57 protein-coding genes (2 of these 57 only partly in view) are annotated in these 55,573 nt (G+C 69.5%); 24 read left to right on the forward strand and 33 right to left on the reverse strand.

The annotated features are described in order from the left end of the window. The 5 genes from HQ314_RS12525 to HQ314_RS12545 all read right to left on the reverse strand — a co-directional run. Positions 1-579: the 5' end (the start) of a PP2C family protein-serine/threonine phosphatase gene (locus HQ314_RS12525; RefSeq protein WP_307109085.1), read on the reverse strand. It extends 771 nt beyond the left edge of the window; the window shows 579 of its 1,350 coding nt (coding positions 1-579); its start codon is at positions 577-579; the stop codon falls past the left edge of the window. Positions 580-668: 89 nt separating this feature from the next. After that, the gene (locus HQ314_RS12530; protein WP_222650230.1) at positions 669-1,178 is read right to left on the reverse strand and encodes an ATP-binding protein; all 510 of its coding nucleotides are present in this window, start codon (positions 1,176-1,178) and stop codon (positions 669-671) included. Continuing rightward, the gene (locus tag HQ314_RS12535; RefSeq protein ID WP_222650231.1) at positions 1,175-1,567 is read right to left on the reverse strand and encodes an STAS domain-containing protein; all 393 of its coding nucleotides are present in this window, start codon (positions 1,565-1,567) and stop codon (positions 1,175-1,177) included. Before HQ314_RS12535 ends, HQ314_RS12530 begins: the two co-directional genes overlap by 4 nt. A gap of 185 nt (positions 1,568-1,752) precedes the next feature. Then, on the reverse strand, positions 1,753-2,991 hold the full coding sequence (locus tag HQ314_RS12540; RefSeq protein ID WP_222650232.1) for a glycosyltransferase: 1,239 nt from the start codon (positions 2,989-2,991) through the stop codon (positions 1,753-1,755). Between the two features lie 277 nt (positions 2,992-3,268). Then, positions 3,269-3,604, reverse strand: coding sequence for a DUF3140 domain-containing protein (locus HQ314_RS12545; protein ID WP_222650233.1), 336 nt, complete (start codon positions 3,602-3,604; stop codon positions 3,269-3,271). Positions 3,605-3,722: 118 nt separating this feature from the next. Between HQ314_RS12545 and HQ314_RS12550 the strand changes: the two genes are divergently transcribed. The 4 genes from HQ314_RS12550 to HQ314_RS12565 are packed head-to-tail and all read left to right on the forward strand — an operon-like array spanning position 3,723 to position 8,234. Beyond that, positions 3,723-4,520, forward strand: a complete 798-nt coding sequence (locus HQ314_RS12550) for a PIG-L family deacetylase (RefSeq protein ID WP_027503965.1) — start codon at positions 3,723-3,725, stop codon at positions 4,518-4,520. Between the two features lie 50 nt (positions 4,521-4,570). Beyond that, on the forward strand, positions 4,571-5,128 hold the full coding sequence (locus tag HQ314_RS12555; protein WP_222650234.1) for a 2Fe-2S iron-sulfur cluster-binding protein: 558 nt from the start codon (positions 4,571-4,573) through the stop codon (positions 5,126-5,128). Continuing rightward, positions 5,125-6,144: a xanthine dehydrogenase family protein subunit M gene (locus HQ314_RS12560; RefSeq protein WP_222638210.1), complete on the forward strand. Its 1,020-nt coding sequence runs from the start codon at positions 5,125-5,127 to the stop codon at positions 6,142-6,144. The genes HQ314_RS12555 and HQ314_RS12560 overlap by 4 nt, the downstream gene beginning before the upstream one ends. Then, a complete protein-coding gene (locus tag HQ314_RS12565) occupies positions 6,141-8,234 on the forward strand; it encodes a xanthine dehydrogenase family protein molybdopterin-binding subunit (protein ID WP_222650235.1) in 2,094 nt (697 codons plus the stop codon). Before HQ314_RS12560 ends, HQ314_RS12565 begins: the two co-directional genes overlap by 4 nt. An 8-nt stretch (positions 8,235-8,242) precedes the next feature. Here the strand turns inward: HQ314_RS12565 and HQ314_RS12570 are convergent, their stop codons facing one another. After that, on the reverse strand, positions 8,243-8,722 hold the full coding sequence (locus HQ314_RS12570) for an SRPBCC family protein (RefSeq protein WP_222650236.1): 480 nt from the start codon (positions 8,720-8,722) through the stop codon (positions 8,243-8,245). Between the two features lie 173 nt (positions 8,723-8,895). Here HQ314_RS12570 and HQ314_RS12575 point away from each other — a divergent pair, with 173 nt between their 5' ends. The 3 genes from HQ314_RS12575 to HQ314_RS12585 are packed head-to-tail and all read left to right on the forward strand — an operon-like array spanning position 8,896 to position 11,973. Beyond that, on the forward strand, positions 8,896-10,143 hold the full coding sequence (locus HQ314_RS12575; RefSeq protein WP_056447340.1) for a glycosyltransferase family 4 protein: 1,248 nt from the start codon (positions 8,896-8,898) through the stop codon (positions 10,141-10,143). Further along, complete coding sequence (locus tag HQ314_RS12580) at positions 10,137-10,889, forward strand: class I SAM-dependent methyltransferase (RefSeq protein ID WP_027503960.1); 753 nt, start codon at positions 10,137-10,139, stop codon at positions 10,887-10,889. Before HQ314_RS12575 ends, HQ314_RS12580 begins: the two co-directional genes overlap by 7 nt. Beyond that, entirely contained in the window at positions 10,876-11,973 is a 1,098-nt protein-coding gene (locus HQ314_RS12585) for a prenyltransferase (RefSeq protein ID WP_307095117.1), read from the forward strand. Before HQ314_RS12580 ends, HQ314_RS12585 begins: the two co-directional genes overlap by 14 nt. On the opposite strand, the gene HQ314_RS12590 is transcribed toward HQ314_RS12585, so the two are convergent. Together HQ314_RS12590 and HQ314_RS12595 are read right to left on the reverse strand one after the other, a co-directional pair. Then, positions 11,949-12,593 carry a class I SAM-dependent methyltransferase gene (locus tag HQ314_RS12590; RefSeq protein WP_222650494.1) on the reverse strand — a complete coding sequence of 215 codons (645 nt, stop codon included), beginning with the start codon at positions 12,591-12,593 and terminating at the stop codon, positions 11,949-11,951. The two genes, HQ314_RS12585 and HQ314_RS12590, sit on opposite strands and share 25 nt — an antisense overlap. A 23-nt stretch (positions 12,594-12,616) precedes the next feature. Further along, a complete protein-coding gene (locus HQ314_RS12595; RefSeq protein WP_222650237.1) occupies positions 12,617-14,002 on the reverse strand; it encodes an FAD-binding oxidoreductase in 1,386 nt (461 codons plus the stop codon). 138 nt (positions 14,003-14,140) lie between these two features. Here HQ314_RS12595 and HQ314_RS12600 point away from each other — a divergent pair, with 138 nt between their 5' ends. After that, on the forward strand, positions 14,141-15,493 hold the full coding sequence (locus HQ314_RS12600; RefSeq protein ID WP_222627478.1) for an MFS transporter: 1,353 nt from the start codon (positions 14,141-14,143) through the stop codon (positions 15,491-15,493). A gap of 80 nt (positions 15,494-15,573) precedes the next feature. Here HQ314_RS12600 and HQ314_RS12605 read toward each other — a convergent pair whose 3' ends face one another. From HQ314_RS12605 to HQ314_RS12635, 7 genes are all read right to left on the reverse strand, one after another. Then, a complete protein-coding gene (locus tag HQ314_RS12605; RefSeq protein WP_027503955.1) occupies positions 15,574-16,581 on the reverse strand; it encodes a substrate-binding domain-containing protein in 1,008 nt (335 codons plus the stop codon). Positions 16,582-16,751: 170 nt separating this feature from the next. Next, positions 16,752-18,161, reverse strand: coding sequence for an AMP-binding protein (locus tag HQ314_RS12610; RefSeq protein WP_308119384.1), 1,410 nt, complete (start codon positions 18,159-18,161; stop codon positions 16,752-16,754). Continuing rightward, positions 18,158-18,775 (reverse strand): energy-coupling factor transporter transmembrane protein EcfT, encoded by a 618-nt coding sequence (locus HQ314_RS12615; protein ID WP_222627477.1) that lies wholly within the window; start codon positions 18,773-18,775, stop codon positions 18,158-18,160. Before HQ314_RS12615 ends, HQ314_RS12610 begins: the two co-directional genes overlap by 4 nt. Continuing rightward, positions 18,772-19,452 (reverse strand): energy-coupling factor ABC transporter ATP-binding protein, encoded by a 681-nt coding sequence (locus HQ314_RS12620; RefSeq protein ID WP_027503952.1) that lies wholly within the window; start codon positions 19,450-19,452, stop codon positions 18,772-18,774. The genes HQ314_RS12615 and HQ314_RS12620 overlap by 4 nt, the downstream gene beginning before the upstream one ends. Continuing rightward, a complete protein-coding gene (locus tag HQ314_RS12625; protein ID WP_261781645.1) occupies positions 19,449-20,579 on the reverse strand; it encodes a thiolase family protein in 1,131 nt (376 codons plus the stop codon). Before HQ314_RS12625 ends, HQ314_RS12620 begins: the two co-directional genes overlap by 4 nt. A 1-nt stretch (position 20,580) precedes the next feature. Then, a complete protein-coding gene (locus tag HQ314_RS12630; protein WP_037183888.1) occupies positions 20,581-21,168 on the reverse strand; it encodes a biotin transporter BioY in 588 nt (195 codons plus the stop codon). Positions 21,169-21,274: 106 nt separating this feature from the next. Continuing rightward, on the reverse strand, positions 21,275-22,258 hold the full coding sequence (locus HQ314_RS12635) for an NAD-dependent epimerase/dehydratase family protein (protein WP_222638203.1): 984 nt from the start codon (positions 22,256-22,258) through the stop codon (positions 21,275-21,277). Positions 22,259-22,323: 65 nt separating this feature from the next. Between HQ314_RS12635 and HQ314_RS12640 the strand changes: the two genes are divergently transcribed. Next, positions 22,324-23,445 carry a class I SAM-dependent methyltransferase gene (locus HQ314_RS12640; protein ID WP_222650238.1) on the forward strand — a complete coding sequence of 374 codons (1,122 nt, stop codon included), beginning with the start codon at positions 22,324-22,326 and terminating at the stop codon, positions 23,443-23,445. 39 nt (positions 23,446-23,484) lie between these two features. On the opposite strand, the gene HQ314_RS12645 is transcribed toward HQ314_RS12640, so the two are convergent. Further along, complete coding sequence (locus HQ314_RS12645; RefSeq protein ID WP_056447352.1) at positions 23,485-23,940, reverse strand: hypothetical protein; 456 nt, start codon at positions 23,938-23,940, stop codon at positions 23,485-23,487. Positions 23,941-24,140: 200 nt separating this feature from the next. Between HQ314_RS12645 and HQ314_RS12650 the strand changes: the two genes are divergently transcribed. Next, positions 24,141-24,989, forward strand: coding sequence for a Bax inhibitor-1/YccA family protein (locus HQ314_RS12650; protein WP_222627467.1), 849 nt, complete (start codon positions 24,141-24,143; stop codon positions 24,987-24,989). 79 nt (positions 24,990-25,068) lie between these two features. On the opposite strand, the gene HQ314_RS12655 is transcribed toward HQ314_RS12650, so the two are convergent. Both HQ314_RS12655 and HQ314_RS12660 read right to left on the reverse strand, forming a co-directional pair. Further along, a complete protein-coding gene (locus tag HQ314_RS12655) occupies positions 25,069-26,286 on the reverse strand; it encodes an acetyl-CoA C-acetyltransferase (protein WP_222638200.1) in 1,218 nt (405 codons plus the stop codon). Positions 26,287-26,350: 64 nt separating this feature from the next. Further along, positions 26,351-27,325, reverse strand: coding sequence for an SGNH/GDSL hydrolase family protein (locus HQ314_RS12660; RefSeq protein ID WP_051613045.1), 975 nt, complete (start codon positions 27,323-27,325; stop codon positions 26,351-26,353). 118 nt (positions 27,326-27,443) lie between these two features. Between HQ314_RS12660 and HQ314_RS12665 the strand changes: the two genes are divergently transcribed. From HQ314_RS12665 to ilvA, 3 genes are all read left to right on the forward strand, one after another. After that, on the forward strand, positions 27,444-28,829 hold the full coding sequence (locus tag HQ314_RS12665) for a cystathionine beta-synthase (protein WP_027503945.1): 1,386 nt from the start codon (positions 27,444-27,446) through the stop codon (positions 28,827-28,829). A gap of 63 nt (positions 28,830-28,892) precedes the next feature. Continuing rightward, a complete protein-coding gene (locus tag HQ314_RS12670; protein ID WP_056447615.1) occupies positions 28,893-30,065 on the forward strand; it encodes a cystathionine gamma-synthase in 1,173 nt (390 codons plus the stop codon). Positions 30,066-30,102: 37 nt separating this feature from the next. Beyond that, positions 30,103-31,320 (forward strand): threonine ammonia-lyase, encoded by a 1,218-nt coding sequence (gene ilvA / locus HQ314_RS12675; protein WP_222650239.1) that lies wholly within the window; start codon positions 30,103-30,105, stop codon positions 31,318-31,320. On the opposite strand, the gene HQ314_RS12680 is transcribed toward ilvA, so the two are convergent. From HQ314_RS12680 to HQ314_RS12690, 3 genes are all read right to left on the reverse strand, one after another. After that, entirely contained in the window at positions 31,321-32,043 is a 723-nt protein-coding gene (locus HQ314_RS12680) for an FAD:protein FMN transferase (protein WP_222650240.1), read from the reverse strand. 144 nt (positions 32,044-32,187) lie between these two features. Continuing rightward, positions 32,188-32,682: a transcription elongation factor GreA gene (greA, locus tag HQ314_RS12685; protein ID WP_027503942.1), complete on the reverse strand. Its 495-nt coding sequence runs from the start codon at positions 32,680-32,682 to the stop codon at positions 32,188-32,190. A 288-nt stretch (positions 32,683-32,970) separates the two neighbouring features. After that, positions 32,971-33,402 (reverse strand): DUF4307 domain-containing protein, encoded by a 432-nt coding sequence (locus HQ314_RS12690; protein ID WP_027503941.1) that lies wholly within the window; start codon positions 33,400-33,402, stop codon positions 32,971-32,973. 136 nt (positions 33,403-33,538) lie between these two features. Between HQ314_RS12690 and mca the strand changes: the two genes are divergently transcribed. From mca to HQ314_RS12705, 3 genes are read left to right on the forward strand one after another with little or no spacing between them, the layout of a single operon-like run. Then, on the forward strand, positions 33,539-34,387 hold the full coding sequence (gene mca / locus HQ314_RS12695; RefSeq protein ID WP_037184227.1) for a mycothiol conjugate amidase Mca: 849 nt from the start codon (positions 33,539-33,541) through the stop codon (positions 34,385-34,387). Continuing rightward, positions 34,388-34,627: a hypothetical protein gene (locus HQ314_RS12700; RefSeq protein ID WP_204866685.1), complete on the forward strand. Its 240-nt coding sequence runs from the start codon at positions 34,388-34,390 to the stop codon at positions 34,625-34,627. A 55-nt stretch (positions 34,628-34,682) separates the two neighbouring features. Next, on the forward strand, positions 34,683-36,692 hold the full coding sequence (locus HQ314_RS12705) for a thioredoxin domain-containing protein (RefSeq protein ID WP_222650241.1): 2,010 nt from the start codon (positions 34,683-34,685) through the stop codon (positions 36,690-36,692). A 7-nt stretch (positions 36,693-36,699) separates the two neighbouring features. On the opposite strand, the gene HQ314_RS12710 is transcribed toward HQ314_RS12705, so the two are convergent. The 3 genes from HQ314_RS12710 to HQ314_RS12720 are packed head-to-tail and all read right to left on the reverse strand — an operon-like array spanning position 36,700 to position 39,449. Then, a complete protein-coding gene (locus HQ314_RS12710) occupies positions 36,700-37,368 on the reverse strand; it encodes a hemolysin III family protein (protein ID WP_027503937.1) in 669 nt (222 codons plus the stop codon). Positions 37,369-37,410: 42 nt separating this feature from the next. Then, positions 37,411-39,012, reverse strand: coding sequence for an NAD(P)/FAD-dependent oxidoreductase (locus HQ314_RS12715; RefSeq protein WP_222650242.1), 1,602 nt, complete (start codon positions 39,010-39,012; stop codon positions 37,411-37,413). After that, positions 39,009-39,449 (reverse strand): SRPBCC family protein, encoded by a 441-nt coding sequence (locus HQ314_RS12720; protein WP_222650243.1) that lies wholly within the window; start codon positions 39,447-39,449, stop codon positions 39,009-39,011. Before HQ314_RS12720 ends, HQ314_RS12715 begins: the two co-directional genes overlap by 4 nt. Before the next feature lie 156 nt (positions 39,450-39,605). Here HQ314_RS12720 and HQ314_RS12725 point away from each other — a divergent pair, with 156 nt between their 5' ends. Further along, positions 39,606-40,373: an isoprenyl transferase gene (locus HQ314_RS12725; RefSeq protein ID WP_027503934.1), complete on the forward strand. Its 768-nt coding sequence runs from the start codon at positions 39,606-39,608 to the stop codon at positions 40,371-40,373. A gap of 30 nt (positions 40,374-40,403) precedes the next feature. Here HQ314_RS12725 and coaA read toward each other — a convergent pair whose 3' ends face one another. Further along, positions 40,404-41,336 carry a type I pantothenate kinase gene (gene coaA / locus HQ314_RS12730; protein WP_027503933.1) on the reverse strand — a complete coding sequence of 311 codons (933 nt, stop codon included), beginning with the start codon at positions 41,334-41,336 and terminating at the stop codon, positions 40,404-40,406. A gap of 78 nt (positions 41,337-41,414) precedes the next feature. On the opposite strand from coaA, the gene HQ314_RS12735 reads away from it, so the two are divergent. From HQ314_RS12735 to HQ314_RS12745, 3 genes are read left to right on the forward strand one after another with little or no spacing between them, the layout of a single operon-like run. Further along, the gene (locus tag HQ314_RS12735) at positions 41,415-42,608 is read left to right on the forward strand and encodes a DUF885 domain-containing protein (protein ID WP_222650244.1); all 1,194 of its coding nucleotides are present in this window, start codon (positions 41,415-41,417) and stop codon (positions 42,606-42,608) included. A 23-nt stretch (positions 42,609-42,631) separates the two neighbouring features. Next, the gene (glyA, locus tag HQ314_RS12740; RefSeq protein ID WP_222650245.1) at positions 42,632-43,936 is read left to right on the forward strand and encodes a serine hydroxymethyltransferase; all 1,305 of its coding nucleotides are present in this window, start codon (positions 42,632-42,634) and stop codon (positions 43,934-43,936) included. Positions 43,937-43,942: 6 nt separating this feature from the next. Then, positions 43,943-44,746: a carbon-nitrogen hydrolase family protein gene (locus HQ314_RS12745; RefSeq protein WP_222650246.1), complete on the forward strand. Its 804-nt coding sequence runs from the start codon at positions 43,943-43,945 to the stop codon at positions 44,744-44,746. Here the strand turns inward: HQ314_RS12745 and HQ314_RS12750 are convergent. After that, on the reverse strand, positions 44,733-45,557 hold the full coding sequence (locus HQ314_RS12750) for an alpha/beta hydrolase (protein WP_261781646.1): 825 nt from the start codon (positions 45,555-45,557) through the stop codon (positions 44,733-44,735). The two genes, HQ314_RS12745 and HQ314_RS12750, sit on opposite strands and share 14 nt — an antisense overlap. Before the next feature lie 304 nt (positions 45,558-45,861). Here HQ314_RS12750 and HQ314_RS12755 point away from each other — a divergent pair, with 304 nt between their 5' ends. Then, the gene (locus tag HQ314_RS12755) at positions 45,862-47,178 is read left to right on the forward strand and encodes a PhoH family protein (protein ID WP_027503928.1); all 1,317 of its coding nucleotides are present in this window, start codon (positions 45,862-45,864) and stop codon (positions 47,176-47,178) included. Positions 47,179-47,324: 146 nt separating this feature from the next. After that, a complete protein-coding gene (locus HQ314_RS12760) occupies positions 47,325-48,191 on the forward strand; it encodes an acyl-ACP desaturase (RefSeq protein ID WP_027503927.1) in 867 nt (288 codons plus the stop codon). Here HQ314_RS12760 and HQ314_RS12765 read toward each other — a convergent pair whose 3' ends face one another. The 3 genes from HQ314_RS12765 to glpX all read right to left on the reverse strand — a co-directional run bounded on the left by HQ314_RS12765 (position 48,192) and on the right by glpX (position 51,159). Continuing rightward, positions 48,192-48,602, reverse strand: a complete 411-nt coding sequence (locus HQ314_RS12765; protein WP_155956898.1) for a hypothetical protein — start codon at positions 48,600-48,602, stop codon at positions 48,192-48,194. It lies immediately after the preceding gene. A 71-nt stretch (positions 48,603-48,673) separates the two neighbouring features. Then, complete coding sequence (locus tag HQ314_RS12770) at positions 48,674-50,074, reverse strand: class II fumarate hydratase (protein ID WP_027503925.1); 1,401 nt, start codon at positions 50,072-50,074, stop codon at positions 48,674-48,676. 44 nt (positions 50,075-50,118) lie between these two features. Continuing rightward, entirely contained in the window at positions 50,119-51,159 is a 1,041-nt protein-coding gene (glpX, locus tag HQ314_RS12775) for a class II fructose-bisphosphatase (protein ID WP_222650247.1), read from the reverse strand. A 193-nt stretch (positions 51,160-51,352) separates the two neighbouring features. Between glpX and HQ314_RS12780 the strand changes: the two genes are divergently transcribed. Beyond that, positions 51,353-51,925: a DUF4245 domain-containing protein gene (locus HQ314_RS12780; RefSeq protein ID WP_222650248.1), complete on the forward strand. Its 573-nt coding sequence runs from the start codon at positions 51,353-51,355 to the stop codon at positions 51,923-51,925. A gap of 9 nt (positions 51,926-51,934) precedes the next feature. Here the strand turns inward: HQ314_RS12780 and HQ314_RS12785 are convergent, their stop codons facing one another. Genes HQ314_RS12785 through HQ314_RS12795 form a run of 3 tightly spaced genes read right to left on the reverse strand, consistent with a single transcriptional unit; the run spans position 51,935 to position 54,062 of the window. Next, on the reverse strand, positions 51,935-52,144 hold the full coding sequence (locus HQ314_RS12785) for an exodeoxyribonuclease VII small subunit (protein ID WP_222650249.1): 210 nt from the start codon (positions 52,142-52,144) through the stop codon (positions 51,935-51,937). A 39-nt stretch (positions 52,145-52,183) separates the two neighbouring features. After that, the gene (gene xseA, locus HQ314_RS12790) at positions 52,184-53,425 is read right to left on the reverse strand and encodes an exodeoxyribonuclease VII large subunit (protein WP_222650250.1); all 1,242 of its coding nucleotides are present in this window, start codon (positions 53,423-53,425) and stop codon (positions 52,184-52,186) included. Between the two features lie 13 nt (positions 53,426-53,438). Then, complete coding sequence (locus tag HQ314_RS12795; protein WP_222650251.1) at positions 53,439-54,062, reverse strand: lipid droplet-associated protein; 624 nt, start codon at positions 54,060-54,062, stop codon at positions 53,439-53,441. Between the two features lie 87 nt (positions 54,063-54,149). Here HQ314_RS12795 and HQ314_RS12800 point away from each other — a divergent pair, with 87 nt between their 5' ends. Continuing rightward, positions 54,150-55,196, forward strand: a complete 1,047-nt coding sequence (locus tag HQ314_RS12800; protein WP_051612934.1) for a 4-hydroxy-3-methylbut-2-enyl diphosphate reductase — start codon at positions 54,150-54,152, stop codon at positions 55,194-55,196. Between the two features lie 19 nt (positions 55,197-55,215). Here HQ314_RS12800 and HQ314_RS12805 read toward each other — a convergent pair whose 3' ends face one another. After that, positions 55,216-55,573: the final stretch of a DUF6542 domain-containing protein gene (locus tag HQ314_RS12805; protein WP_261781647.1), read on the reverse strand. The gene runs 476 nt beyond the window's last position; only the last 358 of its 834 coding nucleotides appear in the window; the start codon falls outside the window, past its right edge; its stop codon occupies positions 55,216-55,218.

A 55,573-nucleotide genomic window follows, 5' to 3' on the forward strand; every position in this document is an offset into this window, starting at 1 on the left:
GGTGGTCGCGGCCGACAGTCGCAACTCGAACTCGTCCATCGCGATGTCGGCCAGTTCCATCAGGATGTCCGCGCGATCGTCGGACACCGTGCGCGGCACCACGTCGTAGACGTTGACCGTGCCGAGCCGGAAGCCGTCGGCGGTCACGATGGGGGCGCCGGCGTAGAAGCGGATGCCGAGATCGCCGCGGACGAAGGCACTACCGGCGGTGGCCGGGTTCGCCAGGGTGTCCGACGCGACGAAAGGCCCGTCGTGCGTCATCGCCATCGTGCACAGGGCGTCATGACGTTCGGTGTGGTCCGGGAGCCCGTCGCCGTAGGTGGCGGTGAACCGCACCAGGTCGGCATCGATGATGGACACGGACGCGTACGGCGCGTCGAACCAGCGGGCCGCGAGGCGGGCGATGCGGTCGAAGGCGCCGTCGGCGGCGGTGTGCTCGACGTCGTACCGGGCCAACGCGGCCAGGCGTGCCGCCTCGGCGGCCTGCGCGAGGTCGGGACCGAGATCGAGGGCATCGATCGCCGTTCTCGACGTGGCACGGCGCGGGGAGTCGAACGCGTGGGACGAGAGTGCAGTCACGAAGCCTCCGGTGAGACGAGAGCGGTAATGCTCTCCCCGGGGCTGGAGGAGGAGAGACTCACGGGGAGCCTCAGCAATCGCGTACGAGTCTACGAGACCTGATCGTCGGTGTCGATGCCGGATGTCGGTGCCACGTCCCATGCCATGGTCACGGTGGTGCCCGAGTCGGCGGACGACAGCGTGACGTCGTCCGACAGGGTCTCGATCAGCGGCAGACCGCGGCCACGGAGGGGCCCCGGCGACGAGTCGGACCACGTCCCGTGATCACGGACGGCAACCTCGAGCCGCGCGGAGTCGTAGGTGGCCTGGAGGTCGAAGACGCGTCGACCGGTGGTGGCGGCATAGGCGTGCTCGACGACGTTGGCCATCGCCTCGTAGACGGCGAGCACGATGTCGTACGTCCGCGCCGTGTCGAAGGGCGTGTGCGTCAACCACGCACCGAAGCGGACGCGAGCGTCGGTGATGCGCTGCGGTTCGGCGTCGAGATCGGTGAGGGACAACTGGGTGGGGGGCTGGTGGTGCTCAGTCGTCGCGTCGTCGATCACGAGGGGATGAGTACCCCACGCGTGCCCGGTCCTCACACCGGGAGCGCTGCTCATGCGAGGTCGTCGACGGGCGAACCGGACCTGGTGACGGCCGCGAGCGCCGCCTCGCGGGTGTCGAGCACGGGGAACGTCTCGTCGAGACCGACCAACTGCAGGGGGCGAGCGGTGGCCGCACCGCGGGCGACGACGGCGAAGGCGACGTCGTCGCCCACCGCCTGATGCGAGGTCACCAGCACGGTCATACCGGCCGACGCGAGAAAATCGACACCCGTCAGATCGATGATCAGCGCGCTCGACGCCGTGGTCCGTACGGCGTCCACCGCATCCTGAAGAATCGGCGCGGTGGCCAGATCGAGTTCGCCCACGACTGTCAGGATCGCTGCGTCGTCGTGCCATTCGGTGTCGACACGGAATGCGTCCGTGGTGTTCTCGGCGATCGACATCGGATGTCCTGCCTTTCGGTGTTCGGTCCAGAAAGGCCATTCAAGCAGCCGAGTCCGACCGATGCCACACCGGCTCCGAGCGCCGGGTGGGGAGTTTGACGGGGTTTTTCCAGGGTATCGAGCCCCGATGAGCAGCATCGGTACGGACGGCCGACGCGTTCTCGTCGCGGGCTGGTGACAGGGCCTCACACCCGGTCCAGCTGGTCGTCCCCCGATACGTCCGCGGTGTCGGTGGAGGTCGGCTCCGGAAGCAATGACCGGTAGACCCGATCGGTGTCGACGGCGATCTGCTCCCACGAATACCGGGCGCGAGCGCGATCGGCGGCCGACATGCCGTAGCCGGTGCGTCGACCCTCGTCGTTCAGCAGGCGACGGACGGCGTCGGCGACGGCGGCAGGTGTGCGGCGATGGACCAGCACGCCGGTGACACCGTCGATCACGGTGTCGAGGAAACCGCCGACCGCGGTGGCTACCACAGGGATCCCGCACGCCATCGCCTCGAGCGGCACGATGCCGAACGGCTCGTACGTGGGAGTGCAGACCACGATGTCGGCGGAGCGGAGAAGGTCGGGCATCGCCTCACGGGAGACCTGCCCGACCAGGCGGACGCGGTCGGCCACACCGTGGGCGATCGCGATCTGCTTCAGGCGTCGAGCCTCGTCGTCGTCCGAGACGTCGCTGCGCTCGCCGCCGGCGATGATGAGGTCGGTGTCCGGAATCGACGCGAGAGCCGCGATCATCAGGTCGAAACCCTTGCGAGGCACCAGACGGCCGACCGCGACCAACCGCCGCCGTCGCGCGGGGCCGGGAGAGCTGACCGGCGCCGGCTGGAACTTCTCGAGGTCTACGCCGCACGGCACCACCGACACCCGTCGGCGCGGTATGCCCATCCGGACCAGTTCGGTGACCTCGTCCGAGCACGTCGCGACGACGTGATCGGCTCCGCGTGCGATGAGCCGCTCGATCTTGGGTCGGCTCGGCGGCGACGTGTCCCGCGTGCCCTGGTGCCGACGCTCGACCACACCGAGCGCGTGGAACGTCACCACGGTGGGAATCGCGAGCGGGCACGCCGCGAGTTGGGTCGCGAAGCCCGACATCCAGTAGTGGGCGTGGACCACGTCGGGCCGGTCTCGCGTCCAGCGCTCGGACAGGTGAGAGGCGAAGTCGCCCATGTGGGGCAGTAGTTCGTCCTTCGGTACCGGCTCGGGCGGACCCGCTGGAACATGGACGACGCGGTAGCCCTCGTCGACGACGACCTCGTCGGGCTGTTCGCGCGAATCGCGTCGGGTGAACACCGACACCTCGTGGCCGCGGGCGACGAGGGCGACGGCGAGGCATCCGACATGGACGTTCTGCCCCCCGGCGTCGATACCGCCCGGCGCGGCGAGCGGGCTGGAATGTTCTGACACCATGGCGATGCGCATGAGGAATCCGTCCCTCGGATCGTGCGTTCCGAGTCGTCGCTGGTGACTGAACGACGTCTCGCTACTGTCGGTGGTGCAAGTCGAGGTCGGCTGGAGACCGGATCGGACAGAACGTCGGGCCCGCGGGTATGTCGAGAGCAGGCGGAAGTACGCGGGCCGTCGAACACCGTGAGTGATGACACGCCGACGAGCTAGGTCGTGAATATCCCGAATCGAGAGAAGAAAACATCCGAACGCCGATCGGCTCCGAATGCCTGCTCCTCATCTGACGTGGGTGTCACTTCAGCGGATCGTGTCCCCAGTTCATCAGCGAGTAGCGCCACCGCGAGTGCTCCACGTCCTTCGAGGGGCCCTGGGCGCGATGTCGGTGCACGTATCCGACGACCTTGCGCATCGCGGCGACGTCGTCGTCCGTGAGATCGGATTTCTTCGTGTCCAGGATCGAGGTGATGCGCCGCCCCATCTCGTGCCCCGTCGACTCACCGTCCTTCGAGTCACCGACGGAGCGGGACTCGTCGGTCGTCAGCCAGTCCTCGAGCTCCTTCCTGGTCATGTTGACCGCGTCCTTCCAGTCGTCCCACACGTCGTCCACCGTCTCGTTCCTCTGCGTCATGACGCATCGCGTTCCCCGGAAGCGACGGCGACAATCACGATCTGTCGGCGCACCGACGCGGCGGGTCGACACCCGACGTGATCGAGCCCGCGCACCGCGCCCGTGCGACCATCTGCCGATGAGCGTGTTGGTGTGCTTCCATGCCCATCCCGACGACGAGGTGTTCGGCACCGGCGGGATCATGCGGTCGGCAGCCGACGCCGGCCACCGAGTGGTGCTGGTGACGGCGACCGACGGTGCGCTCGGTGAGGTGCCCGACGGCCTGTTGACCGAGGGCGAGTCGCTGCACGATCGGCGGCAACGTGAACTGGAGCGCTCGGCCGAGGTGCTGGGGGCACAGCGCGTGGTCGTGCTGGGATACGCGGACTCGGGGATGGCCGGGACCGAGGGCAACACGAACCCGCACGCCTTCGCCAACGTGGATGTCGAGGAGGCCGCTCGGCGGCTCGCGGACGTTCTCGTCGAGGAGCAGGCCCGTGTCCTGACGGTCTACGACTCGCACGGTGGTTACGGCCATCCCGACCACGTGCAGGTGCACCACGTGGGGGTGCGCGCCGCGGCCATCGCCGAGGTGCCGTTCGTCTACGAGGCGACGATGAACCGTGACCGCATGCGCGAGATGATGACGGCGAACCCCAACTGGGATCCGGGCGAGAACGAGGACGCCTCGCAGCTCGACATCGAGGCGTTCGGCCTGCCCGAGTCGGAACTCACCACCGCGGTGGACGTGTCCGGTGTCCTGGCCGCCAAGCGTGCGGCGATGGTGGTGCACGAGTCGCAGATCGGTGACTTCGGCCCGTTCATCCCCATGTCGGACGAGGATCTCGCGTCCGCGTTCGGCACCGAGTGGTTCCGACGCATCGTGCCCCCGGTCGACGCGCCCGGCGCCGTGCGGGAGACCGCACTGCCCCTGTAAATCCGGCACCGGGGGCGGTTTGGTGGCGGGAGCGCAGGGTAGCCCGGAGCATGAGCCTCGTCACAGGAGATGTCGGAGTACGCCTCACGGTCAACGGCGAGGAGCATCGGATCGAGTGCGACGTCCGGACGACCCTCCTCGACGCGCTGCGTGAGCGGCTCGGGCTGACCGGCGCCAAGAAGGGGTGCGACCGCGGTCAGTGCGGATCGTGCACGGTGCTGTCCGGTGGTCGGCGCGTGGTCAGCTGCCTGACGCTGGCCGTCGCGGCGCAGGACGACGACATCACCACCGTCGAGGGGCTCGCCGACGGCGAGGACCTGCATCCCGTGCAGGCGTCGTTCCTCGCGCACGACGCATTCCAGTGCGGCTACTGCACCCCCGGTCAGATCTGCTCTGCCGTCGCCGTGCTCGACGAGGTGAAGAACGGATGGCCCAGCGCCGTCACCGAAGACCTCGACGGCGTGCCGACGGCCTCGGACGCGGACATCCGAGAACGGATGAGCGGCAACATCTGTCGGTGCGGCGCCTACCCCAACATCGTCGATGCCGTGCGAGAGAACATCGACGGCATATCTGCAACGACGACGGAGACGGGCGCGGACCGGTGAGAACATTCGCGTACGACCGTGCCGCCGACGCGTCGACCATAGCGTCCGCACTCGCCGAGGGGTCCACCCGCGTGCTGGCCGGCGGAACCAACCTCGTGGATCTGATGAAGCTGGGAATCGAGACCCCGGACCGGCTCGTCGACATCACGGGTCTGGCCCTGGCGGACATCGAGTGGAACGACGGCAGTGGCGGCGGGGTGCCGGGTCTTCGTGTCGGGGCCCTGGTCCGCAACAGCGATCTGGCCGCCGACCCCGTCGTGCGTTCGCGGTTTCCCGTCCTGTCGCGCGCTGTGCTCTCGGGTGCGTCCGGTCAACTGCGGAACATGGCGACCACGGGCGGGAACCTGTTCCAGCGCACCCGCTGTCCGTACTTCATGAACGTCGACACAGCGTGCAACAAGCGTGAACCGGGCTCGGGCTGTTCGGCCCTGGACGGCGATCGGCGCAACGCCGCGGTGCTGGGCGCATCGCAGCACTGCATCGCCACCCACCCCTCGGACATGGCCGTGGGCCTCGCGGTGCTCGATCCCACTGTCACCGTCGTCGGCACCGACGGAGTACGCGAGATCCGGTTCGCCGATCTGCATCGGCTTCCCGAGTCCGCACCCGAACGCGATTCGACTCTGCGGCAGGACGAGTGGGTGACGCACCTCGACATACCGCCGCTTCCACCCGGTGCGCGCTCGACCTATCGGAAGGTGCGGGACCGTGCGTCCTACGCCTTCGCGAGGGTGTCCGTCGCCGCCGTCGTGGTCGTGGAGAACGGGGTGTTCACCACGGCGCGCATCGCGCTGGGCGGAGCCGCTCACAAGCCGTGGCGGGCCACGGTCGCCGAGTCCGAGCTGCTCGGGGCGATCCCGTCCCGGAGCGGCGTGATCGCTGCGATGGAGCGCGAGCTCGCCGCGGCACACACGTTCCCCGACAACGACTACAAGTTGTCACTCCTCGCGTCGACGGTGGCCTCCACCGTGATGTCCCTCGCCGACGCGGCCGCGGACGAGGCGGCCACCCGATGACCGTCACGGGAACACCGGTCGAGCGGCTCGAGGGCCGCGACAAGGTCACCGGAGCCGCCCGGTACGCGGCGGAGTACCGGGACGTCGGTGGAGAACCAGCGCACGCGGCGATCGTCGGCGCCGCCGTTCCGGCGGGGCGTGTGCTGGACGTGGATCGTGCTTCGGCGCTGACGCTTCCGGGTGTCCTCGCCGTGCTGTGGCACGGTAACGCTCCGACGCTCGGGTCCGCCGGGGACGGCGAGTTGCAGGTGCTCCAGTCCGATGTCGTCGCCTACCGCGGGCAGATCGTCGCCGTGGTCGTGGCGGAGACGTCGGAGCAGGCGACGTGTGCGGCCTCCGTTCTGGACGTCACGTACGAGAGTCGCCAGTGCGACAACGAATTACGGGAGCATCACCCCGGCATCTACGCACCCGAGCAGGTGAACGCGGGCTTCGACACCGATGTCGTCACCGGGGAACCGGAGCGGCGCTTCGAGGAGTCCGCGGTGCGCGTCGACGTCCGCTACACGACGCCGCCCGAACACAATGCGCCCATGGAGCCGCACGCGTCGATCGCCGCGTGGAGCGAGGACCGGTCGACCCTCACGGTCTGGGACTCGACGCAGGCGCCGTCCGGCGTGGCCGGAGATCTCGCCGAGCTCTTCGGCGTCGACTCGGACGCCGTGCGCGTCATCGCCCGGCACGTGGGCGGCGGCTTCGGATCGAAAGGGAGCACGCGACCGAACGCGGTCGTCGCGGCCATGGCGTCGTCCGTCGTGGGTCGACCGGTCTCGTTTCCGGTTCCACGCCGGTCGACCTTCGACTTCGTCGGCTACCGGACGCCGACGATCCAGCGGGTCCGACTGTCGGCGGACGCGGACGGCTCGATGACGGCGTTGCTGCACGATTCGCTCCAGCAGACCTCCACCGTGATGGAGTTCGTGGAGCAGACGTCCGAGGGCAGTCGCCACGTGTACGACATCGACGACGTCTCGACCACGCATCGCGCGGTCGCGCTGGACGTCGGGACACCGCGCTGGATGCGCGCTCCCGGTGAGGCGCCCGGCATGTTCGCTCTGGAGTGCGCGGTGGACGAACTGGCCCACGCGCTCGGAACGGACCCCGTCGAGTTGCGGCTGCGGAACGAGCCGTCGGTCGATCCCGCGGACGGGCAGACCTACAGCTCACGTACCGTCCGCGCCGTCTTCGAGGAGGGCGCGCGGCGCTTCGGTTGGGCCGGTCGTGACCCGCGGCCCGCGATACGCCGAGAAGGACGCACCCTCGTCGGGACCGGTGTCGCGATGGCGACCTACCCCGCGATGACGTCGCCGAGCACGGCGCGGGCGACCGTCCGTGACAACGGGACGGTCGACGTGTCCGTCGCCGCGTCGGACATCGGTACCGGCGCACGAACGGTGCTCGCCCAGATCGCCGCCGACGCGCTCGAGGTCGCGCTGGACCGGGTCCACATCCACGTCGGGGACAGTGCGCTGCCCACGGCGCCCGGCGCAGGCGGGTCCTCGGGTACCTCGTCGTGGGGCTGGGCGGTGACCAAGGCCTGTCGTGCGCTGCGCGCGGACGGAGATCTCGCACCGGGTGCGACGGCCACCGCGGACACCACCGACGACCTCGAGGAGCGTGCGGCGCTGGCGCGGCAGGCGTTCGGCGCCCATTTCGCCGAGGTGCACGTCGACGTCGACACGGGGGAGGTCCGCGTGACGCGGATGCTGGGCGTCTTCTCCGTGGGCCGTGTGCTGAACCCTCGGTTGGCTCGGTCACAGCTCCTGGGCGGCATGGTGTTCGGTATCGGCATGGCACTCATGGAGGAGGGCATCGTGGATCGACGACACGGCGGCTTCCTCAACGCCGACCTCGCGGAGTACCACGTCCCGGTGGACGCCGACGTCGCCGACATCGAGGCGATCTGGGTCGAGGAGCACGACGACGATCTGAACCCGATGGGCAGCAAGGGGATCGGCGAGATCGGCATCGTGGGGTCGCCTGCTGCCATCGCCAACGCGGTGTTCCACGCGTGCGGTGTCCGGGTGCGAGACCTGCCCATCACTCTCGACACCCTGATCGAGCGGATGGACCCCGCGCTGCGCCTGTGACCACCCGGTCAGCCCAGCAGATCGTCCAGGCGCTCGTAGCCCTCCCGCATGCCCTTCTCCATGCCGCTCGCTGCCATCGAGTCCCGCGCCTCCAGTGTCGGGTACACCGAGTGGCCCTCCAGCCGGCAGCGGTCACCCAGGTCGACGAACGTGAGGAACTCGATGCTCACCACGTCGGGGAAGCCCTCGTACTCGAAGGTCTGCACGGCGAACTCGTTCGTCCGCACCGTGTGGAACACGCCGTGGAACGCGTACTCCGCACCGCCGGGATCACGGTGGACGTAGCGGTACCGGCCACCGCCGCGGAAGTCGTACTCCTCGACCGACATCTCGTAGCCGGCGGGACCGAGCCAGCGGGACACCAGTTCGGGCTCCGCGTGCGCCCGGAAGACCGCGGACACGGGTGCGTCGAACTCGCGCCGGACATCGATGAACGGCAGACCCGCCGGTGAGTGGATGTGCAGCGTCCTGTCGCCGGTTCCGGTCATCGTCGTCTCCTCGATCTCGGGTGGCGGGGAGGTCCAGTGTGAATCAGTGCTGGTCGTCGGTCGTGTGGATTCGAGAAGAACGGAAGGTGGTAGACACATCGGGACATGATCGCCGGTTCCACCGCGGCGAGGGTGTCTGCCATCACACTGCCGCGACAGCTCGGGGGACCCACGTGCGTATCGCTCTGCTGTCCTACCGGAGCAAGCCCCACGTCGGCGGTCAGGGTGTCTACGTCGCGCGTCTGAGTCGAGCGCTGGTGGACGAGGGGCACGAGGTCGAGGTGTTCTCCGGTCAGCCCTATCCCGATCTCGACCCGCGGGTGCGGCTCACGCGAGTACCGAGCCTCGACCTCTATCGAGACGACGATCCGTTCCGCACCCCGCGGCCCTCCGAGATCCGAGACCTGGTCGACGTGTCCGAGGTGCTGACCATGTGGACGGCCGGGTTCCCGGAGCCCCGCACGTTCGGGGCGCGCGCCGCTCGTCTGCTGCGCGCGCGAGCCGACGAGTTCGACGTGGTGCACGACAACCAGTCGCTGAGCTACGGATTGCTGCGCATCCCGTTGCCGCTCGTGGCCACCATTCATCACCCCATCACCCGCGACCGTGCCCTCGACCTCGCGGCGGCGCCGTGGCGACGACGGATCACCGTGCGGCGCTGGTACGGCTTCCTCACCATGCAGCGGCGGGTGGCGCGCCGGATCCCGCGGTTGCTGACCGTGTCCCGCTCGTCCGCGGTGGACATCGTGGACGCGTTCGGGGTCGCTCCGGGTGCGGTGACGGTGGTCCCGCTCGGGGTCGACACCACCGTGTTCACCCCCGGCGCGGCGCCGCGAGTTCCCGGCCGCATCGTCGCCGTCGCGAGTGCCGACGTCGCCCTCAAGGGTGTGCGGCACCTTCTCGAGGCGGTCGCGAAGATGCGCACCGAGCGGGATGTCGAACTCGAACTGGTGTCGAAGGTGGACCCCGCAGGGCCGACCCGGACGTTGATCGACGATCTCGGTATCGACGACATCGTGCGGACGCGGAGCGGTCTCGACGACGCCGAACTGGCGCGCGTGCTGGCGTCGGCCGACGTGGCCTGCGTGCCGTCGCTGTACGAGGGCTTCTCGCTCCCGACCATCGAGGCCATGGCCTGCGCGACCCCCCTCGTGGTGAGCCGCACCGGGGCGATCCCCGAGGTCGTGGGGCCCGACGGGCTCTGCGCCGATCTGGTGCCTCCCGGTGACAGCGACGCCCTGGCGCGGGCCCTGATGCGCGCGCTGGACGACGAGCCCCGCCGACGCGCCATGGGCGAGCGCGGGCGGGAACGGGCCACGCAGACCTACGGCTGGCCGGCGGTGGCCGCCGCGACCGTCGCGGAGTACGAGAAGGCGATCGCCGATCGCCGTGGACGAGGGAATCGAGAGACGACATGCTGACGATGGACTTCGACCGGCTCGGCTTCGGTGCGGGCGATCGCGTCATCGACATCGGGTGCGGCCAGGGGCGCCACTCCTACGAGTTGTACCGCCGCGGGGCCCATGTCACCGCCTTCGACCAGAACGCGGACGAACTCGACGAGGTCAAGGTCATGTTCGGCGCGATGGCCGAGGAGAAGCAGGTACCGGAGTCCGCCACGGCGGAGACGGTCGTCGGCGACGCGTTGTCCCTGCCGTTCCCGGACGAGTGGTTCGACGGGGTGATCGTGTCCGAGATGCTCGAGCACGTGCCGGACGACGCGTCGGCCATCGCCGAGATCGCGCGCGTGGTGCGCCCCGGCGGCACGGTGGCGGTGAGTGTCCCGCGCTGGTTGCCCGAGCGGGTCTGCTGGTCCCTCTCCGACGAGTACCACGCGAACGAGGGTGGCCACGTCCGGATCTACCGTGCGAGTGAGTTGGCGGCGTCGCTCACCGCGGCCGGCCTCGAGGTCACGCACACCCACCACGCGCACGCACTGCACGCTCCGTACTGGTGGCTCAAGTGCGCGGTCGGGGTGCGGAACGACGATCACCCGCTGGTGCGCGGCTATCACTCGATGCTGGTGTGGGACATGATGAAGGCCCCGCGCACCACCCGAGTGCTCGAGCAGGTCCTGAATCCCGTCATCGGCAAGTCCGTGGTGATCTACCTGCGCAAGCCGGAGACCGGGATCGGCGGACCGGGGGCCGGACGTGGCGCTCACTGATCACGTGACGCCGTCGGTTCCCGGAATCCTGTCCGCCGAGCAGTGTCTCGCCAGTGCGCGCAGCATCGCCGCCGTCCAGGTCCGGTCCGGGGCGATTCCGTGGTCCGAGGGCGGGCACCTCGACCCGTGGGACCACGTCGAATCGGCCATGGCGCTCAGCGCCGCGGGCCTCGTCGAGGAGGCCGACGCCGCCTACGAGTGGTCGCGGCGCACGCAGCGCAGCGACGGCACCTGGCCGATCCGGCTGCGCGGCGACGTCGTGGAGGACGCCGGCGCCGACACCAACTTCTGCGCGTACATCGCGGTGGGAGTGTGGCACCACTTCCTCGTCACCGGCGACGACAACTTCGCCCTGGCCCTGTGGCCCACCGTGCGCCGCGCAGTCGACTTCGTCCTCGGTCTGCAGACCGACCGCGGCGAGATCGCCTGGGCCGCAGGGCCGAACGGATCGCGTGCCGAGGCCCTGCTCACCGGGAACGCCAGCATCCACCACAGTCTGCGGTGCGCGCTGGCCCTCGCGGCGTACATCGGCGACCCGCAGCCGGACTGGGAGGTCGCCGTCGGCCGGCTGGGTCACGTTCTGCGGCATCACCTCTCGGCTTTCACGCCGAAGCCGTCGTACTCCATGGACTGGTACTACCCGATCCTGGGCGGCGCCGTGCGCGGACCGGCGGCCGGGCGGCGCATCGACGACCGGTGGTCGGACTTCGTCGTGGAGGGGCTCGGCATCCGCTGTGTCGACGACCGACCGTGGGTCACCGGTGCCGAAACGTGTGAACTGGTTCTGACTCTCGACGCGATGGACCGGGTCGACGTGGCGACGGACCTGCTCGGAAGCATGCAGCACCTGCGGGAGGACGACGGGTCGTACTGGACCGGGCTGGTCTATGCGGACGGCAAGCGGTGGCCCGTCGAGAGGACGACGTGGACCACCGGAGCCATGATTCTGGCGGCCGACGCCCTGTCCCGGTCCAGTGCCGGATCCGGCATCTTCCGGGGGGACGATCTGCCCGTCGGGCTCTCCGGTGCGCATCGCAGCTGCGGCTGCGCGGGGGAGTTCTACCCGGCGAGCGTGCCCGGCTGACCCGAGGTCCGCACCAGCACTCGCAGTGAGCCGACCACGCGGTTCTCGGCGAACATGCCGCTGTCGAGGGCACGCCGATAGATGCGGTACGGGGCCTGCCCGCCGTCCGCCGGATCCGGGAACACGTCGTGGATGAGCAGGGCGCCTCCGACCGCGACCCACGGCGCCCACCCCTGGAAATCGACGGTGGCCGCCTCGTCGGTGTGGCCGCCGTCGATGAACAGCACGTCGACGGGATACTTCCACAGCGCGGCGACGTCGCCGGAACGGCCGACGACGGCGACGACGACGTCCTCGAGGCCCGCCCCCGCCAGGGTGCGGCGGAATCGTCCGAGAGTGTCCAGCGCACCGGTGGCCGGGTCGACGAGCGTGGTGTCGTGGTACTCCCAGCCGACCTGGTGCTCCTCGGATCCGTGGTGGTGGTCGACGGTGACCACCCGGCCGCCCGTGGCGCGCGCCGCGGCGCCGAGGTACACGGTCGACTTGCCGCAGTAGGTGCCGATCTCCACCACCACGCCGTCGCCCAGGAACTCGGCGGTGGCGTCGAAGAGCGCGAGTCCCTCGTCGGCCGGCATGAATCCTGTTGCCGCCTCCGCGAACTCGCGCAGGTCGCTGGGCATGACGGGACGTGCGGGGGTGTCGGTCACACGGGCGAGCCTAGCTGGTCGAACACCTTGCCCGGGTTGAGGATGCCCTGCGGATCGAGTGCGTCCTTGACCGCGCGGTGCATCGCGAGGACCACCGGATCGAGTTCCTGGACGAGTCCGTGCATCTTGAGCAGGCCGACGCCGTGCTCGCCGGTGACCGTGCCGCCGAGGGCGAGTGCGGCGTCGATGATCTCGGCGAACGCCGCCTGCGAGCGTGCTCGGGCGGCGTCGTCTCCCGGGGGTGTGATGAGCAGTGGGTGCAGGTTGCCGTCGCCGGCGTGGGCGATGTTGGCGATGACGACGTCGTGGGCGATGCCGATCTTCTCGATCCGCGACAGCATTTCCGGCACATGCCGTTTGGGGACGCACACGTCCTCGGTGAGCACCGGGCCCAATCGTTCCATGGCCGGGTAGGCCAGGCGCCGCGCCGCGAAGAGCGCGTCCGCCTCCTCCTGATCGGTGGACACCGCCGACCAGGTGGCGCCGCCTTCGTCGAAGCAGGCGAGCATTTTCTCCGCCTCCTGGTCACCGATCTGCCCGGGGGTGTCCACGCGGCCGAGCAGCACCACTTCGGCGTCGACGGACAGTCCCATGTTCTTCCACGCGTCCACCGCGAGGAGGCACTGCTTGTCCACCAGTTCCAGAGCGGAGGGGGTGAGCCCGGCGGCGGCGACGGCGGCGACCGCTCGGCCCGCGTCGACGATCGAGTCGAAGTAGCCGGCGACGGTCCGTTGCGGGTCCTGGAGGGGGCGCAGTTTGACGGTGATCTCGGTGATGACGCCGAGTGTTCCTTCCGAGCCGACCATCAGTCCGGCGAGGTCGTACCCCGCGACGCCCTTCGCGGTGCGTCGGCCGAGTCGGACCTTCTCACCGGTGCCCGTGACCACCTCCATGCCCATGACGTAGTCGCGGGTCACGCCGTACTTCACGCAGCACAGGCCGCCGGCGTTGGTGGCGACGTTGCCGCCGATGGTCGACCACGGCGAACTCGCCGGATCCGGTGGGTACCAGAGGCCGACCTCCGCGACGGCAGCGCGCAGATCGTCGTTGATCACGCCCGGTTGCACGACGGCGTACCGCTCGAGGTGATCGATCTCGGTGATCGCGGTCATGCGGTCGAGCGCGAGGACGATGCACCCCGCGGTGGCGTTCGCGCCGCCGGAGAGCCCTGTCCCGGCGCCGCGGGTCACCACGGCGGTGCCGTGGTCGAGGCATGCCCGTACCGTCGCCTGGACCTCGTCGGCCGTGGCCGGACGCACCACCGCGAGAGGGGTCGCGGACGGCGCCCACTCGGCCTCGTCGTGCTGGTAGGACGCCATGACGTCGGGATCGACCACCACCCGATCGGCGGGGAGTACGGCGAGCAGGGCATCGACGATCATCGGTCGAGCGTAGCGCCGGGCGACCGCCCGCCCGCCGGATCCCGCCCCCCTCTTCGGAGGGTGGTGGGAGTGGTTCAGGTCACATACGTTCCTCCCGAGTCCGACGATTCGGACGATCCTCACCTCGGATGGAGAACCATGACCACAGTTTCGCCGGACGACGCGACGGCGCGCGCCACCTCGGCACCACCCGTCGCGGCACCGCCCGCCACGAGCGTCCGCAAGGTGGCCGTCGCCAGCGGCATCGGAACGACCATCGAGTTCTACGACTTCTTCATCTACGGCACCGCGGCCGCGCTGGTGTTCCCGACGGTGTTCTTCCCGGCACTGGGATCGACGGCCGGCACCGTCGCCTCGTTCGCCACCTTCGCCGTCGCCTTCGTCGCGCGTCCCGCGGGAGCCGTGCTGTTCGGTCACTTCGGCGACCGCATCGGCCGCAAGAAGACGCTGATCTCGACGCTGCTGCTGATGGGTGTCTCCACCTTCGTCATCGGGCTGCTCCCCGGTGCCGCGACCATCGGCGTCGCCGCACCGATCATCCTGGTGGTGCTGCGGTTCGGGCAGGGGTTCGCCGTCGGCGGCGAATGGGCGGGAGCGACGCTGCTGACCGCCGAGTACGCACCGGCGAAGCGGCGCGGCTTCTACGGCATGTTCCCGCAGCTCGGTCCGGCCGCCGCCTTCATCCTCTCCAGCGCGACGTTCCTGGTGACCGGCGCCGTGTTCGGCGACACCAACGACACGTTCCTGAACTACGGGTGGCGAATCCCGTTCCTCTTCAGCGCCGTGCTGGTGCTGATCGGTCTCTACATGCGCCTCGCGATCGAGGAGACGCCGGTGTTCAAGGCCGATCAGGCCGCCGCCGCGACCACGCCGTCCGCTCCCACCCGGCTCCCGGTGCTCGAGGCGTGGCACGTGCAGAAGCGCGAGGTGCTGCTCGCGGCCGGTGCGCTGGCGTCGCTGTTCTCGCTGTTCTACATGGGCACCGCGTATCTCACGAGCTACGGCACGAAGACCCTCGGCTTCGACCGGCCGTTCGTGCTGTGGACCGGCATCGTCGGTGCGGTGATCTTCGGCATCACCATCGCGCTGTCGGCGACGTTCTCGGATCGGGTGGGTCGGCGCCGCGTCATCATGGTGTCCTGCGCGGCGGCCGTTCCCTGGTCGCTCGCCCTGTTCCCGATCCTCGACACGGGATCGAGTACGGCGTACGTGATCGCGATGTGCGTGACCCTGTCCATCTTCGGTATCGCCTACGGCCCCACCGGTGCGCTGCTCCCGGAGCTGTTCCGGACCCGGTTCCGCTACACCGGTGCCGGTCTCGGCTACAACCTGGCGGGCGTGCTCGGCGGTGCGATCCCACCGCTGCTGGCGGCTCCGTTGACGGCGCAGTTCGGCAGCATCGCCGTGGGCGTCATGCTGGCGCTCCTGTCGGTGCTCAGTCTGATCTGCACGCGAGCACTGGTGGAGACGAAGAACAACGACCTGACCTGACCTGACCCCACGACGACGAATCCGGTGCAGAGATCCGCGGTGAACGCGGATCTCTGCACCGGATCTCGTGTGCGTGGAGGCTAGCGAGTGCCGCCCTTGGCGTACTCGGCGATCGCGTCGATGTTCGTCGAGTCGATGAAGGCCGGGCCGGTCAGAACGGGCGTGCCGCCACCGATGGTGTTGCCGTTGTTCAGGTACAGCCACAGCGAGTCGACGGCCAGGTAGCCCTGGAGGTACGGCTGCTGATCGACGGCCCACGCGACGTCGCCGCTCTGGATGGCCTCGACGAGTGCGGCGTTGGTGTCGAAGGTGACCACCGTGGCCTCGGAGTTGGCGTTCGCCTTGGACTGCACCGCGGTCAGCGCGATGGGAGCGCCCAGGGCGACGATGTGGTCGATGGTCGGATCCTGCTGCAGCTTGGCCGTGATGGTGGCCTCGACGGACGGCATGTCCTTGCTGTTGACGTTCAGGATCTCGGTGGAACCGCCGGTGAAGCCCTGCGTCACACCCGCGCAACGGGATTCGAGGGCGACCTGGCCCTGCTCCTGGATGATGCAGAGGGTCTTCTTCGCACCCTCGGTGGTCAGACGCGCACCGACGGCCTGGCCGGCGATGGTCTCGTCCTGGCCGAAGTACTGCTGGACGCCCTGGTCCTTCCACGCGTCGTAGCCGGAGTTGAAGGCGACGACCGGGATGCCGGCGGCCGTGGCGGCCTCGACGGCGGGTGCCATGGCGTCGGGCTTGGCCAGTGTGACCGCGATGCCGTCGACGTCGGAGTCGATGGCGCTCTGCACCAGGTTGGCCTGGTTCGGTGCCTCGGGATCGGCCGAGTAGCGCAGCTCGATGTTGTCCTTGGCCGCAGCCGCCTCGGCGCCCTTGCGGATGAGGTCCCAGAACGTGTCACCGGGAACCTCGTGCGTGATCATCGCGATCGTGGCGCGCGGGGTGTCGGCCGTGCCGGCGTTGCCGCCGCCGTCACCGGAGGACTCCGGTGCGCCGCCCGAACTGGAGCAGCCCGCTGCCAGGCTGACGCTCAGTGCCACGCCGAGAGCGACAGCAGTGCCCCGACGGGTGAAATGACGTGTCATTCGGTCTCTTTCTCGAACGCCGACGAGAGAACAACGCGGCGACATACTGGGTACGACTGGAATGGATCGAGCCGGTGACCTGTTCGGTCGCGGCCCGACATATGTGTAATCCACATCACAAGGGAAGTCAATAGTTTGTTCGGACAATACGTCCGCAGCACAGCGAGCCGTCAGGATCCAGGCCCGGTCGCGATCATCGCCAGGACGGCAGGGCGGTCGAGCTTGCCGCGGGCCGTGCGGGGGAGCGCGGGCACCGTGACCACGCGAGTGGGCATCGCCGGTGCCTCGAGGTGCGCCCGCAGATGACGCCGCAGAGCGGTGCGGTCGACCGGCTCCGAGACCGTGATCGCCGCGACCGGGACGTGCCCCATCCTCGGATCCGGCTCGCCCACACACGCCGCGTCGAGCACGCCGGGAAACCCCCGCAGGGCGGTCTCCACATCGAGTGGCTCCACCTTGAGGCCGCCGCGCACGATGGTGTCGGAACTGCGGCCCGCGAGAAACAGCCACCCGCCGCGGATCTCGCCTCGATCGCCCACGCTCGTCCACCCGTTCACGGGCCCGTCGGACGGTTCCGCGTGATCGGGGTGGGTCAGGTATCCGTCGAACAGCATGTCGCTGTGCACGCTGACGACGCCGTCCACAGTTCTCGTGCGGACTCCCGAGACGAGCCGCCCGGCGGAGCCGTCGGGAACCGGTTCGGTGGAGGAGTCCACGGCCACCAACGACAGTTCCGAGGCGCCGTAGAAGTGCACGAGCCGAGCGCCGGGAACGCGAGCGGACAGGGCGTCGCGACCGGAGCGCGGCCAGAAAGCACCCGAGGACAACACTTCTCGGACCTGCGCCAGCCGGGGTCGGGTGGACACGGCGATGTCGTGTGCGAGGGTGGGCACGGTGTAGACGTGCGTCGGGTCGACATCTCCCGCGGAGGACCACGACTCGAGGGGTCGTAGGTCCACGGCAGCACCTCGCGTGAGCGCGTGCACCAGTCCGTAGAGGAAGTGGGTGTGGTCCAGGACGCCCGGTGCGGCCACCCGGGAGTGCCGGTCCACGGTGAACTCCTCGTCGGACCGATCGAGCGTGCGCGACCACGACCGCCGCGAGCGGACGAAGAGCTTGGGGGTGCCCGACGTGCCGGAAGTCAACCCCGCCAGCAGTTCTCCGGCCTCGTCCGGTGCCGGGAGGGGGACCGCGGGCGCGGCGGCGAGGTCGTCGGGCGAGGTGAGCGTGCCGGTGACGCCGAGTCGACGCAGCCGGGTCCGCCCGCGCTCCGTGGCGATCACCGCAGCGGGGCGACCGATCTCGAGAACCGATGCGAGGTGGTCGGGAAGCAGGTGGCGGTGCAGGAGCACGAGCGAGCAACCTGCACGGATCGCGCCGAGAACCGTGACGACGGAACCGAGATCGGACGCCGGGAGGACGGCCACTCGCTTCGCACCGAGCAGGCGTGCGGCGACGCGTCCCGACCGATCCCACATCTCACGATAGGTGAGACTGCCGTCCGCGGCGACGACCGCGAGCGAGTCCGGACGGTCCCGGGCGCGACGACCGATGCGCTCGTCGATCGAGTCCGCGATCACGCGTCATCGTCCCGGTCGTCGTCCACACCGCGGGCGACGAGACTGTCTCCCAGCGCATCCGCGGTCCGCAGCGCGCGGACCACCACGGGTGTCGCCAGCGCGGTCATCGACCACTGCAGTCCGCGGGCCTTCCGTGCGTCGGAGACCTCGTGCACGATGCCGGTGAGGACGGGGACGAGCCGGATCGTCAGTGCCAGCAGCAGTCCGATGCGGTCGGGGTCGACGCCGAAGCGCCGCAACGGTTCCAGGACCCTGCCGCACACGTCGAGCATCGCGGTCACCCGGGTGGTGAGGGTGACCAGACTCGCCGCGGCCACCGTGACGACGAGAATCCCGCACACGACCACGGCGCGGGCCGGGGTCGTGATGATCACCTGGAACACCGCGATGATCGCGATCATCCAGAAGAGCGGCCGGATCTGCGCGAGTGCGGTCCGCGGGCCGATGCCCCCGATCCCGAAGAGAACGGCGACCACGCCGGCAGCGACCGCGACGTCGACCGGTCGGCGAACGAGGGCGATGACCGCGATGACGCCGACCATGAGCAGCAGAAGCTTCCACCCGGCCGGAAGTCGGTGCAGGAGCGAGTGACCGGGTCGGTAGAGGCCGATCATTCGAGCAGCGCCTCGTACGCGGGCAGGGCGTCGGCGGGCCGTCCGTCGTGGGCGACCCGAGCGTCGTGGATCACGATGACGCGATCGAAGTTCGTCAGGAGATCGAGGTGATGTGTCACCACGACGACCTGCTGCTCGAGAGTGTCGAACACCGCGCCGACCTTGCGGGAGTTGCGGAGATCGAGAAGCGTGGTGGGTTCGTCGGCCACCAGGACCTCGGGTCGGCGGATCAGCACCGCGCCGATCGCCAGCATCTGTTTCTGTCCGCCGGACAACAGGTGCGCGGGATGATCGGCGTGACCGGCCAGCCCGAAACGGTCGAGCATGTCGGCGACGCGGTCCGCCACCTCGTCCTTCGACGCTCCGGTGCGGCGCAGCGAGAACGCCAGATCCTCGGCGACGGTCGGCATCACGATCTGGTTGTCCGGGTCTGTGAACACGAACCCGACCTTCCGTCGCACCTGGCCACCCTTGCGCGCGACGTTCAGACCGTCGACGGTGACGGTGCCGGAACTCGGCGACACCAGACCGTTGATCATGCGGGCCAGGGTCGACTTCCCGGAGCCGTTGGATCCGACGATGCCGACGCGGTGTTCGGTGATCTCGAGATCGATGTCGCGCAGCACGGGCCGATCGCCGTATCCGTGCGAGACGTGATCGAACCGGATCACGCTCATGCTCCGACTCGTTCCACGAGCATGGCGATGCCCTGACCACCGCCGATGGCGCACACCGCAAGACCGAGAGCGGGGGAGTCGGTCGTGGCCATCTGCTCAGCCAACCGGACGAGGAGAATCGCTCCGGAGGCGCCCCACGGGTGTCCGAGCGCGATGGCCCCTCCGTGCGGGCACACGATGTCCGGATCGATGCCCAGCCGGTCGACGGCCGCCAGGGCCACCGAGGCGAAGGCCTCGGTGATCTCGACGATCCCGACGTCGGACAGGTCGACTCCGCAGCGGTCGAGGACGGCGCGGACCGCGGGCACGGGGGACAGTCCGGGGAGCGCGGGATCCGTCCCGGCGACGGCCCAGCCGAGTACCCGCAGGGCAGGGCCGTCGGCCCGGTCCGCGGTCGTCACGGCGATCACGGCCGCGCCGTCGGAGATGCCGCACGAGTTGCCCGCGGTGGCGGTGCCGTCGGGGGAGAACGCCGGACGCAGCTTGCTCAGACGCGCCGTGGTGAGTCCGCCGCGCACCCGCTCGTCCCGATCGATCCCGGCGACGGTGACGATCTCCGCCGAGAAGTCCGTCTGCGAGGCGAGCCGGTGCGAGCGTTCGGCGTACGCGTCCTGTCGCTCCCGGTCGATGCCGAGCGTGCGGGCGAGATCGTCCGCGGCCGTGCCCATGTCGGGGTCGGGGTGACCGCGCGGGGTGAACGGTGCGCGCGTGTACCGCTGCGGACCCCCGTCGCCGACCGGGGCGTGGAAACGCCACGGCGCCGTGCTCGCCGATTCGACTCCCCCCGCGAGAATCAGGGCGTCGTCACCCGCGCGGACACGGGACGAGGCCAGGGCCACGGCGTCGAGACCCGAGCCGCACTGGCGGTCGACCGTCACGCCGGGAACGTGGTGACCGAGACCGGCCTGCAGCGCGGCGACCCGAGCGAGGTCGCCGCCGGGACCGAGGCAGTTGCCCAGGACGACGTCGTCGATGCGGCCGAGATGGTGCAGCCGGCGAGCGACGTCGGCGAGGACGGGTGCCGCGAGGTCGGCGGCCGTCAGGTCGGCGAACGCATGCCCCGCCGTGCCGATCGCCGTCCGCCGTCCCGCCATCAGGATCGGATCGCGCGGGGACGAGCGCACCATGTCAGGCGGCGGACCCGACGGTCGCGCGACGCCGCGGCGCGACGAGACCGGGGTAGGCGCGGTGCACGCCCTTCGCGACGACGGTCGCGACGACGACCTTGACCGCGTCGCCGGGAACGTAGGCGCCCGTGGACGCGATGGCCGCCCCTACGCCGAGGTCGGTGCGCAGCAGGAGGCCGAGGACGCCGAAGACGTAGATGACGGCGATGCCGCCCACGGCGTTGACGAGCAGACCGGCCCACAGCGGGTAGGACGGGACGATCAGCCGCGTGAGCGCGCCGATGACGAAGGCGCCCACGACCCATCCGACGAGGTACCCGACGCTGGGGGCCGCGAAGACGCCGAGTCCGCCGCGTCCGCCGGCGAGCAACGGCAGGCCGATCGCGACGAGTGCGAGCAGGACCAGTACCGCGGCCGCACCCTTGCGGGCGCCGAGAACCGCGCCCGCGGCGATGACGCCGAGGGTCTGCAGGGTGATGGGCACACCGCTGATGCCGACCGTGATGGAGCCGGGAAGGCCGAGTGCCGCGATCAGTGCCGCGAAGACGGCGACCTGAGCGAGGTCACGAGCCGAGAAACGAGGGGACACGGTCGGGACTCCTGTGCGTGGCGTGAGCGAGGACCACTTGAACGGTGTTCAAGTGCGCGGAGTCACGCTAGTGGGGTGCTCGTACCCGGTGCAACTCCCCGTCGTGTCACAGCGACGCGACGAGGGCGTTCAGGGTGGCGGAGCTGCTGTGCGCGGGATGCCACCCGAGGTCGCGCTTGGCCTTCGAGGTGTCCATGACGACGGACGTCCGTCCCACGTGCACCCACTCCACCATCGACGGGACGAACGGGAGGGTGCGGATCACCGCCGACGCCGCAGACCCGAGGAGGGACGGCACCCGCACCGGGAAGGCGCCCAGCGCGGCCGCCACCTGCGACAGGGACACCACCCCGTCGCCCGCGATGTTGTACGGGCCGGGAGGTGCGTCCGTGGTCGCGGCGAGCGCGATGGCCGTCGCCACGTCGTCGTGGTGCACCAGTTGCAGCGGGTGTCCCGGGTCGGGGAACACCGGACGCACCGCGCCGACCACGGCCCCCAGTGGTGCGGGGAGTTGGGCCGCGATCGAGCGCCACGGCATGGAGTCGGCCAGGGCGGGCGCTTTCGGGCCGGCGACGATGCAGGGCCGCAGGACGTACACCTCGAGGTCCGATCCCGTGGTGACCTCGTCGAGGACCTCCTCGAGTTCGGCCTTCTGCTCGGAGTAGTAGTGCTCCTTCGATCCGCGCGTCGGCGTGTCCTCGGTCAGCGGCACCCGGTTGTCCGAGTGATAGCCGTACGCGGCGACGGACGAGGTGTAGACGAGCCGTGTCGGCCGCGCGGCGGCCACCGTCGCCTCGAAGACGGTGCGAGTCCCGGCCAGGTTGATCCGTGAACTCTCGGCACGCGATCCCATGATGAGGAAGGCGAGGTGCACCACGACATCCGCCTCGGCGACGAAGGCGTCCACCGCCTCACGATCGAGTATGTCGCCCTGCCGGTACTCCGTCTTGGTCCAGCCGTGCTCGTCCACGTCGAACGGTCGTCGCGCCATGCCGAGGATGCGGTCCACGGCCGGATCGCGCTCGAGCGCGTCCACCGCCGACATGCCGATCTCGCCGGTCGGGCCGGTCACTGCCACTGTGAGTCCCATGGGTCGATGATGCCCGCTGACGTCGGGATTCAAGCAAGGTTCGGTGGGAGTGAGAGACTGCGACGATGCAGGATCCGGACCATGTTCTCGGCGCGCTCCGTCGCTCACCCGATGTCGAGGCGCCCAATCTCCACGCCGTCGACGCCTCCGACCGGTTGATCCTGGCCGAGGCCGCGGAGTCGACCTCCACCGCCGAGCCCGGGTCGGTCGCGGTGATCGGCGACCGGTACGGCGCGCTGACCCTCGGTACCGCCGCCGCGCACGGCCTCGCCGGCATTCGCGTGCACCAGGATCCCCTCACCTCCGAGCTCGCGCTGGCCCGCAACGCCGGCGCGCTCGGCTTCGGCGACGTCTACACGAACCACGCGTTGGATCGAGAGTTGCTCGACGGTGCGACCGTGGTGCTGCTGCAGCTTCCCCGCGCCCTCGCCGAGCTCACCGAGATCGCCGAAGCCGTTGCCCGCTGGGCGGATCCGTCGGTCCGCGTCATCTCGGCGGGTCGACTCAAACACATGAGTCGGTCGATGAACGACGTGCTCGCCGCGAACTTCACCGACGTGGCGGCCACCCGCGCGGCGCAGAAGTCCCGCGGGTTGGTGGCGACCGGGCCGCTGCCTCGCGAGAGCGCGACGTACCCCGTGTCGACCGTCCTCGCCGATCTGGACCTCACCGTGGTCGCCCACGGTGCCGTCTTCTCCGGGGACCGGCTGGACATCGGCACCCGGTACCTGTGCACGTTCCTCGACCGGATGTCGCCCGACGCGCGCCGCATCGTCGATCTGGGGTGCGGGACCGGCATTCTCGCGGTCCTCGCCGCGCGCCTGCGGCCGGACGCGGAGGTGGTCGCCACAGACCGCTCGGCCGCGGCGGTGGCCTCGGCGGCGGCCACGGCGGAGGCGTCCGGCGTGCGGGTCACGGCGCGTCGGGACGACGCCATGGCGTCGGAGGCGCCCGCGACCGCCGACGTGATCCTGTGCAATCCACCGTTCCACGAGAACGCGGCCGTGCACACCGGGGGAGCGGAGAAACTGTTCGCGGCCGCGCGGACCGTCCTGCGCCCCGGCGGCGAACTGTGGGCGGTGCACAACTCACACTTGCGGTTCCGCTCCATGCTCGCGCGCATGGTCGGGCCGACGGAGGTGATGGGCCGCAACGACAAATTCACCGTCACCCGGTCGATCAGGTGACGGTGAATGTGTCGGCCGCACAAGTCAGGCGGACGTGACTCAGTCGAAGTAGGAGCCCGCGTCCTCGGGGGTACCGTCGATCTGGCCGCGGTGCGTCGCGGAGTTCTCCACCACGACTCCGTCCACCACGTCCGCGTCCTTCACGGCGGCGCCGTCGGTGCCGTCGTCCTCCGTGGCGTCCGCGATGTAGTCGTTCTCGTCGTCGCTGTCGACGACTCGGTCCACCAGTTCCTCGGTCAGATCGTCGTCTGGTGTCGCCGCCACGGGGACGTCGAGTTCCTCCTCCAGCGGGACGTCCGGCACTTCCTCGGCCAGCTTCTGGTCGAGGCTCTCACCCTCACGCGCCTCGCGTTCGGTGGTGCCGAACTTGTCGGCCTCGGTCCACGAGTCCGGCGGGGTGACCACGTCGTCGACGTCGTCCGTGCCTCGGATCTCGTCCGAGTCGAGACTCTCACTCTGGTCCAGCGTGTCTCCGGGTCCGTCTTCGATGCTCATGAGGAAGAAGGTGCCCGGATCGCCCGAGCGACAAACGTGAGCGGACAAACGTGCGCCGACCGTGTGTACTGATGCGGTACTGCGCTGGGGGAACGGCGACGTCCGCCCGGTACAGTCCGTTTTGTCCGATGGGAACTTTTCCGTCGCATCCGAACGTTGAGAGATACACAGGCTCCACCACACGAAAGGGATGAGACACGGTGCGCACTTCCAGCAACCCGGTGTTCCGCAATCTGCCCAAGCAGGCGGGAGGCGGATATGCCTCCTTCGGTTCGGCCGCCGCCGGTGCCGGTGCGGTCACCCAGCAGTACGGCTCCCCGCAGGGACAGCCGCAGCCGTACCAGACCGGTCCGCAGCAGCGTGCGATGACGATCGACGACGTCGTCACCAAGACGGCCACCACCCTCGGTGTCCTGACGGTGTTCGCCATCGCGTCCTACGTGCTCGCGAGCAACAACCCCGGCCTGGCCCCGATGTTCGTCATCGGCGGCGGACTCATCGGCTTCGTCCTCGTCCTCGTGGCGACGTTCGGCCGCAAGATGGACAGCGCGCCCCTGGTGCTCGCGTACGCGGCCTTCGAGGGCGTGTTCCTCGGTGCCCTGTCGCTCATGTTCACCGACATCAGCTTCGGCGGCGTCGGCGGCAGTGCGCTCATCGCCCAGGCCGTGCTCGGCACCTTCGGCGTCTTCTTCGGCATGCTCGTCGTCTACAAGACCGGCGCCATCCGTGTCACGCCGCGCCTCACCCGCATGGTCGTCGGCGCCCTCATCGGTGTCGTCGTGCTCATGCTCGGCAACCTGGTCGCCAGCTTCTTCACCCCCGGCGGGCTCGGACTGCGTGACGGCGGCACCGTCGCCATCATCTTCAGCCTCGTCTGCATCGGCATCGCCGCGTTCAGCTTCCTACTCGACTTCGACTCCGCCGACCAGCTGATCCGTGCCCAGGCACCGGAGAAGGCTGCCTGGGGCGTCGCGCTCGGTCTGACCATCACCCTGGTCTGGCTGTACGTCGAGATCCTGCGACTGCTGAGCTACTTCAACAACGACTAGTTCCAGCGGTAGTCGTCACAGCTGACAGCCCCCGTCCTTCTCTCGGAAGGCGGGGGCTGTTCGCTGTGTGCGGGACGACTCAGCTGAGGCGCTCGAGCACCATGGCCATGCCTTGTCCGCCGCCGACGCACATGGTCTCGAGACCGAACTGCTTGTCGTGGGCGCGCAGGTTATTGAGCAGGGTTGCGGTGATGCGGGCACCGGTCATGCCGAAGGGGTGGCCGAGGGCGATGGCGCCGCCGGAGACGTTGAGCTTGTCCTCGTCGATCTTCAGTTCCCGTGCGGAGCCGATCACCTGGACGGCGAAGGCTTCGTTGATCTCGACCAGGTCGATGTCGTCGATGGTCTTGCCGGCGAGCGCGAGCGCCTTCTTCGACGCCTCGATGGGGCCGAGGCCCATGATCTCGGGCGAGAGGCCCGAGACGCCGGTGGACACGACGCGGGCGAGCGGGGTCAGGCCGAGTTCCTTGGCCTTGGTGTCGGACATGATCACCAGTGCCGCGGCGCCGTCGTTCAGCGGGCAGGCGTTGCCGGCGGTGATGGTGCCGTCCGGGCGGAAGACCGGCTTGAGCTGCGAGATCTTCTCGTAGGTGGTGCCGGCGCGGGGGCCGTCGTCGGTGCTGACGACGGTGCCGTCGGGCAGCGTGACCGGGGTGATCTCGTTCTCGAAGTGGCCCTTGGCGATGGCTTCCTCGGCGCGGTTCTGGCTGCGGACGCCCCAGTGGTCCTGCTCCTCACGGCTGATGCCGGTGAGCTGGGCGACGTTCTCCGCGGTCTGGCCCATCGCGATGTAGGCGTCGGGGAGGTTGCCGTTCTCGCGGGGGTCGGACCAGGTCTGGCCACCCTCGGCGATCTTCTCGGTGCGGGCCTGGGCGTCGGCGTAGATGGGGTTCTGGGTGTCCGGGTAGGAGTCGGAGTTGCCTTTGACGAAGCGGGAGACGGTCTCGACTCCGGCGGAGATGAACACGTCGCCCTCGCCGGCCTTGATGGCGTGCAGTGCCATGCGGGTGGTCTGCAGCGACGAGGAGCAGTAGCGGGTGATGGTGGTGCCGGGGAGGAAGTCGTAGCCGAGCTGGATGGCGACGTTGCGGCCGATGTTGAATCCCTGCTCGCCGCCGGGGAGGCCGCAGCCCATGAGGAGGTCGTCGATCATGGTGGGGTCGAGGGCGGGCACCTTGTCGAGGGCTGCCTTGACCATCTGCGCTGCGAGGTCGTCGGGACGCATGCTGACGAGCGACCCCTTCATCGCGCGCCCGATGGGCGAACGGGCCACGGACACGATCACTGCTTCTGGCATGGGAGGACTCCTGGGGTTGGCGACGATATGACTGGAGGGTAACTCTCGTCCGGTGGGCCCCCGGTCACTGCAGGGCGTCTCGCGGCCGTAGCCGCGACACGTGGCGGTTGGCCGAGGCGGTGAGGCGGGAGACGAGGCGACGCTGCTCGGCGACGTCCGACACCGTGGGCAGCGTCGGCAGGGGGCCGCCCGCCCATTCGCCCAGCGCGGCCGCCAGCACGGGCAGGATCTGCTGGGCAGCGAGTTCGTATCCGGCCGCGGACGGATGGAAACGGTCGGCCGAGAACATCCGCTCCGGTGCCGCGAGGAACTCCGGGGCGAGCAGATCCGCCAGCGCGACGGGGTGGCCGCCAGCGGCGAGCGTCGCCGACGTCTGAGCCCGCGCGAGTCGGTGGCCCCACGTCCGCACGACAGCGCGGAGCGGCTGCGGGATGGCGGTGACGACACCGAGATCCGGGCACGTTCCGACGACCACGACGGTGCCCTCCGCCCGCAGGCGACGCACCGCGGTACGCAGACGCTCGGCCGAGGCCGCCACCGCATGCTTCTTGGTGACGTCGTTAGCGCCGATGAAGACGACGGCAGCGTCGGGCCGGTCGTGGTGGGCGACCAGCATCGCATCGACCTGACCCTCGAGTCCCTTGGATGTCGCGCCGGGAATGGCCTTGGTGCTCAACCGGATCCGCTTCCCGCTCTCGTCGGCGAGACCCCGCGCGATCAGCACGCCCGGCACCTCGTCCGCGACGACGCAGCCCATGCCGGCCGCCGTCGAGTCGCCGAAGATCATCAGGTGCAGGTCGGACTGCACGCCGGGGCGCCACCGCTGCGGGACGCGCGCACCCGGGGCGTACACACCGTCGGCCTCGGGCGGCCGGTCCGTGCTGCGGCCGATCACGGTCCGGGCAGCGGCCGCCTGCGCCAGCAGGTGCCGGTACGCGGCCCAGGACAGCGTTCCCGCGCCGGATCCCGCGACGACGGTGGCGGCTCCCGCCACCGCTGCCTGTCGCCACCCACCGCGACCCGAGCCGCCCTGCTGCATCGCACCTCCGCTCACCTGTCCGATTCTAGGTGCGCCGACGGTGGTGCCGTGCAGTGCGATCGCCGCAGCGCGACCAGGCTCGGTGGGTGTCCGTCCGGACATCTGGGAGGATGGACGCATGCGCATTGCAAACAGCGTCGTCGACCTCATCGGCAACACCCCGCTGGTGAAGCTGAACACCGTCGTCGCCCCCGGGTCCGCACTCCTCGCCGCCAAGGTGGAGTACCTCAATCCCGGTGGCAGTTCGAAGGACCGCATCGCCGTCAAGATGATCGAGGCGGCCGAGGCGTCCGGTGAACTGAAGCCCGGCGGCACCATCGTCGAGCCCACCTCCGGCAACACCGGAGTCGGCCTGGCCCTCGTCGCACAGCAGCGCGGCTACAAGTGCGTCTTCGTGTGCCCCGACAAGGTCGGCGAGGACAAGCGCAACGTCCTACGTGCCTACGGCGCGCAGGTCGTCGTGTGCCCCACCGCGGTCGCCCCCGAGGATCCGGACAGCTACTACAGCGTCTCGGACCGCCTCGTGCGCGAGATCGACGGTGCCTGGAAGCCCAACCAGTACGCCAATCCGGGTGGTCCGCAGAGCCACTACGAGACCACCGGACCCGAGATCTGGAACGACACGGACGGCAAGATCACGCACTTCGTCGCCGGCGTCGGTACCGGCGGCACCATCACCGGAACCGGTCGCTACCTCAAGGAGATGTCGGGCGGTGCGGTGAAGATCATCGGTGCCGATCCCGAGGGTTCCGTCTACTCGGGCGGGACCGGTCGGCCGTACCTCGTCGAGGGCGTGGGCGAGGACTTCTGGCCCAGCGCGTACGACCCGTCGATCCCGGACGAGATCATCGCCGTGTCCGACGCCGACTCGTTCGAGATGACGCGTCGCCTGGCCCGCGAGGAGGGCCTGCTGGTCGGCGGATCCTGCGGTATGGCCATGGTCGCCGCGCTGCAGGTGGCCGAGCGCGAGGGCCCGGACGCCCTCGTCGTCGTCCTGCTGCCCGACGGTGGTCGCGGCTACCTCGGCAAGATCTTCAACGACAAGTGGATGAGCTCCTACGGCTTCCTGCGCACCCGGCTCGACGGCGGCACCGCCGAGCCCACCGTCGGTGACGTGCTGCGCGGCAAGTCCGGCGCACTGCCCGACCTCGTGCACACGCACCCGTCCGAGACGCTGCGCGACGCCATCGAGATCCTGCGCGAGTACGGCGTCTCCCAGATGCCGGTCGTCGGCGCCGAGCCGCCGGTCATGGCGGGCGAGGTCGCGGGCAGTGTCAGCGAGCGCGATCTGCTCAGTGCCGTGTTCGAGGGCCGGGCGAACCTGTCCGACGCCGTGAAGACGCACATGAGTGCGCCGTTCCCGCTCATCGGCGCCGGTGAGCCGGTCTCGGCCGCGACGAAGACGCTCGGCGACACCGACGCCGTCATGGTCGTCGACGACGGCAAGCCGGTCGGCGTCATCACCCGCCACGATCTCCTCGGATTCGTCACCACCGCGTCCTGACACACGGAACTACTGACCCATCCCGACCGGCCTCCGGCCTGCCCGCTCGTTAGGCTGGTGCGCATGAGTGAGCAGCGCAGCAAGTCCGACACGACGTCCTGGCAGGGGTTCTCCACTCGCGCGGTGCACGCCGGGTACGAGCCCGACCCGCTGACCGGTGCGGTCAACGTCCCGATCTACGCGAGCTCCACCTTCGCCCAGGACGGCGTGGGTGGTATGCGCAGCGGGTTCGAGTACGCCCGCACCGGCAACCCGACCCGGCGTCCGCTCGAGGCCAACCTGGCAGCCCTCGAGAACGGCCACTACGGTCGCGCGTTCTCCTCGGGCATGGCCGCGACGGACGCCCTCCTGCGGGCGTCGCTGCGCCCGGGCGACCACCTCGTGATCCCGAACGACGCGTACGGCGGCACCTTCCGGCTCATCGACAAGGTGTTCACCCAGTGGGGCATCGAGTACTCGGTGGCCGCGGTGTCGGACGTCGACGCCGTGCGCGAGGCCATTCGCCCCAACACGAAGCTGGTCTGGGTCGAGACGCCCACCAATCCGCTGCTCAACGTCGGCGACATCGAGGCTCTGTCGGGCGTCGCACACGAGGCGGGCGCGAAGATCGTCGTCGACAACACGTTCGCGTCGCCGTACCTGCAGCAGCCCCTCACGCTCGGTGCCGACGTGGTGCTGCACTCGACGACCAAGTACATCGGTGGACACTCCGACGTCGTCGGCGGCGCCCTCGTGTGCAACGACGAGGAACTGGACGCGTCGTTCGCCTTCCTGCAGAACGGCGCCGGCGGTGTTCCCGGACCATTCGACGCGTTCCTGACACTGCGCGGCATCAAGACGCTCGCCCTGCGCATGGAGCGGCACAGCGACAACGCCGAGAAGATCGTCGAGCTGCTGACGGGTCACCCCGCCGTCTCCTCGGTCATCTACCCGGGATCCGAGAGCCACCCGTCCCACGCCGTCGCCGCCAAGCAGATGCGTCGGTTCGGCGGCATGGTGTCGGTCCGTCTGAAGGGTGGCCGCCAGGCGGCGCTCGACCTCTGCGCGCGCACCGAGATCTTCACTCTCGCCGAGTCGTTGGGCGGCGTCGAGTCGTTGATCGAGCATCCCGGCGCCATGACCCACGCCTCCACCGCCGGCTCGCTGCTCGAGGTGCCGGACGACCTGGTGCGCCTGTCCGTCGGCATCGAGGACGCCGCCGACCTGGTGGGCGACATAGAACAGGCGCTCGCCTGACGCTCGCCTAGGAGCATTCGGGTTTAGGGTTCCAGCCATGGATCTCCTCACCGCCGACCGGCTGGACCGCGCCACCGCGCTGCTCGCCCCGGTCATGCGCCGCACACCCCTCGTGGCGTCCCGTGTCCTGTCCGATCGCACCGACCGCCAGGTGTGGCTCAAGTGCGAGAACCTGCAGCGCACCGGATCGTTCAAGCCGCGGGGTGCGTACAACCGGATCGCGGGTCTGACCGACGAGGAGCGCGCTCGTGGGGTGGTCGCGGCCAGTGCCGGCAATCACGCGCAGGGCGTCGCGTGGGCGGCGTCGGAACTCGGGGCCGCGTCGACGGTGTTCATGCCGAACGGTGCGCCGCTGCCGAAGTTGGTGGCCACCAAGGCGTACGGGGCCACCATTCACCAGGTGGGCACCACCATCGACGAGGCTCTCCTGGCGGCCATGGCCTTCGCCGACGAGACCGGCGCCGTGCTGATCCACCCGTTCGATCACATCGACGTGGTCGCGGGCCAGGCCACGGTCGGCGTCGAGATTCTCGACCAGATGCCCGATGTGGGCACCATCGTGGTGCCGACCGGCGGCGGCGGTCTCGTCGCCGGCATCGCCGCTGCCGTCGCGTTGAGCGGCAAGGACATTCGCATCGTCGGGGTCCAGGCGGAACAGGCAGCCGCGTGGCCCGGATCGCTCGAGGCCGGTATGCCGATCTCTGCCGAACGGATGTCGACGATGGCCGACGGTATCGCCGTGGGGCGTCCCGGGGCGGTCCCCTTCGCACACGTCACCGAGATGGTGGACCGCGTGCTCACCGTCAGCGAGGACGCGCTGTCGCGGGCACTGCTGCTGTGTATGGAGCGCGCCAAACTCATCGTCGAAGCCGCCGGAGCGGCAGCCGTCGCTGCGCTCATGGACCATCCCGAACAGTTCCACGGTGACGGGCCGATCGTCGCCGTCCTGTCCGGCGGCAACATCGATCCGCTCCTGCTGACACACGTCGTCGCGCACGGGTTGCGAGCGGCGGGTCGCTATCTGACGGTGCGCATCGTCATCCCCGACCGCCCGGGTGGCCTGGTGGGGGTGCTCGGCGTGGCACGCGACACGGCCGCGAGTGTGGTCGACGTGGTGCACGCGCGCACGGCAGGGCGGCTGGCGATGGACGAGGTCGAGATCATGATGACCCTGGAGACCCGGGGCCCGGATCACCGCGCCGCCGTGCTGTCGGGTCTCGCGGCCGCCGGATACGACGCCGAAGTTCAGGAGTGATCAGGCGGCGATGAAGACCGCGGCGGAGGCGTGGTCGGCGGCGCGATCGACCAGCGCGTCGGCGCCCGCTGCCGCGGCGCGCGACAGCGCGGCTGCCACCACGGGGGAGGACGCGGCCACCGTGGCCGTGGTGGTGCCCGTGGTGGTCACCATCGTGGTTCCCGAGGCGATCGGAACGAGGCGTTCCGCCGAGCCGTCGATCACCGAGATCTGCCATCCACGAACGGGTTCCGGCCCGGCGACGGCAATGTCGGTGTCGGTCGAGTTCGCACCCGACACCGACACCAGTGCCCCGCAGGCGAAGCGGCGTGCGATCGTCGCGGCGATGCGCTCCACGACCACGGCGAGCGCTGTCGCGTCCAGATCGACTGTGGCCCAGCCGGGAAGGCGCATGCCGAGTCCGTCTATCTCGATGGCCTCGTGAGTGTCCGTGCCCGAGCTGCGGAGCGGATCGACGGCGCCGGCCGTCAGGTCCGCGGCGGCGAGGGCGTGTCGCACCTGGTCCGCCAGAGCAGGGGAGACGCGCACGGTCCGGCCGAAGGAGCGGTTCAGTCGCTGCAGTTCGGAGTCCGCACGGGTGAGCGAGACGATGTCGAGCCACGTGTCCAGGGCGGTGCGCGCCGCGGCTGCCGCATCGGTGATCACGGCCGCGTCGGTGACGACCACCCGCACGTGGCGGTCGTCGATGTCGAACCCTGCGAATGCCTTCGTGGCGAGACTCATCTGGTGGCACCTCCATGGCGTTCATCGCTCGGCGAGCGCGTGCCTGTTACACCAGGGCTTCGAGCCCGGCGGCCACACGGATGGGAAACGGAGTTCGGCCCCGTACGCGAACGTGCGGGGCCGAACGACATGCGTCGTGCGAGATCAGTTGTGGTACGGCTCCGCGCTCGCGAGCGTGACCTTCATGGTCTTGCCGTTGGGCAGCGAGTACTCGCGCGTGTCGCCGACCTTGGCGTCGATCAATGCGCCGCCGAGGGGCGAGTTGGGGGAGTAGACCTCGAGCTTGCCGTCCCGTGCGCCCTCCTCACGCGTGGCGATGAGGAACGTCTCGGAATCGGACTCGTCACCGTCGTAGTAGACCTTGACGACCGACCCGGGGAGCGCGACGCCCGACTGGGTGGGAGCCTCGCCGACCTTGGCGTTGTTCAGCAGCTCCTGCAGCTGGCGGATACGCGCCTCCTGCTGGCCCTGCTCCTCGCGGGCGGCGTGGTATCCACCGTTCTCCTTGAGGTCGCCCTCTTCCCGTCGCTCGTTGATCTCCGCGGCGATGACGGGTCGGTTGGCGATGAGCTGGTCGAGTTCGCCCTTGAGCCTGTCGTGCGACTCCTGGGTCAGCCAGGTCACCTGGGTCTCGCTCATCTCGATCACTCCCTCGTGTTCTTCAGAGCCGTTCGGCTCCGGTATTCGTAGGCGGCGTGCGGTGGTGTCACCGAGCCCACACGTGAAAGAGAGCCCGCGCTGGTGCGCGAGCTCCGTCACGAGCAGGGCGTTCCGCCGGGGCGGAACGCGGTCGATGCGAACGGCCCTTGGCTCGAGTGCTCGCGTTACGCCCGTCAATGCAGCAATACACGGCCCCACTGGGTGAGCCGTGTACGAAGCGATTTTACCACGAAAGAACTTCGTGGTTTCTTGGTCGGCACCCGACGGTCACCGAGGTGTGAGATGTTCCGGCACGTCGAGGCTGCATCCGTAGAGGTCGGCGAGGCCCGGCGCGGCCGAGGTGATCACGAAGCTGCGGACGTCCTCGGTGCCGTTCTCGGACGCCGGGATCAGTACTTCGCGTCGCCCGGTCTCGGTTCCGTCGCGCGATCGCGATCGGATGATGCAGACCGCGGGCTGGGACGGGTCGTCCCTGGTCACGTTCAGGCGTACGTCGACGCGGTCCTCGCCGACGATGTCGAACGACACCATGGTCCCGTCGACGTCGGGGGTGGTGAACTTGGTGTATCCGAGGTAGGCGACGGCCACGCCCAGCGCGATGACCAGCAGCGTCAGAGCCACGGCGAGGACACGGGACGGGGCGATTCCCCGACTGGTGGGGTAGCGACCCTCGGGGAGACTCTGCGGCGTGGTGGACATCGCCGTCGAACTTACTCGCGGACCCGGTACCGCCTCGGCGGGGTACCGGACGAAGTGGAACTATTGGAGGTGCCCGGACCGGAACCGGAGCACCACCGATAGTTGAAGTGAGGCACACGTGAGCGGACTGCGACTGATGGCAGTGCACGCCCATCCCGACGACGAGTCCTCCAAGGGCGCTGCCACCATGGCGCGTTACGCGGCCGAGGGCAACGAGGTGCTGGTGGTCACGCTCACCGGCGGTGAGCGCGGCGACATCCTCAACCCGGCCATGGACATCCCCGGTGTGCGCGAGCGCATGTCCGAGGTGCGCAAGGAGGAGATGGCCGCTGCCGCAGCCATTCTCGGGGTGCAGCAGACGTGGCTGGGGTTCGTGGACTCCGGTCTGCCGGAGGGAGATCCGCTGCCGCCGCTTCCCGAGGGATGCTTCGCGCTGGTGCCGCTCGAGGAGTCGACCGAGGCTCTGGTGCGCGTGGTGCGCGACTTCAAGCCGCACGTCATGACGACCTACGACGAGAAGGGTGGCTACCCCCACCCCGACCACATCCGCTGCCACGAGGTGTCGGTCGCCGCGTACGAGGCGGCCGGCGATCCCGAGCAGTTCCCCGGAACGGGCGAGGCGTGGGAGGTCTCGAAGCTCTACTACTCCCACGGCTTCATCCGCCAGCGCATGCAGTTGTTCGACGACGAGATGATCGCCTCCGGTCAGGAGGGGCCGTTCACGGAATGGCTCGCGCAGTGGCCGAAGGATCGCGGCGAGATCATGGAGCGCGTCACCACCCAGGTGGAGTGCGCGGACTACTTCCAGCAGCGTGACGACGCACTGCGTGCGCACCGCACCCAGATCGATCCGAACGGCCGCTTCTTCGCGGTCCCGGTCGACGTTCAGAAGAAGCTGTGGCCGACCGAGGAGTACGAGCTCGCGCGGACCCGCGTGCGCACGTCGCTGCCCGAGACCGACCTGTTCGCCGGGATCGAGTCCTAGATGACCGTGCTCAGCGCGTCGATCATGCTGGCGCAGAACAACACCGGGCCCGAGTTCGGTAAGGCGTCACCCGTCGGTCTCGTCATCATCGTGCTGTTGCTCATCGGTACCGCCCTGTTGGTGCGGTCGATGAACGCGCACTTCAAGAAGCTCCCGGCGTCCTTCGAGCCGGAGGATCCGACGCCGGACCAGGCGGCGGACGAGGGCACGGACCGCGGAGGCTTCCGACCCGAGCGGTGAGGGGTTTGCGACCCGAGCGGTGATTGCGCCGGGTGTCACGGGGGACACTGCAGGGGTGGCCACCCGTGAGCGCAACACCCTGTCCGACTCGACGAGCCCCTACCTGCGTCAGCACGCCGACAATCCCGTGCACTGGCAGCAGTGGGGTGACGACGCCCTGGCGTGGGCTCGCGAACGAGACGTCCCGGTCCTGCTGTCGGTGGGCTACTCGGCGTGTCACTGGTGTCACGTGATGGCACACGAGTCGTTCGAGAACGACGCCATCGCGGAGATCATGAACGCGAACTTCGTGTGCATCAAGGTCGACCGCGAGGAACGCCCCGACATCGACGCCGTCTACATGAACGCGACGGTCGCGATGACGGGTCAGGGCGGTTGGCCGATGACGGCGTTCCTCACCCCCGACGCGGAACCGTTCTACTGCGGCACCTACTTCCCGCCCACACCTCGGCAGGGGATGCCGTCGTTCACGCAGCTGCTCGAGGCCATCTCCGAGACGTGGCGCACCCGTCGTGACGAGGTGCAGCAGGCGTCGGCCTCGGTGGTCGCCGAACTGCGCAGGACCGCCGCGGGCATTCCGGAGGGCGACCGAATCGTCGACGCCGCCCTGCTCGACGAGGCGGTGGCGCGCGTCCTGGCGGACGAGGACGTGCCGCGCGGCGGCTTCGGCGGAGCACCGAAGTTCCCACCGTCGTCTCTCGTGGAGGGGCTGCTCCGCCACGTCGAGCGCACCGGGTCGGAGCCCGCGCGCGCCGCGGTGGGCCGTACCGCCGACGCCATGGCCCGCGGCGGGATGTACGACCAGCTCGGGGGCGGTTTCGCTCGGTACTCCGTCGATGCGGACTGGGTGGTGCCGCACTTCGAGAAGATGCTCTACGACAACGCGTTGCTGCTGCGCTTCTACGCTCACCTGGCGCGCCGCGGCGATGCGTTCGCTCATCGTGTGGCCGTCGACACCGCCGACTTCCTCCTGCGCGATCTCGGCACGGACGACGGGTGCTTCGCCTCCGCCCTGGACGCCGACACCGACGGGGTGGAGGGTCTGACCTACGCGTGGACACCCGCGCAGCTGGTCGAGGTACTGGGCGACGAGGACGGGGCCCGGGCCGCGCAGGTGTTCGGGGTGACCGACACGGGCACGTTCGAGGAGGGGGCGTCCGTGTTGCAGTTGCGGGCCGAACCGACGGACCCCGAGCGTTTCGCACGCATGCGCGCAGCACTGGCCGCGTCGCGTGCCACGCGTCCTCAGCCGGGGCGCGACGACAAGGTGGTGACCGCCTGGAACGGCTTCGCGATCACGGCGCTGGCCGAGGGCGGCGCCGCGCTGGGGTACCGCAACTGGGTCGATGCGGCAGCACGCTGCGCGGACCGCATCCTGGACCTGCACCGCGTCGACGGCCGACTACGGCGTGCGTCCCTGGGCGGCGTCGTGGGCGATGCGGCGGCCATCGCGGAGGATCACGGCGCACTCGCCGTCGCTCTGGCCGCGCTGCACCAGGCGACCGGGGAGGCGCGCTGGCTGACGGCGGCGGAGGAGGTACTCGACGTCGCGCTCGACCACTTCGCCGATCCTGAGCAGCCGGGCAGCTGGTTCGACACCGCCGACGACGCGGAGACGCTCGTGACCCGGCCTCGCGATCCACTCGACAACGCGACCCCGTCCGGAGCGGCACTGATCACCGAGGCTCTGCTGACGGTGGCCGCGTCCAGCGAGAACTCCTCGCGCTTCGGTGCGGCGGCGGACAGGTCGCTGGCGCGAGCGTCGATCCTGCTCGAGCGGGCACCCCGGTCAGCCGGCCACTGGTTGACCGTCGCGGAAGCCGCGGTGGCGGGACCGGTGCAGGTGGCGATCGCCACGGAGTCGGTCGACGACGACCTCGTACGCACCGCCCGCCGCGTTGCCGCCGGCGGCACGGTGGTGGTCGCGGGTCCGCCCGACTCGGTCCCGCTGCTCGCGGATCGCCTGCTGGTGAGCGGCGAGTCGGCCGCGTACGTGTGTCACGGCTTCGTGTGCGACCGACCGGTCACCGACCCCGAGGACCTGACCGCACTCCTGGTCCGGTGACGCCGGATCAGGTGAAGAGCACCAGCCACACGGCGATGTAGTGGCACACCGCGGCGACGACCGTCGCGGCGTGGAAGAACTCGTGATGGCCGAACGTGGTGGGCCACGGGTTGGGCCACTTCGTTGCGTAGAGAATCGCGCCGATGCTGTAGAACACGCCGCCCGCCACCAGCAGTGCCATCGGTCCGACGCCCACACGATGGGTGAGTTCGCCCGCGACCGGCACGATGGCCCAGCCCAGCACGAGATACAGGGGCACGCCCAGCCAGCGAGGGGCCGTGGGCCACAGCATCTTCAGCGTCACTCCGGCCAGCGCACCGGCCCACACCACGATCAGTACGATGGTGCCGGTGCGGCTCGGCAGCCCGAGCACTGCGAACGGCGTGTAACTGCCGGCGATGAACAGGAAGATCATCGAGTGATCGGCGCGCTTCATCCACGTCCGGCTGCGCACGGTCTGCCAGTGGACGCGGTGGTATGTCGCGCTCACTCCGAAGAGACCGCACGTCGCGACGGCGTAGACAGTGATCGCGAGACCGGCCCGGACGGACACCGCCGAGTAGGCGAGCACCACGAGCACGATCCCGCAGACCACCGACACCCCGAAGGCGTACAGGTGGATCCATCCGCGCATGCGCGGCTTCACCGGCAGTTCGTCGAGCCCGAAGACAGTCACGAACCTACGGTACCGTAGGTTCGCGCTCCGACCGTGGCCGAACTAGCGGTCACCGAGTGTCAGATCCATCAGGGCACTGATCGTCTTGCGGTGAACCCATCCGCGCACACCGTCGCTCGCCAACGCGGCCCTCGCCGCAGCCAGTCCGGGTGCCCCGTGCACGCCGCCGCCCGGATGGGCGGACGCGCTCCCGAGGAACAACCGACCGACGGGAGTCTCCGTACGTCCGAGTCCGGGAACGGGCCGGAACACCAACTGCTGCTGCAGTTGCGACGTTCCGCCGTTCACCGCGCCACCGAACAGGTTGGCGTCGTCCGCTGTCAGGTCGCCCGGCCGCTGGACGTGCTTGCCGACGATCGACGCCGCGAACCCGGGCGCGTACTCCTCGAGGACGGTGTCGACCCGCTCGGCGAGCAGGTCGCCCGAGGCGTCGTCCGTCACACCGCGGGGGAGGTGTGTGTACGCCCATGCGCTCTCCGTCCCGGCCGGGGAGCGGGTGGCGTCCGCGGTCGTCATCTGACCGAACAGCATGAACGGCCGCTCCGGGATGCGGCCTGTCACCAGGTCGGCGTTCCATCGCACCAGACCGTCGTCGTCTGCGCCGACGTGCACCGTGCCCGCCTCGTTCAGACTCTTCGAGCGCCACGGGATCGGGGAGTCGAGCGCGTAGTTGATCTTCACCACCGGGGTGTCCCACTCGAACTTCTCGAGATCGCTGTGCACCCGGGCGGGAACCGCGTCCCGCGGCAACAGCGAGCCGTACAGCGCGGGAGCGGACACGTCTGCGACGACGGCTCGCCGTGCGACGTACGTGTCGCCGCCTGCCGTCCGCACGCCGCGGGCGACACCGCCGGAGACGTCGATCGAGGTCACCTCGGTTCCGCAGACGACCCGCGCCCCGGCGCTCTCGGCACGGCGCACGAGCGCGCTGGTCAGCTCCTGCGCACCGCCGACCGGGACGGGGTAGCCGACATCCTGCGCGAGCATCGTCAGCAGGTAGCCCATGATGCCGCTCGCGGGTGCGTCGGTGGGGACGTCGGCATGCATGGCGTTGCCGAGCAGCAGGCATCGCGCCGCCTCGCTGTGGAACAACTCGTGCGCCATCGCCCGGGCCGGGAGTACTGCGAAGCGCAGGAACCGCAGTGTCTCCGCGGTCCCGAGGCGCCGGAAGAGCGTCGCGGCACCCTTGACAGGCGGGAAGGAGCTGCCGAACAGCGAGTGCAGCAGAGGATCGCGGATCCGGTTCCACTGGTCCACCACGTACATCCACGCCTCGCCGTCGCGCGGATCGTGCTCCGCCAGCATGGCGGCGGTGTCCTCGGGATCGTGGTGGACCACCGGGGCGTCCTCGTCGTCGGGCGAGCGCGGGTGACCGAAGACGACGGGTGAGTGGGTCCAGCGGAGTCCGTGGCGGTCGAGCTCGAGCGCCGTGAACGCCGGGGACGACGCACCGAGGGGATAGAAGGCACTGAACAGGTCGCTCACGTATCCCGGGGTGAGCTCGGCGCTGCGGACCGCGCCGCCGGGCACCGGGGCGGACTCCAGGACGACGACGTCCCATCCTGCGTCGGCGAGCACGGACGCCGCGACGAGTCCGTTGTGGCCCGCTCCGATCACGACGGCGTCCACCGTCGTGGTCGTCATCGGGGAACCGCGGAACGCTCGGCCAGCAGCGCGAGTCGCCGTGTCGCCTCGGTGTTGCGGGGATACACGAGTGCGTGCTGGACCGACTCGGGAACGAGCGAGAACGGAAGGGTCCGAGCGTGCTCGATCATCTCGATCCGGCACCCCGAGCCTCGCGGCGTCAGGCGCAGGACGATCGTCGCCTTGCCTGCCGGCATCCCGCGCGCTTCGAGTGTCACCTCGTGTCCCTCCGTCATGCTCAGTACCCGCGTCTCGTCGTTCAGCACGGCGGGCCACAGCCCGACCGAATGGTGGATCCGCGAGCCGGGCGCGGGGAACTCGGGGTCGACGGCGCGGATGCGCGAGGCGCCCACCACCCACGTCGCGTAGCTCCACCCGTCGGAGAGCACGTTCCACACGGCATCGACGCTCGCCGTGGTGTCCCGGACAACAGTCATGACTGCTCCTGTTCTCTCGTGTGCGGTCGGAGCCGGGTACCCCGTACGCCACGGAACCATCATGCGGCGCGGTGACGAGTCGGTCACGCCGATCGCGTCGTACTGCGGGCGTAGGGTGATCACCTGCTGAACAATTCTGTCGAAGTGGGGAGCTGGGTGAAGGCTCGCGGTCTGCTGTACACGCTCTACGAGAGGCGCCTGCTGCGTCAGCTCGAGGGCGCTCAGCACCCTCGGCACGTAGCCGTGATGTGCGACGGCAATCGTCGCTGGGCCCGGGAGAACGGCTTCACCGACGTCAGCCACGGGCACCGGATGGGTGCGCTCAAGATCGCGGAGCTGCTCACGTGGTGTGACATGGCCGGCGTCGAGATGGCCACCATCTACCTGTTGTCCACCGAGAACCTGCGCCGGTCACCGGACGAGCTCGACTCGCTGCTCGAGATCATCACCGACGTCGTCGAGGAGATCAGCGGACCGGGAAAGAACTGGTCCGTGAAGATCGTCGGCACGATGGATCTGCTTCCCGCCGAATCCGCCCGCCGCCTCAAGGAGGCCGCCGCCGGCACGGCCGGCCGCTCGGGAACGCACGTCAACGTCGCGGTCGGGTACGGCGGCCGTCAGGAGATCGCCGACGCCGTGCAGTCGCTCATCGCGGAACGGCTGTCCGACGGTGCCGACGGGGACGAGTTGCTCCGCTCGGTCACCGTCGAGGGCATCGACTCGCACCTCTACACGTCGGGCCAGCCGGATCCGGATCTGGTGATCCGCACGTCGGGGGAGCAGCGGTTGTCCGGGTTCCTGCTGTGGCAGAGCGCGTACTCGGAGATCTGGTTCACCGAGGCCTACTGGCCCGAGTTCCGCCGCGTCGACTTCCTGCGCGCGCTGCGCGACTTCGCCGCGCGGCACCGGAGATTCGGTACCTGAGCCGGAGCCGGGCAGGCCGGAGGCCGGCCGTCACAATTTGCGCAGGCGCAGCCGGTTGATGGTGTGGTCGGCGTCCTTGCGCAGCACCAGGGTGGCGCGGGGGCGCGTCGGCAGGATGTTCTCCACCAGGTTGGGCCGGTTGATCGACTGCCAGATGTCCGCGGCCGCGATCCTGGCGTGCTCGTCGGACAGTCCCGAGTAGTGGTGGAAGTGCGAGGCCGGGTCGGCGAACGACGTGGAGCGCAGGGCGAGAAAGCGGTCGACGTACCACTTCTCGATGTCCTCGATGCGGGCGTCGACGTAGATGGAGAAGTCGAAGAGGTCCGAGACCATGAGGCGCGGACCGGTCTGCAGGACGTTGAGTCCCTCGATGACGAGGATGTCCGGCTGTCGCACCTCTGTGTACTTGCCCGGCACGATGTCGTACGAGACGTGCGAGTACACGGGTGCGCGTGCGGATTCGGCGCCGGATTTCACCTCGGTGACGAAGCGCAGAAGCTTGCGCCGGTCGTAGCTCTCGGGAAAACCCTTGCGGTGCATGATTCCTCGACGCACCAGCTCGGCCGACGAGTAGAGGAACCCGTCCGTCGTCACCAGGTCCACGCGCGGGTGGTGCTCCCATCGCGCCAGCAGTGCCTGCAGCACGCGCGCGGTCGTGGACTTGCCGACGGCGACGCTGCCGGCGATGCCGATGACGAAGGGGACCTGGCGGTCCGGCGTCTTCTCCCCGAGGAACGTGGCCGTCGCCGCGAACAGGCGTTGGCGGGCGGCCACCTGGAGATGGATGAGTCGAGCGAGGGGGAGGTAGACCTCCGCGACCTCGTCGAGGTCGATCTGTTCGCCCAGGCCGCGCAGGCCGGTGAGCTCGTCCTCGGTCAGGACCAGGGGTGTCGCGTTCCGGAGAGTGCGCCACTGTCGACGGTCGAATTCGACGTACGGACTCGACTCGCTCACTCGGGACACGCTGCCTCCATGACTGAATTGTGCTGGGTGGCTCCGGCGAACCGACAGCCGGGTGGTGCGTGACTAGAGTCGAGCGTCATGCACGCCGACACTCTCGTCCACGACTACCTCGTGCTGGGGTTGTCCTTCGATCGCCTCGAGGAGGGGTTCGTCGACGCCTACACCGGCGACCCCGCTCTGCGACGCCAGGTCGAGAACGCGCCCCCGCCCGAACCCCGCGCGCTGGCGCGGCGGGCGGCGGAACTGCGGACCGAACTGCCCTCGTCGGGGCTCTCCGAGGACCGCGCCGCGTTCCTCGACGTCCACCTGCGCGCGCTCGAGACGTCGGCACGGAAATTGGCCGGTGACGAGATCGGATTCGTCGACGAGGTGCACGACTACTTCGACGTCGCGATCGCACCGGGCGACACCGACGACTACCGCGAGGCACATCGCCTGATGGACGAGGTGCTGGCCGGGGCGGGGCCACTGGGGGAGCGGGTGCGCGCTCACCGCGTGGCCGACGAGATCCCGCCCGAGCGGCTCGCCGAGTGCGTCGAGGCGTTCTCCAGTGCGTTGCGCGACAAGGTGCGCGGCCGGTACCCGCTGCCCGACACCGAGAAGGTCACCTACGAGGTGGTGGGCGACAAGCCGTGGTCCGGGTTCAACTACTACCTGGGCGACTACCGGTCCACCGTCGCGATCAACTCGGACCTCAAGCAGCACATGGCGCATCTGCCCCATCTCATCGCACACGAGTCGTACCCGGGCCACCACACCGAGCACTGCCGCAAGGAGGCCGGGCTCGTGCGCGGTGCCGGGCAGGCGGAGCAGACGCTCTTCGTCGTCAACACTCCGCAGTGCCTGATGGCCGAGGGCCTCGCGGACCTGGCGCTCGAGTCGATCGTCGGGCCGGGCTGGGGAGTGTGGGCGCAGGAGATCTACGCCGACCTCGGCCTGCGATTCGACGGGGAACGCGCCGAGGCGCTGCAGACCGCGTCGGCGAAGCTGCTGGGGGTCCGTCAGGACGCCGCGCTGCTGCTGCACGACGAGCACCGCAGCCAGGACGACGTGGCCGCGTTCCTGGGGCAGTGGTCGCTCGCGACACCGGAACGCGCCCGTCAGATGCTGCGATTCCTGTCCTCACCGCTCTGGCGTGCCTACACCAGCACCTATGTCGAGGGGTATCGCCTGCTGCACTCGTGGCTGCACCGGGCCGACTCGGCGGACGGCCGAGCCGACCGCTTCGAGCGGCTGCTCGACGAACCCCTCATCCCGTCTCAACTGCGCTGATCACGGGCATTAGACTCGGCGGCATGACTGCTGCGCCCGTCTCTGCCACCAACATCGACACCGCCTCCCTCGCCGAGGTGGATCCCGAGGTCGCCGCGGCGATGGCCGGCGAGCTGGGACGCCAGCGCGACACCCTGGAGATGATCGCGTCGGAGAACTTCGTTCCCCGCGCGGTGCTCCAGGCGCAGGGCAGCGTCCTCACCAACAAGTACGCCGAGGGTTACCCCGGTCGTCGGTACTACGGCGGGTGTGAGCACGTCGACATCGTCGAGGATCTGGCTCGGACCAGGGCGAAGGAGCTCTTCGGTGCCGAGTTCGCCAACGTGCAGCCGCACGCGGGCGCCCAGGCCAACGCCGCCGTTCTCATGGCTCTGATCAACCCGGGCGACAAGATCATGGGTCTGGACCTGGCGCACGGCGGCCACCTGACGCACGGCATGAAGCTGAACTTCTCGGGCAAGCTCTACGAGGTCGAGTCCTACGGTGTGAGCAAGGAAGACCACCGCATCGACATGGACGAGGTGCGCAAGCAGGCGCTGCACGCACGCCCACAGGTGCTCATCGCCGGATGGTCGGCCTACCCGCGGCACCAGGACTTCGCCGCGTTCCGCTCCATCGCCGACGAGGTCGGTGCGCTTCTGTGGGTCGACATGGCGCACTTCGCCGGGCTCGTCGCCGCCGGTGTGCACCCGTCGCCGGTGCCCTACGCGGACGTCGTGTCCTCCACCGTCCACAAGACCCTCGGTGGGCCCCGCTCGGGCATCATCCTCGCCAAGAAGGAGTGGGCGAAGAAGCTCAACTCCGCGGTGTTCCCCGGCCAGCAGGGCGGTCCGCTCATGCACGCGATCGCGGCCAAGGCCGTCGCCTTCAAGATCGCCGGCACTCCCGAGTTCCGGGAGCGTCAGGAACGCACCCTGCTCGGTGCGTCGCTGATCGCGGAGCGGCTGACCGGCGCCGACGTCTCCGACAAGGGTGTCTCGGTGCTGACGGGCGGAACCGACGTCCACCTCGCGCTGGTGGACCTGCGCAACTCGCAGCTCGACGGCCAGCAGGCCGAGGATCTGCTGCACGAGGTCGGCATCACCGTGAACCGCAACGCGGTGCCGTTCGATCCGCGCCCGCCGATGGTCACCTCCGGTCTGCGTATCGGTACCGCGGCGCTCGCGACCCGTGGGTTCGGCGAGGCCGAGTTCACCGAGGTCGCCGACATCATCGCGACGGCGCTCGCCACCGGCGAGGCCACCGACGACCTGCGTGGTCGCGTCAGCACGCTCGCCCACGACTTCCCGCTGTACGAGGGACTCGAGGGCTGGGGACTGCTGGGCTGATCCGACATGCGGCTCACCGTGGCGGGTCTGCAGACGGCGGGGTCACCGGGTGACGTCGACGCCAATCTCACGGAACTCGACGAAGCCGCGGGGGCGGCTCTGGCGCGCGGAGCCGACCTCCTGGTCACGCCGGAGATGTTCGTGACCGGGTACGACATCGGCGATCGCCTCGGTGAGCTGACGTCACGGGACCTTCTCTCCGAGGTGTGCGCACTGGCGCGCCGCCGCGGCATCGCGCTGCTCGTGGGTCTGCCGGAGACCGAGGCGGGAGCGGTGTACAACACGGTCGCACTCGTCGATGCGGACGGCAGTGTGATTGCGCAGCACCGCAAGTCGCACCTCTACGGTGAGCTCGACCGGGAGTGGTACTCGCCCGGGCTCGACTCGGTGACGGTCGTCGACTTCCGCGGGGTGCGGCTCGGTCTGATGATCTGTTACGACGTCGAGTTCCCCGAGAACGTCCGAGCCGCGGCCCTCGCGGGCGCGCACGCCCTGCTCGTTCCCACCGCGCAGATGGTGCCGTTCACATTCGTGGCCGACGTCGTCATCCGCACGCGCGCATGGGAGAACCAGCTCTACGTCGCGTACGTCAACCACGTCGGAACCGAGCGCGCCACCACCTACGTCGGCCGTAGCAGCATCGTCGGCCCCGACGCCGAGGTGATCGACCGACTCGACGACGAGACCGGCCTGATTCTCGGCACGGTGGACACCGAGGTCGTGGCGGCGGCCCATCGAGACAACCCCTACCTGGTGGACCGCCGCCCCGGCCTCTACTCGTCGATCGTCCGCGACCTCAGTCGCGAGTGAGCGGCAGTCCCGCGCGGCCCAGGAAGTCGAGGATGTCCGACTCGACCTCGCTGCGGTTGGTTTCGTTCAGGATCTCGTGCCGCGCACCGGGGTAGACCTTCTCCTCGAACGACGGGCCGCGCAGCGAGCGCATCGCCTCGGTCGTCGGCTCCAGCGGCACCAGCTGATCGTCGCCGCCGTGCAGCCACAACGTGGGCTGGTCGCCGAGAGTGCCGGAGGACGCCACCGTCTCCACCGCGGCCGTGAAGGTCTCGAGGGTGACGCGCGCGAAGGGGCCGTGGAAGACCAGCGGGTCCGCCTGGTAGGCGGCGCCGACCTCGGGGTCGCGGGACAGCACGGACGGGTCGATCGGGATCTCGGGGATCTCGTCCATCGACAGCAGCATCGAGAAGGCCGGGTTCTGCCCGACCAGCGGACCGGACAGCACGAGTGCCGCCAGCTCGCCGGGGTGGGTCTGCGCGTAGCGCGTGGCGATGAGACCACCCATCGAGTGGCCCAGCAGCATCACCGGTAGATCGGGGTGCTCGCCGCGGGCGATGTCCGCGATCGAGTGCAGATCGGCGACGATGCCGTCCACGTCCGTGATCTCGGCGGGCGTCCCGTCGGACCGCCCGTGCCCGTGATGGTCGGGGGCGTACACGGCCGCTCCGGCCGACGTCAGGGTCGACGCCAGGTGGCCGTAGCGACCCGAGTGTTCGCCGTACCCGTGCGCGAGCAGCGCGACGAATCCCGGCGTGGTGGACGGCCAGGAACGGTAGGCGACGGTGCCGTGGGTTCCCCTGAGCTGCTGCATTTCCTGCGCGTTCTGCATCGGCCGAAGTTAACACCGTGGCCTTCGGCCCCGTGCGCCTTTTGCGTACTCCTGGATGCGCGAAAGGCGCACGGGCGTGTAACGCAGAGTTCACCCACACGTCCCCACGTGTCGCCGAGCCTGCGCCCCCGATCCGGTCTAGCGTCAGCAGTGCGGGTGGCGGGGAAGCCGTCCGTACGGGAGGTCCTCACACATGACTGAGTCATTCGGTCGGGAGGGGCCGGCCCCGGTCCCTGCGGTGTCGGGATCGACCGGTCCAGCGATCGACGGATGCGCGGTGACCGCGCGTCCTTAGGAGCCCCACGTGACTGCAGCTCGCTCCGGTTCTTCCGTCCGCACCTACGTGCTGGACACCTCGGTTCTGCTCTCGGACCCCTGGGCCGTGACTCGGTTCGCCGAGCACGCGATCGTCCTTCCACTTGTCGTCATCAGCGAGCTCGAAGGCAAGCGGCATCATCACGAACTGGGGTGGTTCGCGCGCGAGTCGTTGCGGATGCTCGACGACCTGCGGATCCGCCACGGGCGCCTCGATCAGCCCGTGCCCATCGGCACCGAGAACGGCACCCTGCAGGTCGAGCTCAATCACACCGACCCCGCTGTGCTTCCCGTCGGCTTCCGGACCGACTCCAACGACTCGCGGATCCTCGCGTGCGCACTGAACCTCGCCGCCGAGGGCAAGGACGTGGTGCTGGTCAGCAAGGACATCCCGCTGCGCGTCAAGGCCGGTGCGGTGGGTCTGCCGGCCGACGAGTACCACGCTCACGACGTCGTCCCGTCGGGATGGACGGGCATGGCCGAGATCGAGGCGTCGCGCGCGACCATCGACGGCCTGTTCGCCGAGGGATTCGCCGACATCGACGAAGCGCGAGAGTTGCCGTGCCACACCGGTGTTCGACTGCTCGGCGGCACGTCCAGCGCGTTGGGTCGGGTGACGGCGAACAAGCAGGTGCAGCTGGTGCGCGGCGAGCGTGAGGCGTTCGGCCTGCACGGCCGGTCCGCCGAGCAGCGCGTCGCCCTGGATCTGCTGCTCGACGAGAGCATCGGCATCGTCTCGCTCGGCGGGAAGGCCGGCACCGGTAAGTCCGCGCTCGCGCTCACCGCGGGCCTCGACGCGGTGCTCGAACGACGGACCCATCGCAAGGTCGTCGTGTTCCGGCCGCTGTACGCGGTCGGCGGCCAGGAGCTCGGCTACCTCCCCGGCAGCGAGAGCGACAAGATGGGCCCGTGGGCGCAAGCGGTGTTCGACACGCTCGACGGTCTCGCGAGTCCGGAGGTCATCGAGGAGGTCACCGCACGCGGCATGCTCGAGGTGCTGCCGCTCACGCACATCCGCGGACGGTCGCTGCACGACTCGTTCGTCATCGTCGACGAGGCGCAGTCGCTGGAACGCAACGTCCTGCTGACGGTGCTCTCGCGGCTCGGCACGGGATCACGCGTGGTGCTCACGCACGACGTGGCACAGCGCGACAACCTGCGGGTCGGACGCCACGACGGTGTCGCCGCCGTGATCGAGAAGTTGAAGGGGCACCCTCTCTTCGCCCACATCACGCTGACCCGTTCGGAGCGCTCGCCCATCGCCGCACTGGTCACCGAGATGCTCGAGGAGTTCGGGCCGGCCTGAGTCACCGTTCGCGCCGGGCGGCACGGACCGCCCGGCGCGGTGTGACGCCGAACTATCACCGACCTCTTTGTCAGGGAGATCACCGGAATCCGCGCCGCGCGGTCCGAAGGTTCGGAGTGGACACCTACGGCCGTTATGCTGCTGTGATGCCGAAGAGTGACCAGGACCTGTTGAGCGAGCTCGAAGCCGATGCCGCGCACCTGCTGCAGAAGCACATCGACGCTGCTCGGGACTGGCAGCCCCACGACTACGTTCCGTGGGACTCGGGTCGCAACTTCGCGTTCCTCGGCGGCGAGGACTGGTCTCCGGAGCAGGTGACGCTCGGTGACGCCGAGGTCGTCGGTGCCACCGTCAGCGTGCTGGTCGCCGACAACCTGCCCGAGTACCACCGCGACCTGGCGTTCGCTCTCCGGAGCAGCGACGTCTGGTGGAAGCTGATCGGCCGGTGGACCGCGGAGGAGAACCGGCACGCCATCGTGCTGCGCAACTACCTCATGACGACTCGCGCGGTCGACCCGGTGGATCTCGAGCGTGTGCGCATCGAGCACATGACCACCGGCTACTCCGCACCGTCTCTGCACGTGCTGCACATCCTCGCCAAGTTCGCCCTCGACGAGCGCGCAGCGGCCGTGCGCCACCGTCGCGCCTCCGCGTCGTCGCAGGACGCTCTCCTGTCGAGCATCCTCGACCGCATCGCCGAGGACGACGAGCTGCAGACCACGCTCTTCACCGACCTGGTCTCCGCCGCGATCCGCGTCGATGCCGACGGCGCCGTCCGCGCCATCGCCGACACCGTCGCGTCCTTCTCGGTCCCCACCGTCGATCTCCCCGGCCGCGGCGGCAGCGCCGAACTGCTCGCCGGCATCGGGCTCTACGACCGCACCATCGAGACCGAAGAGGTGATCAAGCCCCTGCTCGAGGCGTGGAACGTGTTCACCCTCGACGGCCTCGGCGAGGACGGCCTCGCGGCCCGCGCAGAGCTCGAGAGCGCACTCGCCACTGCCGCGTCCTGATCAGCGCGTGATCGCGAACCCGCCCACCACCACCGGCTGACCGGCACCGACGAAGTACACGGTGCCGTTCCAACGGTTCGGGTTCACGGCGTCGCGCGTCATCTCGTCGTGGAAGACGGCTCCGAAGGCGGGGGACAGGCGCGAGTAGTCGACGTGGACCACGTCGGCCCCGGTCGCGATGCTCGGGGCGCGGTAGACGTCGCCCGGGATCGCGTTGACGCCGAGAAGTCGGTTGACCGTCGTGTCGCCGGTGATGGTCTTGCCGTCCCACAGCGGGACGGGAGCGCCTTCGGGCGTGGTGCCGACGTAGACGCCGTCGGGAACGGGTCCGGCGGACGCCAGTGCGGGGGCGGCCAGCGCCGCGCCGATCGCGGCGGCGCCGCCGAGGAGTGCCACTGCAGTTCGTGTCATGACACGTCACACTCCTCCTGATCGCCCCGCACCACAGCGTTTCGCCGTGATGCGGGGCGGGGAGTGCTGGGTCAGTCCTGGACCTTGGCCATCGCCAGGACGTCGAGGCGCTTGTCGAGTTCTTCTTCCGACAACTTCTCGGGGACGAGTCCACGCTCGAGGACGACCTCGCGAATGGTCTTCTTGTCCTTCAAGGCCTGCTTGGCGACGGCCGCAGCTTCCTCGTAGCCGATCGCACTGTTGAGAGGTGTCACGATGGACGGCGACGACTCGGCGAGCTGCTTGAGGTGCTCCTCGTTGGCGACGAGGCCGTCGACACACTTGTCGGCGAACAGGCGGGAGACGTTGGCGAGCAACGTGAACGACTCGAGCAGGTTGCGCGCCATCATGGGAATGTAGACGTTGAGCTCGAAGGCTCCGGCTGCGCCGCCCCATGCGATCGCCGCGTCGTTGCCGACGATCTGCGCCGCCACCTGGGTGGCCGCCTCGGGGAGAACCGGGTTGACCTTGCCGGGCATGATCGAGCTGCCGGGCTGCAGGTCGGGGAGCCGGATCTCGCCGAGACCGGTGAGCGGGCCCGACCCCATCCAGCGGATGTCGTTGGCGATCTTGGTCAACGAGACGGCGATGGTGCGCAGCGCGCCCGACGCCTCGACCAGACCGTCACGAGCCGCCTGGGCCTCGAACGAGTTCTTCGCCGCGGTGAGGGCGTCGACACCGGTCGACTTCACCAGCTCGGTCACGACCTTCGGGCCGAAGCCGTCGGGGGCGTTGAGACCCGTGCCGACGGCGGTGCCGCCGATGGGGAGTTCGCCGAGGCGGGGGAGCGTGGACTGCACGCGCTCGATGCCGGCCTCGATCTGACGTGCGTAGCCGCCGAACTCCTGGCCGAGCGTGACGGGCACCGCGTCCATGAGGTGGGTGCGGCCCGACTTCACGACGGTCTTCCACTCGGTCGCCTTGGCCGCCAGAGCGGTGTGCAGGTACTCGAGGGCCGGGATCAGGCTGGTGACCGCGGCCTCGGTCGCGGCGACGTGCGTCGCGGTGGGGAACGTGTCGTTGGACGACTGCGACATGTTGACGTGGTCGTTGGGGTGCACCTCGACGCCCGCGTTCTTCGCGATGCTCGCGATGACCTCGTTCGCGTTCATGTTGGAGCTGGTGCCCGAGCCGGTCTGGAACACGTCGATGGGGAACTGATCGTCGTGCTTGCCGTCCGCGATCTCGCCGGCCGCCGCGATGATGGCGTCGGCCTTGTCCGCATCGAGCAGACCCAGGTCCTTGTTGACCTGTGCACATGCGGCCTTGAGCAGCCCCATCGCGCGGATCTGGGTGCGCTCGAGGGGGCGGCCCGAGATGGGGAAGTTCTCGACGGCGCGCTGTGTCTGCGCACGCCACAGCGCGTCGACGGGTACGCGAACCTCTCCCATGGTGTCGTGCTCGATGCGGAACTGCTGATCGTTGTCTGTCATGTACCTCGTGCCTCGGTAGATGGGTCGGGAAGTCGGAGTGCGCGTCAGAAGGACGGGACGGCGCCGGAGGTGTCCCCGTCGAAGTCCACGGACGAATACTCCCGCAGTTTGTTCAGCTGGTGGTACGCGTCGATCATCCGCACGGTGCCCGACTTGGAGCGCATGACGATGGACTGCGTGTGGGCACCGCCGCCGGAGTAGCGCACTCCGCGCAGCAGATCGCCGTCGGTGACGCCGGTCGCGGTGAAGAAGACGTTCTCCCCGGCGACCAGATCATTGGTGTTCAGGATGCGATCGAGATCGTGGCCTGCGTCGACGGCCTTCTGGCGCTCGTCGTCGTCCGTCGGGGCGAGCCGGCCCTGCAGTGCTCCCCCCATGCAGCGCATGGCCGCCGCGGCGATGATGCCCTCGGGCGTGCCGCCGGTGCCGATCAGGATGTCGGTGCCCGAATCGGGGCGGGCGGCCGCGATGGCGCCGGCGACGTCACCGTCCGAGATCAACCGGATGCGGGCACCGGTGTCGCGGATCTGCTGCATCAGCTCGGTGTGGCGGGGACGGTCGAGCACACACACGGTGACGTCCGAGGACGACCCCTTCTTGATCTTCGCGATCCGGGCGATGTTCTCGGCGACCGGAGCAGTGATGTCGATGGCATCGGCGTAGTCGGGGCCGACGGCGATCTTCTCCATGTAGAACACGGCCGACGGATCGAACATCGCACCGCGCTCGGCCACCGCGAGCACGGAGATCGCGTTGGGCATGCCCTTGGCCATCAGCGTCGTGCCGTCGACGGGATCGACGGCGAAGTCGACCTCGGGACCGTTGCCGTTGCCCACCTGCTCGCCGTTGTAGAGCATGGGCGCCTCGTCCTTCTCGCCCTCTCCGATGACCACGACGCCGCGCATCGACACCGAGCTCACCAGCTGGCGCATGGCGTCCACGGCAGCGCCGTCGCCACCCTCCTTGTCGCCGCGGCCGACCCAACGTCCGGACGCGAGCGCCCCGGCCTCGGTGACGCGGACGAGTTCGAGCGCGAGGTTTCGATCCGGCGCCATCTGCGTGGGAACGTCGGGGTTGGCCGTCATGGGGCTGTGCCTCCTTGCACATGGCGCGGTTCGCAGCCCGACTGACGGGCGTCGTCCGCACGGAATGAACATCGACTCGGGCGAAAAAGACTCGGCGTGATTGTCGCACTAGTCGCACGGCCCCGGCCTGCCGGGGGAAGCGCGGAGCTGCGCGGATGGCGAGCCCCCGCGCGCTCGGTGCGATACTGGAGAGGTGGCCGACAAGAAACCCAGGTACCTGCAGAACAACAAGGACATGGCCTGGTCCCTGATCCCGCTTCTTCTCGCATGCCTGGTGATCGCGGCCATCGCCGGTCAGTGTTCGTTGCGTGTGGGCGGCCCCGAGGCGGGTGAGGTTCCTCGCATCGATCTGGGGGCGTCCCTGCAGGCGGACGCGAATGCGCTGACCTTCCCGGTGCGCAGTCCCGACGTGCCCGATCAGTGGATCCCGAACTCGGCGAACCGTGGCCCTGTCTCGGGCTCGGAGTTCCAGTCCAGCACCGTCGGCTTCGTCACCGAGAACGGCAATTTCCTCTCGCTCACCCAGAGCGACGCCTCCGAGGACGAGCTGGTCCGCTCGAGGACCGAGGGATCACGGGTGTCCGCCGGCGGCGCGGAGGCCATCGCCGGGCTGAACTGGGTGGTCTACGGCAACGACGACACGGAACCGTACTGGGTGGCCGATCTCGGCGACACCCGCGCGATGCTCACCGGTTCCGGGTCGCAGGAGGAGTTCGTCGCGCTGGCATCCGCCACGGCGACGGCTCCGGTACTCGACAAGCGCTGACGCGCTCGCTCACTCCTCGTCGCGGGCCAGCGCCTTCTCGATGCGCGTGCGCGCGCCGGCCAGGTGCTGCTCGCAGTGCGACGCCAGTGCTTCGCCGCGCTCCCACAGCGCCAGTGAGGCATCGAGATCCAGGCCGCCCTGCTCGAGCAGCTTGACCACGTCGACCAACTCGTCGCGCGCGTCCTCGTAGCCCAGCTCGGCGATCGGTGTCTCGTTCATGAGTCCCCATGCTGCCTCGAGAGTCCGACAGCGGACGAGTCAGGTGGCGGAACTGCGACCCATCGTGACGGCCGTGACCACGCCGTCCGCGACGCGGACCCGGAGCTGCGTACCCGGCGCGGCGTCGTCGACCGACCGGAGCACCTCGGGGTCGGATCCGGGGACCATGCGCTGCACCACCGAGTAGCCCCTCGCCAGAGTCGCCGCCGGTCCGAGCGTGGTCAGACGCGCGCGCATGTGCTCCACCGTCATCGCCTCTCGCGACACCGCGCGCTCCACGTCGCGGCGGACGACGCGGCGCATCTCGGCGATCTCCTCCTCGCGGCGGGCGACCGCGTAGAGGGGATCGGCCAGCACGGGCCGGTGCCGCAGGGCGTCCAGTGCGCGCGCCTCGCGCTGCACCCAACTGCGGAGCGCTGCGGCGCTGCGGCTCCGCAGCTCGGCGACCAGTTCCCGTTCGGCCACGGCGTCGGGCACGACGAGCTTGGCGGCATCGGTGGGGGTGGCCGCACGAAGATCCGCCACGTGATCGCTGAGTGGACTGTCCGGTTCGTGTCCGATGGCGCTCACTACGGGCGTCGTCGCACGGGAGATCGCGCGGCAGAGCGCCTCGTCGGAGAACGGCAGCAGATCCTCGACACTGCCGCCGCCACGGGCGAGTATCACCACGTCGACCGTGGGGTCCTCGTCCAGCTCGGCCAGCGCGCGCAGGATGCCGGGCACCGCCGACGGGCCCTGCACGGGAGTGTTGCGTACCTCGAAGCGCACCGCCGGCCACCGCCGTTCCGCGACGCTGAGCACGTCCCGTTCGGCAGCACTGGCGCGTGCGGTGACGAGCCCGACGACGCGAGGCAGGAAGGGGAGCGGCCGCTTGAGTCGCGGATCGAAGAGTCCCTCGGCCGCGAGAAGACCGCGCAGGCGCTCGATGCGGGCGAGCAGCTCGCCGACTCCCACCGCTCGAATCTCCGTGGCGCGCAACGACAGTGTGCCGCGACCGGTGAAGAAACTGAGCTTGCCGTAGAGGATGACGCGAGCGCCCTCGGTCAACGGCACGGGAGAGTTCTGGATGAGCATCGGTGAGCACGTCACCGACAGCGACATGTCGGCGGACGGGTCGCGGAGCGTCAGGAACGCCGTGCGCGTTCCTGCACGCACCGAGATCTGCGTGATCTGGCCCTCGACCCACACGCTGCCGAGGCGATCGATCCACCCGGCGACCTTCGTCGCGACCGTGCGGACGGGGAGCGGGTTCTCGGCGGTGCTGGTGGCGGCCGTGGTCATCGTGGTCCGAGAATCACTTCGCTCGGGCGGTGGTGATGCGGTTCTCGAGCATGGTCCGGTACGGCGCGCGGTCCGAGGCCGACGTCTCGTACTCGAGAAGTGACGTGAGGTCCTCGACCGACAGCGACCGCAGACGGGCACGCAACTGAGCCAGCGTCAGGGCGTCGTAGTCGAGGTACTCCACGATCTCGGGAGTCGTGGTCGGCGCGGTCGCGAGAGCCGGGGCCGGAACGGGTTCGGTCGTCTCGATCTCCGACGGCGGGGTCGAGTACAGGGCGAACCGCCCTGCGGGCGCACCGGGCTCCGGCACGTCGATCTCTCCGGCCGGGTCACCGATCGGCTCGGGCTCGGTGGACAGCGGCACCTGCGTGTACCGCGCGGGTGCGACGTCCGCGTCGTCGTCGAAGGTCGCCCACTCCGCGGTCTCGACCGGGCGTGAGCCGATCAGGGAGAACACCTGGTCGCCCTTGATGGCCAGCTCGGTGACGGTCTGTTGCAGACGCATCGCGGTCTGGAGGACCTCGCTCACGGCGGTCATCGGCAGGGAGATGGCGGTGGTGGGGAGACGCCGAGCCTCCTCGACGACGGTCACGGCGATTCCGAGCGCGACGCGGGCGGCGAAGGGTGGACGGATCATGTCTCACAGAGTGCCCCACGTCGCGCATTTTTCCCAGTCGACGTGCGCGGGAAGCGACGCCCACCCGACTACCCGTATCCTCGTGGTATGTCTTCGGCTCTTCCGGTGTCCTCGTCCTCCACCACCTCCTCCGCCATCCCGCTCGAGCTGGGTATCGCCCGGCCGGCGGTCACCGGTGAGGTCTACGACGGCCCGCTGCGCGTTCTGCTCGCGGAGCCGCGCGGGTACTGCGCCGGTGTGGATCGAGCGGTGGAGACGGTCGAGAAGGCGCTCGAGAAGCACGGCGCCCCGATCTACGTGCGCAAGGAGATCGTGCACAACCGCCACGTGGTGGAGACGCTGTCCGATCAGGGCGTCATCTTCGTGGACGAGACCGACGAGGTGCCGGACGGCGCACTGCTCGTGTTCTCCGCGCACGGTGTATCACCGGCGGTCCACGAGTCCGCGGCCGCCAAGAACCTGCGCACCATCGACGCGACGTGCCCACTGGTGACGAAGGTGCACCAGGAGGCCAAGCGGTTCGCTCGCGACGACTTCGACATCCTGCTCATCGGCCACGAGGGTCACGAGGAGGTCGAGGGCACCGCGGGCGAGGCCCCGGACCACGTGCAGGTCGTGGACGGGCCGGATTCCGTCGACGCCGTCACCGTCCGGGACGAGAACCGCGTCATCTGGTTGTCGCAGACCACGTTGAGTGTCGACGAGACCATGACGACTGTCGCGCGACTGCGGGAGAAGTTCCCCAACCTGCAGGATCCGCCCAGCGACGACATCTGCTACGCCACCCAGAACCGTCAGGTCGCCGTCAAGGCGATGGCGCCCGAATGCGATCTCGTGATCGTGGTCGGGTCGACGAACTCGTCGAACTCCGTCCGTCTGGTCGAGGTCGCCCTCGCTGCGGGCGCGCGCGCGAGCTACCTGGTCGACTACGCCAAGGACATCGATCTCGCCTGGCTCGAGGGCGTCCGCACGGTGGGCATCACGTCCGGCGCATCCGTGCCGGAGGTGCTGGTGCGTGGAGTGCTGGACCTGCTCGAGACACATGGCTTCGGCGACGTGAAGTCGGTGACGACGGCCAACGAGACGCTGGTCTTCGCGCTTCCTCGCGAGCTGCGGACCACCAGCCGGGTGTGAGCCGACCGCGGCCGGGAGATCAGTCCCGGTCGCGGTAGCGCACCCGTGGTGCGGGGTACGGCGACAGATTCTCCGCACCGGTGCGCCGGGGTTCGTACGGCGTGGGTTCGTACCGGGGGCGAGCTTCCCGTGGGCGACCGTTGTCGGAAGCCGTGACCTGGCCCTCGTAGGCGCGCGGGGCGGGCCGAGCAGCGCGTGACTCCTCGCGCGGTTGCGGTGCGGCGGGCCGTGCACGCCGGGTGCGGTCGTGTCGAGCGTCGGGTGCGTCCGTCCGCGGTTCCTGGCGGGTCCTGCGGCGTTCCTCCGCCCGTCCCGCCGTCTCGCGAGTGGCGGGACGTTCGGAGCGCGACCGTCGGGGTGCGGCGTCACGCGCTGCC

The organism is Rhodococcus sp. BP-332, assembly GCF_019836065.1.
Taxonomy (GTDB): Bacteria; Actinomycetota; Actinomycetes; order Mycobacteriales; family Mycobacteriaceae; genus Rhodococcoides.

Coding starts and splice junctions, on each gene's coding strand:
- HQ314_RS12530 (WP_222650230.1), bottom strand. CDS start 1,178: ATGAGCAGCGCTCCCGGTGTGAGGACCGGGCACGCGTGGGGTACTCAT.
- HQ314_RS12535 (WP_222650231.1), bottom strand. CDS start 1,567: ATGTCGATCGCCGAGAACACCACGGACGCATTCCGTGTCGACACCGAA.
- HQ314_RS12540 (WP_222650232.1), bottom strand. CDS start 2,991: ATGCGCATCGCCATGGTGTCAGAACATTCCAGCCCGCTCGCCGCGCCG.
- HQ314_RS12545 (WP_222650233.1), bottom strand. CDS start 3,604: ATGACGCAGAGGAACGAGACGGTGGACGACGTGTGGGACGACTGGAAG.
- HQ314_RS12550 (WP_027503965.1), top strand. CDS start 3,723: ATGAGCGTGTTGGTGTGCTTCCATGCCCATCCCGACGACGAGGTGTTC.
- HQ314_RS12555 (WP_222650234.1), top strand. CDS start 4,571: ATGAGCCTCGTCACAGGAGATGTCGGAGTACGCCTCACGGTCAACGGC.
- HQ314_RS12565 (WP_222650235.1), top strand. CDS start 6,141: ATGACCGTCACGGGAACACCGGTCGAGCGGCTCGAGGGCCGCGACAAG.
- HQ314_RS12570 (WP_222650236.1), bottom strand. CDS start 8,722: ATGACCGGAACCGGCGACAGGACGCTGCACATCCACTCACCGGCGGGT.
- HQ314_RS12580 (WP_027503960.1), top strand. CDS start 10,137: ATGCTGACGATGGACTTCGACCGGCTCGGCTTCGGTGCGGGCGATCGC.
- HQ314_RS12590 (WP_222650494.1), bottom strand. CDS start 12,593: ATGCCCAGCGACCTGCGCGAGTTCGCGGAGGCGGCAACAGGATTCATG.
- HQ314_RS12595 (WP_222650237.1), bottom strand. CDS start 14,002: ATGATCGTCGATGCCCTGCTCGCCGTACTCCCCGCCGATCGGGTGGTG.
- HQ314_RS12600 (WP_222627478.1), top strand. CDS start 14,141: ATGACCACAGTTTCGCCGGACGACGCGACGGCGCGCGCCACCTCGGCA.
- HQ314_RS12605 (WP_027503955.1), bottom strand. CDS start 16,581: ATGACACGTCATTTCACCCGTCGGGGCACTGCTGTCGCTCTCGGCGTG.
- HQ314_RS12615 (WP_222627477.1), bottom strand. CDS start 18,775: ATGATCGGCCTCTACCGACCCGGTCACTCGCTCCTGCACCGACTTCCG.
- HQ314_RS12620 (WP_027503952.1), bottom strand. CDS start 19,452: ATGAGCGTGATCCGGTTCGATCACGTCTCGCACGGATACGGCGATCGG.
- HQ314_RS12625 (WP_261781645.1), bottom strand. CDS start 20,579: ATGGTGCGCTCGTCCCCGCGCGATCCGATCCTGATGGCGGGACGGCGG.
- HQ314_RS12635 (WP_222638203.1), bottom strand. CDS start 22,258: ATGGGACTCACAGTGGCAGTGACCGGCCCGACCGGCGAGATCGGCATG.
- HQ314_RS12640 (WP_222650238.1), top strand. CDS start 22,324: ATGCAGGATCCGGACCATGTTCTCGGCGCGCTCCGTCGCTCACCCGAT.
- HQ314_RS12645 (WP_056447352.1), bottom strand. CDS start 23,940: ATGAGCATCGAAGACGGACCCGGAGACACGCTGGACCAGAGTGAGAGT.
- HQ314_RS12655 (WP_222638200.1), bottom strand. CDS start 26,286: ATGCCAGAAGCAGTGATCGTGTCCGTGGCCCGTTCGCCCATCGGGCGC.
- HQ314_RS12660 (WP_051613045.1), bottom strand. CDS start 27,325: ATGCAGCAGGGCGGCTCGGGTCGCGGTGGGTGGCGACAGGCAGCGGTG.
- HQ314_RS12665 (WP_027503945.1), top strand. CDS start 27,444: ATGCGCATTGCAAACAGCGTCGTCGACCTCATCGGCAACACCCCGCTG.
- HQ314_RS12670 (WP_056447615.1), top strand. CDS start 28,893: ATGAGTGAGCAGCGCAGCAAGTCCGACACGACGTCCTGGCAGGGGTTC.
- ilvA (WP_222650239.1), top strand. CDS start 30,103: ATGGATCTCCTCACCGCCGACCGGCTGGACCGCGCCACCGCGCTGCTC.
- HQ314_RS12680 (WP_222650240.1), bottom strand. CDS start 32,043: ATGAGTCTCGCCACGAAGGCATTCGCAGGGTTCGACATCGACGACCGC.
- greA (WP_027503942.1), bottom strand. CDS start 32,682: ATGAGCGAGACCCAGGTGACCTGGCTGACCCAGGAGTCGCACGACAGG.
- HQ314_RS12690 (WP_027503941.1), bottom strand. CDS start 33,402: ATGTCCACCACGCCGCAGAGTCTCCCCGAGGGTCGCTACCCCACCAGT.
- mca (WP_037184227.1), top strand. CDS start 33,539: ATGGCAGTGCACGCCCATCCCGACGACGAGTCCTCCAAGGGCGCTGCC.
- HQ314_RS12700 (WP_204866685.1), top strand. CDS start 34,388: ATGACCGTGCTCAGCGCGTCGATCATGCTGGCGCAGAACAACACCGGG.
- HQ314_RS12715 (WP_222650242.1), bottom strand. CDS start 39,012: ATGACGACCACGACGGTGGACGCCGTCGTGATCGGAGCGGGCCACAAC.
- HQ314_RS12720 (WP_222650243.1), bottom strand. CDS start 39,449: ATGACTGTTGTCCGGGACACCACGGCGAGCGTCGATGCCGTGTGGAAC.
- HQ314_RS12735 (WP_222650244.1), top strand. CDS start 41,415: ATGCACGCCGACACTCTCGTCCACGACTACCTCGTGCTGGGGTTGTCC.
- glyA (WP_222650245.1), top strand. CDS start 42,632: ATGACTGCTGCGCCCGTCTCTGCCACCAACATCGACACCGCCTCCCTC.
- HQ314_RS12745 (WP_222650246.1), top strand. CDS start 43,943: ATGCGGCTCACCGTGGCGGGTCTGCAGACGGCGGGGTCACCGGGTGAC.
- HQ314_RS12750 (WP_261781646.1), bottom strand. CDS start 45,557: ATGCAGAACGCGCAGGAAATGCAGCAGCTCAGGGGAACCCACGGCACC.
- HQ314_RS12760 (WP_027503927.1), top strand. CDS start 47,325: ATGCCGAAGAGTGACCAGGACCTGTTGAGCGAGCTCGAAGCCGATGCC.
- HQ314_RS12765 (WP_155956898.1), bottom strand. CDS start 48,602: ATGACACGAACTGCAGTGGCACTCCTCGGCGGCGCCGCCGCGATCGGC.
- HQ314_RS12770 (WP_027503925.1), bottom strand. CDS start 50,074: ATGACAGACAACGATCAGCAGTTCCGCATCGAGCACGACACCATGGGA.
- glpX (WP_222650247.1), bottom strand. CDS start 51,159: ATGACGGCCAACCCCGACGTTCCCACGCAGATGGCGCCGGATCGAAAC.
- HQ314_RS12785 (WP_222650249.1), bottom strand. CDS start 52,144: ATGAACGAGACACCGATCGCCGAGCTGGGCTACGAGGACGCGCGCGAC.
- xseA (WP_222650250.1), bottom strand. CDS start 53,425: ATGACCACGGCCGCCACCAGCACCGCCGAGAACCCGCTCCCCGTCCGC.
- HQ314_RS12795 (WP_222650251.1), bottom strand. CDS start 54,062: ATGATCCGTCCACCCTTCGCCGCCCGCGTCGCGCTCGGAATCGCCGTG.
- HQ314_RS12800 (WP_051612934.1), top strand. CDS start 54,150: ATGTCTTCGGCTCTTCCGGTGTCCTCGTCCTCCACCACCTCCTCCGCC.